49 protein-coding genes, 1 other RNA gene and 2 pseudogenes (2 of these 52 cut by a window edge) are annotated in these 57,671 nt (G+C 37.1%); 34 read left to right on the forward strand and 18 right to left on the reverse strand.

Annotated features, from left to right (window positions below; genetic code table 11):
• Window positions 1-1,894: the 3' portion of an LPS assembly protein LptD gene (gene lptD / locus A1D26_RS06165; RefSeq protein ID WP_157403184.1), read on the forward strand. 467 nt of this gene lie to the left of the window's left edge; 1,894 of the gene's 2,361 nt are visible here — the last part of the coding sequence; the start codon falls outside the window, past its left edge; its stop codon occupies window positions 1,892-1,894.
• Window positions 1,895-2,037: 143 nt separating this feature from the next.
• Here the strand turns inward: lptD and priC are convergent, their stop codons facing one another.
• Complete coding sequence (gene priC / locus A1D26_RS06170; protein WP_157403185.1) at window positions 2,038-2,541, reverse strand: primosomal replication protein PriC; 504 nt, start codon at window positions 2,539-2,541, stop codon at window positions 2,038-2,040.
• Between the two features lie 459 nt (window positions 2,542-3,000).
• Between priC and A1D26_RS06175 the strand changes: the two genes are divergently transcribed.
• Window positions 3,001-4,077, forward strand: a complete 1,077-nt coding sequence (locus A1D26_RS06175) for a porin (RefSeq protein ID WP_157403186.1) — start codon at window positions 3,001-3,003, stop codon at window positions 4,075-4,077.
• Window positions 4,078-4,644: 567 nt separating this feature from the next.
• Here A1D26_RS06175 and A1D26_RS06180 read toward each other — a convergent pair.
• Both A1D26_RS06180 and purR read right to left on the reverse strand, forming a co-directional pair.
• Window positions 4,645-5,280, reverse strand: coding sequence for a DedA family protein (locus tag A1D26_RS06180; protein ID WP_157403187.1), 636 nt, complete (start codon window positions 5,278-5,280; stop codon window positions 4,645-4,647).
• A gap of 11 nt (window positions 5,281-5,291) precedes the next feature.
• Entirely contained in the window at window positions 5,292-6,302 is a 1,011-nt protein-coding gene (gene purR / locus A1D26_RS06185) for an HTH-type transcriptional repressor PurR (protein ID WP_157403188.1), read from the reverse strand.
• A 279-nt stretch (window positions 6,303-6,581) separates the two neighbouring features.
• Between purR and mnmC the strand changes: the two genes are divergently transcribed.
• Window positions 6,582-8,585 (forward strand): bifunctional tRNA (5-methylaminomethyl-2-thiouridine)(34)-methyltransferase MnmD/FAD-dependent 5-carboxymethylaminomethyl-2-thiouridine(34) oxidoreductase MnmC, encoded by a 2,004-nt coding sequence (gene mnmC, locus A1D26_RS06190; protein WP_157403189.1) that lies wholly within the window; start codon window positions 6,582-6,584, stop codon window positions 8,583-8,585.
• Between the two features lie 54 nt (window positions 8,586-8,639).
• On the opposite strand, the gene A1D26_RS06195 is transcribed toward mnmC, so the two are convergent.
• A complete protein-coding gene (locus A1D26_RS06195) occupies window positions 8,640-9,830 on the reverse strand; it encodes an amino acid aminotransferase (protein ID WP_198303133.1) in 1,191 nt (396 codons plus the stop codon).
• Between the two features lie 217 nt (window positions 9,831-10,047).
• Between A1D26_RS06195 and accD the strand changes: the two genes are divergently transcribed.
• Together accD and folC are read left to right on the forward strand one after the other, a co-directional pair.
• On the forward strand, window positions 10,048-10,974 hold the full coding sequence (accD, locus tag A1D26_RS06200) for an acetyl-CoA carboxylase, carboxyltransferase subunit beta (RefSeq protein WP_157403191.1): 927 nt from the start codon (window positions 10,048-10,050) through the stop codon (window positions 10,972-10,974).
• Complete coding sequence (gene folC / locus A1D26_RS06205) at window positions 10,975-12,273, forward strand: bifunctional tetrahydrofolate synthase/dihydrofolate synthase (RefSeq protein ID WP_157403192.1); 1,299 nt, start codon at window positions 10,975-10,977, stop codon at window positions 12,271-12,273. It abuts the gene before it with no gap.
• Between the two features lie 51 nt (window positions 12,274-12,324).
• Here folC and ffs read toward each other — a convergent pair.
• Window positions 12,325-12,421: signal recognition particle sRNA small type (gene ffs, locus A1D26_RS06210), an RNA gene on the reverse strand.
• Between the two features lie 170 nt (window positions 12,422-12,591).
• On the opposite strand from ffs, the gene A1D26_RS06215 reads away from it, so the two are divergent.
• Window positions 12,592-13,464, forward strand: a complete 873-nt coding sequence (locus A1D26_RS06215) for an acyl-CoA thioesterase (RefSeq protein WP_232516811.1) — start codon at window positions 12,592-12,594, stop codon at window positions 13,462-13,464.
• 149 nt (window positions 13,465-13,613) lie between these two features.
• Window positions 13,614-14,579 carry a tRNA 5-methoxyuridine(34)/uridine 5-oxyacetic acid(34) synthase CmoB gene (gene cmoB, locus A1D26_RS06220; RefSeq protein WP_157403193.1) on the forward strand — a complete coding sequence of 322 codons (966 nt, stop codon included), beginning with the start codon at window positions 13,614-13,616 and terminating at the stop codon, window positions 14,577-14,579.
• On the opposite strand, the gene A1D26_RS06225 is transcribed toward cmoB, so the two are convergent.
• Together A1D26_RS06225 and A1D26_RS06230 are read right to left on the reverse strand one after the other, a co-directional pair.
• Window positions 14,576-15,013 (reverse strand): PNPOx family protein, encoded by a 438-nt coding sequence (locus A1D26_RS06225; protein ID WP_157403194.1) that lies wholly within the window; start codon window positions 15,011-15,013, stop codon window positions 14,576-14,578. The genes cmoB and A1D26_RS06225 overlap by 4 nt on opposite strands.
• An 18-nt stretch (window positions 15,014-15,031) precedes the next feature.
• Window positions 15,032-15,598: a UbiX family flavin prenyltransferase gene (locus A1D26_RS06230; protein ID WP_157403195.1), complete on the reverse strand. Its 567-nt coding sequence runs from the start codon at window positions 15,596-15,598 to the stop codon at window positions 15,032-15,034.
• A gap of 102 nt (window positions 15,599-15,700) precedes the next feature.
• Here A1D26_RS06230 and ttcA point away from each other — a divergent pair, with 102 nt between their 5' ends.
• Both ttcA and xthA read left to right on the forward strand, forming a co-directional pair.
• Window positions 15,701-16,651, forward strand: coding sequence for a tRNA 2-thiocytidine(32) synthetase TtcA (gene ttcA, locus A1D26_RS06235; RefSeq protein ID WP_157403196.1), 951 nt, complete (start codon window positions 15,701-15,703; stop codon window positions 16,649-16,651).
• A gap of 58 nt (window positions 16,652-16,709) precedes the next feature.
• Window positions 16,710-17,513, forward strand: a complete 804-nt coding sequence (xthA, locus tag A1D26_RS06240; protein ID WP_157403197.1) for an exodeoxyribonuclease III — start codon at window positions 16,710-16,712, stop codon at window positions 17,511-17,513.
• A gap of 89 nt (window positions 17,514-17,602) precedes the next feature.
• Here the strand turns inward: xthA and A1D26_RS06245 are convergent, their stop codons facing one another.
• Both A1D26_RS06245 and A1D26_RS06250 read right to left on the reverse strand, forming a co-directional pair.
• The gene (locus A1D26_RS06245; RefSeq protein ID WP_157403198.1) at window positions 17,603-19,255 is read right to left on the reverse strand and encodes a putative transporter; all 1,653 of its coding nucleotides are present in this window, start codon (window positions 19,253-19,255) and stop codon (window positions 17,603-17,605) included.
• A 281-nt stretch (window positions 19,256-19,536) separates the two neighbouring features.
• Window positions 19,537-21,810 (reverse strand): NADP-dependent malic enzyme, encoded by a 2,274-nt coding sequence (locus A1D26_RS06250; protein WP_157403199.1) that lies wholly within the window; start codon window positions 21,808-21,810, stop codon window positions 19,537-19,539.
• 412 nt (window positions 21,811-22,222) lie between these two features.
• Between A1D26_RS06250 and A1D26_RS06255 the strand changes: the two genes are divergently transcribed.
• The 4 genes from A1D26_RS06255 to A1D26_RS06270 all read left to right on the forward strand — a co-directional run bounded on the left by A1D26_RS06255 (window position 22,223) and on the right by A1D26_RS06270 (window position 28,322).
• On the forward strand, window positions 22,223-23,944 hold the full coding sequence (locus A1D26_RS06255) for an acetolactate synthase 3 large subunit (protein WP_157403200.1): 1,722 nt from the start codon (window positions 22,223-22,225) through the stop codon (window positions 23,942-23,944).
• Window positions 23,937-24,428 (forward strand): acetolactate synthase small subunit, encoded by a 492-nt coding sequence (gene ilvN, locus A1D26_RS06260; protein ID WP_157403201.1) that lies wholly within the window; start codon window positions 23,937-23,939, stop codon window positions 24,426-24,428. Before A1D26_RS06255 ends, ilvN begins: the two co-directional genes overlap by 8 nt.
• A 243-nt stretch (window positions 24,429-24,671) precedes the next feature.
• Window positions 24,672-25,883: a serine/threonine transporter SstT gene (gene sstT, locus A1D26_RS06265; RefSeq protein ID WP_157403202.1), complete on the forward strand. Its 1,212-nt coding sequence runs from the start codon at window positions 24,672-24,674 to the stop codon at window positions 25,881-25,883.
• Between the two features lie 144 nt (window positions 25,884-26,027).
• Window positions 26,028-28,322 carry a DNA internalization-related competence protein ComEC/Rec2 gene (locus A1D26_RS06270; RefSeq protein ID WP_157403203.1) on the forward strand — a complete coding sequence of 765 codons (2,295 nt, stop codon included), beginning with the start codon at window positions 26,028-26,030 and terminating at the stop codon, window positions 28,320-28,322.
• 42 nt (window positions 28,323-28,364) lie between these two features.
• Here A1D26_RS06270 and A1D26_RS06275 read toward each other — a convergent pair whose 3' ends face one another.
• Together A1D26_RS06275 and asnS are read right to left on the reverse strand one after the other, a co-directional pair.
• The gene (locus tag A1D26_RS06275; protein WP_157403204.1) at window positions 28,365-29,132 is read right to left on the reverse strand and encodes an FNR family transcription factor; all 768 of its coding nucleotides are present in this window, start codon (window positions 29,130-29,132) and stop codon (window positions 28,365-28,367) included.
• A 319-nt stretch (window positions 29,133-29,451) separates the two neighbouring features.
• Window positions 29,452-30,855, reverse strand: a complete 1,404-nt coding sequence (gene asnS, locus A1D26_RS06280) for an asparagine--tRNA ligase (protein ID WP_157403205.1) — start codon at window positions 30,853-30,855, stop codon at window positions 29,452-29,454.
• A gap of 154 nt (window positions 30,856-31,009) precedes the next feature.
• Here asnS and ppx point away from each other — a divergent pair, with 154 nt between their 5' ends.
• Complete coding sequence (ppx, locus tag A1D26_RS06285) at window positions 31,010-32,515, forward strand: exopolyphosphatase (RefSeq protein ID WP_157403206.1); 1,506 nt, start codon at window positions 31,010-31,012, stop codon at window positions 32,513-32,515.
• On the opposite strand, the gene A1D26_RS06290 is transcribed toward ppx, so the two are convergent.
• A complete protein-coding gene (locus tag A1D26_RS06290; RefSeq protein WP_198303113.1) occupies window positions 32,501-32,710 on the reverse strand; it encodes a hypothetical protein in 210 nt (69 codons plus the stop codon). The genes ppx and A1D26_RS06290 overlap by 15 nt on opposite strands.
• A gap of 73 nt (window positions 32,711-32,783) precedes the next feature.
• On the opposite strand from A1D26_RS06290, the gene nanQ reads away from it, so the two are divergent.
• The 4 genes from nanQ (at window position 32,784) to metF (ending at window position 36,214) form a co-directional block, all read left to right on the forward strand.
• Complete coding sequence (gene nanQ / locus A1D26_RS06295; protein ID WP_157403208.1) at window positions 32,784-33,248, forward strand: N-acetylneuraminate anomerase; 465 nt, start codon at window positions 32,784-32,786, stop codon at window positions 33,246-33,248.
• 8 nt (window positions 33,249-33,256) lie between these two features.
• Entirely contained in the window at window positions 33,257-34,123 is an 867-nt protein-coding gene (locus A1D26_RS06300) for a MurR/RpiR family transcriptional regulator (RefSeq protein WP_157403209.1), read from the forward strand.
• A gap of 94 nt (window positions 34,124-34,217) precedes the next feature.
• A complete protein-coding gene (gene nanA, locus A1D26_RS06305; RefSeq protein ID WP_157403210.1) occupies window positions 34,218-35,099 on the forward strand; it encodes an N-acetylneuraminate lyase in 882 nt (293 codons plus the stop codon).
• Between the two features lie 233 nt (window positions 35,100-35,332).
• Window positions 35,333-36,214, forward strand: a complete 882-nt coding sequence (metF, locus tag A1D26_RS06310; protein ID WP_157403211.1) for a methylenetetrahydrofolate reductase — start codon at window positions 35,333-35,335, stop codon at window positions 36,212-36,214.
• A 61-nt stretch (window positions 36,215-36,275) separates the two neighbouring features.
• Here metF and dld read toward each other — a convergent pair.
• The 6 genes and pseudogenes from dld to mazG form a co-directional block, all read right to left on the reverse strand.
• Window positions 36,276-37,420 (reverse strand): annotated as a pseudogene (gene dld / locus A1D26_RS06315) (D-lactate dehydrogenase); the annotation flags it as partial.
• A 24-nt stretch (window positions 37,421-37,444) separates the two neighbouring features.
• Window positions 37,445-37,618 (reverse strand): annotated as a pseudogene (locus A1D26_RS09765) (IS1595 family transposase); the annotation flags it as partial.
• Window positions 37,549-37,704, reverse strand: coding sequence for a hypothetical protein (locus A1D26_RS09770; RefSeq protein ID WP_232516812.1), 156 nt, complete (start codon window positions 37,702-37,704; stop codon window positions 37,549-37,551). The pseudogene A1D26_RS09765 and the gene A1D26_RS09770, both read right to left, overlap by 70 nt.
• Window positions 37,705-37,861: 157 nt before the next feature.
• Window positions 37,862-39,250, reverse strand: coding sequence for an envelope stress sensor histidine kinase CpxA (gene cpxA, locus A1D26_RS06325; RefSeq protein WP_157403385.1), 1,389 nt, complete (start codon window positions 39,248-39,250; stop codon window positions 37,862-37,864).
• Window positions 39,251-39,306: 56 nt separating this feature from the next.
• Window positions 39,307-40,020 carry a response regulator gene (locus A1D26_RS06330; protein ID WP_157403212.1) on the reverse strand — a complete coding sequence of 238 codons (714 nt, stop codon included), beginning with the start codon at window positions 40,018-40,020 and terminating at the stop codon, window positions 39,307-39,309.
• Between the two features lie 99 nt (window positions 40,021-40,119).
• Window positions 40,120-40,902 (reverse strand): nucleoside triphosphate pyrophosphohydrolase, encoded by a 783-nt coding sequence (mazG, locus tag A1D26_RS06335; RefSeq protein WP_157403213.1) that lies wholly within the window; start codon window positions 40,900-40,902, stop codon window positions 40,120-40,122.
• 74 nt (window positions 40,903-40,976) lie between these two features.
• Here mazG and pepP point away from each other — a divergent pair, with 74 nt between their 5' ends.
• The 16 genes from pepP to pyrF form a co-directional block, all read left to right on the forward strand.
• Entirely contained in the window at window positions 40,977-42,296 is a 1,320-nt protein-coding gene (gene pepP / locus A1D26_RS06340; protein ID WP_157403214.1) for a Xaa-Pro aminopeptidase, read from the forward strand.
• A gap of 124 nt (window positions 42,297-42,420) precedes the next feature.
• A complete protein-coding gene (serC, locus tag A1D26_RS06345) occupies window positions 42,421-43,503 on the forward strand; it encodes a 3-phosphoserine/phosphohydroxythreonine transaminase (protein ID WP_157403215.1) in 1,083 nt (360 codons plus the stop codon).
• A gap of 82 nt (window positions 43,504-43,585) precedes the next feature.
• Window positions 43,586-44,680: a histidinol-phosphate transaminase gene (hisC, locus tag A1D26_RS06350; protein WP_157403216.1), complete on the forward strand. Its 1,095-nt coding sequence runs from the start codon at window positions 43,586-43,588 to the stop codon at window positions 44,678-44,680.
• Between the two features lie 88 nt (window positions 44,681-44,768).
• Window positions 44,769-46,067 (forward strand): 3-phosphoshikimate 1-carboxyvinyltransferase, encoded by a 1,299-nt coding sequence (aroA, locus tag A1D26_RS06355; protein ID WP_157403217.1) that lies wholly within the window; start codon window positions 44,769-44,771, stop codon window positions 46,065-46,067.
• A 164-nt stretch (window positions 46,068-46,231) separates the two neighbouring features.
• Window positions 46,232-46,657 carry a universal stress protein UspA gene (gene uspA, locus A1D26_RS06360; RefSeq protein ID WP_157403218.1) on the forward strand — a complete coding sequence of 142 codons (426 nt, stop codon included), beginning with the start codon at window positions 46,232-46,234 and terminating at the stop codon, window positions 46,655-46,657.
• A gap of 171 nt (window positions 46,658-46,828) precedes the next feature.
• Window positions 46,829-49,453: an alanine--tRNA ligase gene (gene alaS, locus A1D26_RS06365; RefSeq protein ID WP_157403219.1), complete on the forward strand. Its 2,625-nt coding sequence runs from the start codon at window positions 46,829-46,831 to the stop codon at window positions 49,451-49,453.
• 59 nt (window positions 49,454-49,512) lie between these two features.
• Entirely contained in the window at window positions 49,513-49,704 is a 192-nt protein-coding gene (gene csrA, locus A1D26_RS06370) for a carbon storage regulator CsrA (RefSeq protein ID WP_157403220.1), read from the forward strand.
• A gap of 42 nt (window positions 49,705-49,746) precedes the next feature.
• Window positions 49,747-51,111, forward strand: coding sequence for a phosphohexomutase domain-containing protein (locus tag A1D26_RS06375; RefSeq protein WP_157403221.1), 1,365 nt, complete (start codon window positions 49,747-49,749; stop codon window positions 51,109-51,111).
• A gap of 73 nt (window positions 51,112-51,184) precedes the next feature.
• Window positions 51,185-52,072: a UTP--glucose-1-phosphate uridylyltransferase GalU gene (gene galU / locus A1D26_RS06380; RefSeq protein WP_157403222.1), complete on the forward strand. Its 888-nt coding sequence runs from the start codon at window positions 51,185-51,187 to the stop codon at window positions 52,070-52,072.
• 54 nt (window positions 52,073-52,126) lie between these two features.
• The gene (gene degS / locus A1D26_RS06385) at window positions 52,127-53,158 is read left to right on the forward strand and encodes an outer membrane-stress sensor serine endopeptidase DegS (RefSeq protein ID WP_157403223.1); all 1,032 of its coding nucleotides are present in this window, start codon (window positions 52,127-52,129) and stop codon (window positions 53,156-53,158) included.
• An 8-nt stretch (window positions 53,159-53,166) separates the two neighbouring features.
• Window positions 53,167-53,838, forward strand: a complete 672-nt coding sequence (cmk, locus tag A1D26_RS06390; protein ID WP_157403224.1) for a (d)CMP kinase — start codon at window positions 53,167-53,169, stop codon at window positions 53,836-53,838.
• 96 nt (window positions 53,839-53,934) lie between these two features.
• A complete protein-coding gene (rpsA, locus tag A1D26_RS06395) occupies window positions 53,935-55,602 on the forward strand; it encodes a 30S ribosomal protein S1 (protein ID WP_157403225.1) in 1,668 nt (555 codons plus the stop codon).
• Between the two features lie 62 nt (window positions 55,603-55,664).
• Complete coding sequence (locus A1D26_RS06400; protein ID WP_157403226.1) at window positions 55,665-55,946, forward strand: integration host factor subunit beta; 282 nt, start codon at window positions 55,665-55,667, stop codon at window positions 55,944-55,946.
• A gap of 41 nt (window positions 55,947-55,987) precedes the next feature.
• Window positions 55,988-56,275, forward strand: coding sequence for a LapA family protein (locus A1D26_RS06405; protein ID WP_157403227.1), 288 nt, complete (start codon window positions 55,988-55,990; stop codon window positions 56,273-56,275).
• Window positions 56,275-57,465 (forward strand): lipopolysaccharide assembly protein LapB, encoded by a 1,191-nt coding sequence (gene lapB / locus A1D26_RS06410; protein ID WP_157403228.1) that lies wholly within the window; start codon window positions 56,275-56,277, stop codon window positions 57,463-57,465. Before A1D26_RS06405 ends, lapB begins: the two co-directional genes overlap by 1 nt.
• A 12-nt stretch (window positions 57,466-57,477) precedes the next feature.
• Window positions 57,478-57,671: the beginning of an orotidine-5'-phosphate decarboxylase gene (gene pyrF / locus A1D26_RS06415; protein WP_157403229.1), read on the forward strand. The gene runs 499 nt beyond the window's last position; 194 of the gene's 693 nt are visible here — the first part of the coding sequence; the start codon lies at window positions 57,478-57,480; the stop codon falls past the right edge of the window.

The following is a 57,671-nucleotide window of genomic DNA, read 5'->3' on the forward strand; positions in this document are numbered from 1 at the left end:
TGTTTCAGTTACAGATGAACAACGTGTAATGAAAAATGCGACTTTTACCTCTTGTTTACCAAATGACGAGTCTTGGTCGATTGAAGCAAATGAAATGGTTCAACACGTTAAAGATGAATATGCAGAGTTATGGCACGCTAGATTTAAAGTCTTAGGTGTGCCAGTATTTTATTCGCCTTATTTACAATTCCCAATTGGTGATCGACGCCGTTCAGGGTTACTTATTCCAAATGCAGGACATTCAAGCAGAGATGGTTATTTCTATTCTCAACCATTTTATTGGAATATTGCTCCGAATATGGATGCAACCTTTACTCCTACCTATTTTAGTCGTCGTGGTTGGCAACTTAGCCCCGAATTTCGTTACTTAACAAAATTGGGTGAAGGTAAATTTGCGGCAGAGTATATGCAGAAAGATCGTTTACCTGCTTGGACGGAAAAACAAAAATCTCGCCATTTACTTTTTTGGCAACATACCGTGAATTTCTCAAGTAACTGGCGTTTTTCTGCAGACTACACTAGAGTAAGTGATAGACGTTATTTCTCTGATTTTGTATCAAATTATGGAAATAGTACCGATGGTTATGCTACCCAAAATTTCAAATTAGGTTACTATCAGCCAAACTATAATATCTCAATTGCGGCCAAACGATTCCAAACCTTTGATGATTCAGGTAGCAAGCCATATCGAGTATTTCCACAAATTGATTTCCATTATTACAAAAACGATCTAGTAAAAAATGGGGATTTCTCCTTCTTTGGGCAAGCGTCATATTTTGCTAATGATAGTAAAATAATGCCAACAGCTTGGCGTTTTCACGCAGAGCCTGCAATGAATTTTCCATTTGCAAATCGTTTTGGGAGCATTAATTTAGAAACCAAATTATATGCAACGCAATACCTTCAGAAAAAGGGCGAAAATTCAAGTGCTGAAGATATTCAGCGTAACGTAACGCGTGTATTACCACAATTTAAATTAGACTTGAAGACAACATTAGAAGCAAAAAGAAATCTTTTTGATGGTTTTGACCAAGTTTTAGAACCACGAATTCAGTATCTTTATCGCCCTTATAAAGACCAATCAAACATTGGTTCGCAACGTCAGCAAAGTTTAGGGTTAGGTTATGACTCTGCACTATTACAGCAAGATTATTTTTCACTTTTTAATGATCGCCGTTATAGTGGCTTAGACCGAATTGCGTCTGCAAACCAAATTACCGTGGGTGGAACAACTCGTTTCTTTAACAACCAGACGGGTAGTGAAGTATTTAACTTTAGTGCAGGACAAATCTATTATTTGTCGCCTTCTAAGATTGATAATATTTCTGTCAACAGCACGACTAAACGTTCGTCATCTTTATCATTAGAATCAAACTGGAAGTTCCATACGAAATGGAATTGGCACGGTTCTTACCAATATGATACTCGTTTAAATAAAACTGCATTAGCCAATACATCGCTACAATATAAATTTAAGCAGAATAACCTTGTGCAGCTCAACTACCGTTACGCAAGCCGGAACTATATTGATCAAAACTTAAGTGCCAACCGTTATGGTCAAGATATTAAACAAGTTGGTGCAGTGATAGGCTGGGAAGTGACAGACAAAGTAGGAATAATGGCATCTCACTATCACGATATAGCGTTGAAAAAACCAGTAGAAAGTCAATTAGGCATTACATATAACACTTGCTGCTGGAATGTATCTCTTTACACTGCAAGACGCTTAGTTGCAACGCCAACAGGTAAATCAGATACCATCAGAGATTTCTATTATGACAATCGTTTTGGTATTAATTTTGAATTACGCTTTGGTAATAATTACAATAGCGGAGTTTCAAAAATGCTTAAACGAGGAATTATTCCTTATACAGAAGCCTATGATATCAATTAGATAGTCAAAATATATGGTAGGCATATTTTGAATTTGCTTACCATAAAACTGGGCATATAAGCCAAAATAGTTGCTAATAATGCTCTCCTGCCTTTATTAGCAACTTTTTGTTTACAAAATCCGTTTTTATAACGAGTTAATGGCTAATCATTCAATTCAGCTAATTTTTCTAGGCACTTCTGAATACGATATTCCGTTTCTTTTATTTGGGTTTGAATAGATAATTTTTTCTGGACATCGACAGTTTGATGATTTAACTCAAATAACCAGCTCAATTTCTCGTTTAATGCTCGATGAATTTTTTGATATTCGATAATCTGTTGTGAAGCGGGCAGTTTATGCAAATTTTTTGCAAATCGGTATTTGCTTTTGAAATGGGGGGCAGATTCGCTTTCCACTTGACAACACCTATCAACCACCTTCTTTAAGGTATCAAATTGCTGTACTAAACGTTGAGTATAAATCTCGACATAAGATAGGTTACTTTGCTGATTGATCAATTCACAAGTGTGGAGTATTTCTTGCACAAAATCACTCACTTTGCCTTTAGAAAGCGTAAAAATATCCGATGAAATTTCCACTTTATTTGCTAAAAAAGGGGAAAAGATTTGGCACTGCTGCTGAATGGCAAGGGTAAAATCTGTCATAAATACATCGGTTTTGTTGGATTTCTGATAATTATAAACAAGAAAAATATATTTGTAATTCATTATTTTTGATTAAATAACACTCAAAATTGTAGCTATTTTCTCAAATTGTGAAATAGCTCACATTTTTTTTGAACTTTTCTTTGAAATTATAATTTAATAAAAAAATATTATTTATCAATGATTTACATGGGGATAAAATTATGAAGTAATTCTCAGCTCAAAATGATTTTTTACTCTATGTGAAGTGAGTCTTTTTAAACTATTGTTTTTTAAGTGAATTTTTTATCATAAAAAAAGTTCCCTAGATATTGACACTTTATCGCTATTCTGACAATATGCGCTCGCAATCAGCATTTACCCAAATTGACAATGGATGTAAATGGTGTACTTGGCCATTACTCTTATACCTTAACGAGAGTAATTTGACGAAACTAAAATAAATTTAAGGTGAACACTATGAAAAAAACACTAGTAGCATTAGCAGTAACAGCATTCGCAACTTCAGCTTCAGCATTAACTGTTTATGAAAATGAAGGTACAAAAGTAGATTTTGATGGTTCTATCCGTTTACGTTTAGATAACGAAAAATCTAAAACAGATAATAAAACTACAAAACGTGCACACACAAACTTACATAATGATGGTTCACGTTTCGGTGTAAAAGCAAAACATACTCTTGGCGATGATTTATTTGCGTTCGGTCGTTTAGAATTCCGTTTTAATGGCGGTGACAGAGCGAAGTCAACGGATCAATTCGGTGATTTATATGCACATCGTGCTTATGTTGGTATTGGTAGCAAACAGTATGGTGAAGTGTCTTTTGGTCGCCAAGTAACTATTGGTGATGATATTACACAAGCAGGTTTTGATAATGCTTATGGTGTATTTGATAGCACTTTAACAGGTGCAGGTAAATCTGTTGTTCGTTATGACTATAAAGGCGTAGAAGGTTTACATGTTGGTGTAGATTATCGTTTTGCAGAAGATCGTGATGAAAACGGCGAAGTTAAAAAAGGTAAATTAAAATCAGGTTATGGTGCTGGTGTTGTTTATGAGTTGAAAGTTGCCGAAGGCCAATCAGCAACAGTAGCAGCAGGTTATACTCGTGATAATTTTGTAACTGATACAAAAAATAAACATCATAAAGATGCTTGGGCATTTGGTGCATCTTATAGTGTTGATGCTTTAACATTAGCGGCAGACTATGCAGGCTCTTTTGTTAAGGAAGGTAAAGATAAAGATCGTTTCAACGGTTTCCGTGTTGGTGCTAAGTATCAAGTAACTCCAGCTGTTGCAGTATATGGTAACTACGGCTATGGCGTATCTAAGGATAAAGCTAACAACGTAACAGTATCTAAAGATGTATTCCACAAATTTATGTTAGGTTCATCTTACCAAGTGCATAAAAATGTGTTTACTTATGTTGAAGGTGGCGTAGGTAAAGTAACAACTACAGCTTATGAAGGTAATAAAGCAATCAAAACTAAAACATCAGAAAACAATATCGGTGTAGGTTTACGCGTATTCTGGTAATCACTGGAATTAGCTAATTGACAGTAACAGGGCAAACGTAATGTTTGCCCTGTTTTTTATTGATATGCTGATAGTATTTAATTTCTATCAAAATAAACATTAATCCCTCTTCCATACCTTTTAACTTAGATAAATAACTTCTAAGTCATTTCTTGATGATTACAGACGTTTTTCTGTTACACATTGACAAACGCCTACAATCTTTCTATTCGATGAAATCAAGTATTTTCTAAGTAACGATTGCAATCGTATCTTTTTGATCCAATGCTCAAATAGATTGCTTGTCATTGTCTTTGGATGAATGATCGAGACAATCAAATTTGGGGTTTTGCTTATAATTTCCCTGCTACAAATGCTATTCTTTGGTAACGTTTACCATTTACATTATTAGAGATTTTTACCAATTAACTCATCATAATGGAATAAAGAAATGAAGTGAGGTATTGTCTATAATTGATTTTGTAAAAAAAGCTGCTAATAAAGGGAAGAGAGCATTATTAGCAACTATTTTAGTTAGTGTAGTCTAATTTGTTGAAATGCAGAGCATTGTTTGAATTTTGTTATCAATTAAGGTTGATTATCTGTATTTTGCGTTGGGCTATCTACCGATTTGGCTTTACGGCTCTTTTTCCATTTCCAAAATACAAAAATTCCACCAATAATTAAAATAACCCAAATTACCATTTGTCCTTTCTGAATTTGAGCGTGTAACCAATCTAAATTTTTTGCTCCGAAGTCGCCTAAATAGACCCAAATTGGAACAGAAATAATTGCAGCAAAGAAATCGACTAAAACAAAACGAGTAAAAGTCACTTTGCGAGTAATGCCTGATACTAAATAAACCACCGCTCGAAGCCCAGGTAAAAAACGGGCAACAAATAAGAGTTTCCAACCTTCTTTTTCAAAGCGATCTTGTACTGTTGCAAATCGTTCTGGCGTGGCAATTTTGCGAATAAGTGGGAATTTTAGGATTTTTTCACCATAAATGCGTCCAAGCCAATACATTGTGCTATCGCCAACTAATACACCAATCATACTGACGACAAGCATCCAATGTACGTTTGTGTAACCTAAGCCAGAGATTACACCACCTGATACAAGGGTAATATCTTCAGGAATAGGTACGCCAAATCCACAGATTAACAGCACAAAAAATACAGCAAAGTAGCCATAGCTACTGAAAAATTCAATTAGTAATTCCATTACAATTCCTCTTATTGATTTAGGTTTCGGACAGAACTGCGCACAACGAGCTCAGGGTAAAATTCTAAGACCTTAGGCTCGTGACTTTGTTCATTATGTTCAATACGCTCAAGCAGTAAATCTAATGCCATCTGCCCTAAGCGTGTTTTAGATTGATGAATAGTGGTAAGTGGCGGCGCATAGAAACGCGAGTTATGAATATTATCGTAACCAATGATCGAAATATCTTGCGGGACAGATAAGCCTTTTTCTGTGATTGCAGAAATTGCACCTAAAGCCACGACATCACAAGCACAAACAACCGCCGTAGGCAGTTTTTCTTGTTTAAGTAAATTATTCATACTTTCGTAGCCAGCTTCAGGTTCAAAATCATTTTCGCAAATCCACTCATCTCGGATAAGCAACCCTGCATCTGTCATCGCTTTAACGAAGCCATCAAAGCGAGCTTTTGAGATAGTTTTAAACAAATCGCCCGTAATGATTGCAATATCACGATGTCCATTTTCAATTAAATACTGAGTTGCCATATAGCCACCATCAAAGCTATGGTCTTGAATACGATCACTTTGTCCGTCGTTTGGACCCCAATCCATTACCACCATTGGCACATTTGTGCCGTTAAAGAGTGAAAATGAATTGTCAGTATATTCTGAACACATTACCAAAATACCATCGACTCGTTTTTTAACCAGCATATCTAAATGGTTTTGAATTTTTTCTGACTGGTTTTGTGTATTACAGAGAAATAATGAATAGCCTTTCTGATAACAGTATTCTTCCACTGCTAATACGATTTCAGCGAAATAGGGAGCTTCGCTGGTTGTGATGATCATGCCAATTGATTTAGTCGTATTCACTTTTAAACTACGAGCAACGGCACTTGGTGAATAATTTAATTCACCGACAGCTTGCCAAACAATTTTTGTGGTATCTTCTGATACAAAACGTGTTTTATTGATCACGTGAGAGACTGTCGTAGTGGACACGCCCGCTAGTTTGGCAACATCTTTAATCGTAGCCATTCAAAATTCCTCACCATAAAAAATTGAGCCATTATAGCCAATTTTGCAAAATGCTAAAACAAAATCACCGCTTGCATTGCATTTTTAGTAAATCCTTTTAAAATAGGATGATTATTTATTATGTTGAAGGAGATGGTATGGGTACTTTTGGTTATTCTATGTTAGTGGTTGCACTTGCTTTAGGTATGATTGTGACGTTTGCAATCAATATTTTCTAAATTAAACATTTTCAATGAGAGCGTCATTTGACGCTCTTTCTTTTTATTGCTTTATTCACTTATGGCTAAACTCACTTTTGCATCTTTGGCGTTTAATGCAACGCAAACTCCCGTTTCAGAACAATTTGACGATATTTATTTTTCTACTCAAGACGGCTTGGCAGAAAGCTATTATGTTTTTCAAGAAGGCAATCAACTTTGGCAAAAATGGCAGGATCATACAAGATCTGCATTTATCATTGCGGAAACGGGCTTTGGTACAGGGTTAAATTTTTTAGCGGTTGCCGAAAAATTTCAACAATTTCAACAGGAACATCCTGATTCTCCATTAAAACGGCTCTACTTTATTTCTTTTGAAAAATTTCCATTAACGGCAAATCAATTAGCCGATATTCATCAACTTTACCCACAATTTGCAAAACTTTCTCAGCAACTCACCGCTTATTGGCAACCTCGTCAAGTTGGTTGTCAGCGTTACCATTTTGAACAAGTCTATTTAGATATTTGGTTTGGCGAAATGGCGGAAAATTTGGAGCAGCTAGGTGATAGTTATAACGGTTTAGTCGATTGTTGGTTTTTAGATGGTTTTTCACCAGATAAAAATCCAGAAATGTGGAACACAGGGCTATATCAAGCAATGTTTCGTTTAACACAAAATGGCGGAAGTTTTGCGACATTTACTGCCTCAAGTGCAGTACGAAAAGGGTTGCAAGCGGTTGGTTTTGATGTGAAGAAACGCAAGGGTTTTGGCAAAAAGCGAGAAATGCTATGGGGCGAAAAACCGCAAGAAAGCCTATCAGCAATTTCACAGTATCCTTATTTTTACCCTAACCATTCTGCTAGTTGTGATGATATTGCTATTATTGGTGGCGGTGTTGCAAGTTTATTTCTTGCATATTCACTGTTAGAAAAAGGTAAAAAAGTTACTTTATATTGCCAAGATGAACAAGTGGCTCAAAATGCGTCGGGTAATCAACAAGGGGCAATTTATCCCCAATTAAGTGATGACGATGAGCGAAATGTTCGTTTTTATGTGCATAGCTTTGATTATGCCTTACAACGTTTAAAAAAACTCGCACAAGCGGTGGAGTTTGAGCATCAATTTACAGGGGTGGCTCTTTATGCGTATAACGAAAAAACAGCACAAAAATTAGCAAAAATGGCGCAGCAAGATTGGGATCATTCACTTTATCAGCTTTATGATGCAAAAAAGCTGAGTGAAAAAATTGGTTTGCCTGTTCAAAATGGCGGGGCTTTTATTTCACAAGGCGGCTGGCTTTCACCGATTCAGCTCGTACAAAATGGGATTGCTTATTTACAAAACAAAGGCTTAAAACTATTTTTAAATCATCAGGTGACGGAATTAACTTGGCAACAAAATGCGTGGCAGTGGCAACAAGGTGGAGAAGTATTTCGTCATTCGGTTGTGGTTCTGGCTAATGGACACCAGCTGAAAACCTTTAAACAAACAGATGGCATTCCACTTTATCCTGTACGTGGGCAAGTTAGTCAAGTGCCAACCAATACGGCATTAAGCGCCTTAAAATGTGTAGTGTGTTATGACGGTTACCTTACGCCAGTATCTGCATCTGAAACCCATTGCATTGGTGCAAGCCATTTACGAGATAATGCGGATATGGCATTTAGTTTGGCTGAACATCAGCAAAATATTGCAAAACTTCAGCAAAATCTAACCGCTTGTGATTGGACATTGAATATCGACAATTCTGAGAATAAAGGAAAAGTCGGGATTCGGGCTGCTTTTCGTGATCGAGTGCCAATGGTTGGTTCAGTACCTCATTTTGCGGAACAAAAAAGACAATTTCAGAATCTGTATAATCAACTTCGCCGTAAAGAACCTCTTAAACAGGCGGAAAATTACACAAATCTTTATTTAATTGCTGGTCTCGGCTCTCGTGGGCTAACTACCGCACCATTACTAGGGGAATTACTGGCAAGCCAAATTTGCAAAGAGCCTTTGCCGATAAGCCAAGACATTTTACACGCACTTAGCCCAAATCGGAGTTGGATACGTCAATTATTGAAAGGGAGAAAAGTAGAGTAGTTATGCTGATATTCAAACCACCTTAAAGCTAAAGGTGGCTTGAATAATCGAAGATTATAGGACTTTTACGATAGATTCACATAAGCGGTCGATATTATCTTCAGTAATACCAGCCACATTGATACGGCCTGAACGAACCGCATAAATAGCAAATTCATCACGTAAACGATCCACTTGTTCAGGGCTTAAACCACTGAAAGAGAACATACCGTTTTGAGCAATAATAAAATCAAAGTTTTGTGTTGCCCCTTTCTCTTTTAAAAGCTGAACGAATTTAGCACGCATTTCTTTAATACGGTTACGCATTTCGGCTAATTCTGCAATCCAATTTGCTTTTAATGCTGGATCAGCTAATACTGTGGCCACTGCACTTGCACCGTGAGATGACGGGTTAGAGTAAAGTACACGAATAATTGATTTAACTTGGCTGAATGCGTTATTTGCTGTTTCAGCATCTTTTGCAACAAGGGTAAATGCACCCACACGCTCATTATATAAACCGAAGTTTTTTGAGAATGAACTTGCTACTAAAAGCTCAGGATTATTTTTAGCAAATGTGCGTAAACCGAACGCATCTTCTTCTAAACCGTTTGCGAAACCTTGGTAAGCGAAGTCAAATAATGGTAACCAACCTTTTTCAGCAGAAAGATTTGCTAATGTTTGCCATTGTTCAGGTGTTGGGTCGATCCCTGTTGGGTTATGGCAGCAACCGTGTAGTAAGACAACGTCGCCAGCTTCAGCTTGGCTAAGATCGGCAAGGAGATTATCCCAATCTAACGCTTTTGTTTCTTTGTTATAGTAACGGTATTCTTTAATATTGATACCCACCGCATTAAAAATAGCATTGTGGTTTGGCCAAGTTGGTGTTGAAATCCACACATTTTTTGCACTAGTTTGGCGTTTAATAAATTCGGCTGCAATGCGTAATGCCCCTGTTCCACCTAAACTTTGAGCGGTTTTTGCACGACCAGATGTAATCACATCGGCATTTTCACCAAAAAGTAGTCCTTGGGTTTGTTTATTGAAATCCGCAATACCATCAATGGTTAAATAGTTTTTGGTATTTTCATTCGCGAGTAAACGAGTCTCTGCCTCTTTTACTGCTTTAACAATCGGGGTTTGACCTTTGGCGTCTTTATAAACACCGATACCTAAATTGATTTTTTCAGCACGAGTTTCAGCTTTGAATGCTTCGCCTAAACCTAAAATTGGATCGGCAGGTGCTGCTTGAATATGACTAAACATAGACATTAGATTTCCTCATTGAGTTGTGTTGCAAAATTGTTATTTTATACGACTAATTTGACTTTTTAGCAAGTGTCAAGCGGTCTGTTCTTGAAGAAAATTTACAAAATTATCTATTCTTGTCGGAGTAGTCACATTTTCGATTTTTTCCATACCCAAAAAAGCAATTTTGTGCTTTAATACAGGCAATTTTCTCAACACAAAATAAGGTGTAAAAATGAGTTGGATTGAAAAAATCTTAGGTAGAACATCTTCATCTTCAACAAGTAAGTCAAAAATTCCAGAAGGTGTTTGGACAAAATGCACAAGTTGTGAGCAGGTGTTATATACCGAAGAATTAAAACGCAATATGCAAGTTTGTCCAAAATGTGAGCATCATATGCGTATTGATGCTCGTACTCGTCTAATCACATTATTAGATGAAGGTTCGACAGAAGAACTTGCCGCTGATCTTGAACCACAAGATATTTTGAAGTTTAAAGATCTCAAAAAATATAAAGATCGTTTAACTGCCGCTCAAAAACAAACGGGAGAAAAAGATTCGTTCATCGTGATTACGGGTAAGTTGTATGATATGCCTGTAGTAACTGCGTCTTTTAACTTTGAATTTATGGGTGGATCGATGGGATCTGTTGTTGGGGCGAAATTTGTGCGTGCCGCAGAATATGCCTTAGAACATAATGTGCCTTTCATCTGTTTCTCGGCATCGGGTGGTGCTCGTATGCAAGAAGCTCTTTTCTCGTTAATGCAAATGGCAAAAACCAGTGCGGTATTAGCAAAAATGCGTGAAAAGGGTGTACCTTTCATTTCGGTATTGACAGACCCAACCTTAGGTGGTGTATCTGCAAGTTTGGCTATGCTAGGCGATATTAACATTGCTGAGCCAAAAGCGTTGATTGGTTTTGCTGGGCCACGTGTTATTGAACAAACAGTGCGTGAGAAATTACCAGAAGGTTTCCAACGTAGTGAGTTTCTCCTTGAGAAAGGGGCGATTGATATGATCGTTCATCGTAAAGATATGCGTGATACGCTAACTCGTTTAGTTGCTAAATTAACGAATCAACCAACGCCATTTAAAACAGGCGAGTTGGTTGAAGCTGAAGAAATTCAATCAGAAGAATTAGTACAGTCAGAAGAAGCATAAATGACAACATTAACTTCACCAAAAGCCACGGATTCATTGGAAACGTGGCTTTCCTATTTAGAAAAAAGCCATTTCAAACCCATTGATATGGGGCTTGAGCGTATTCGTGATGTTGCGTTAAAGTTAAATTTACTTAATCCAGCACCTTATGTCATTACTGTTGCTGGTACAAATGGCAAAGGTTCAACCTGTAAATTACTCGAAACAGCACTCTTAAAAGCGGGGTTGCGTGTCGGTGTTTATTCCTCGCCACATTTAATTCATTACAATGAGCGTGTGAGAATTCAAGGGCAACCAGTAAGCGATGCGGATTTTATTCAAACCTTTGATTATATTGAACAGCATAAATCACAGTCTTTAACTTATTTTGAGTTTGGGACTTTAGCGGCATTTGATCTATTTCGCCGAGCTAAACTAGATGTTGCGATTTTGGAAGTAGGATTGGGTGGGCGTTTAGATGCGACAAATATCGTGGATCCTAATTTTGCAGTGATTACGTCCATTGATATTGACCATATTGAATTTCTAGGCAACGATAGAGAAGTGATAGGGAGAGAAAAAGCAGGCATTTTCCGTCAAAATATTCCAGTGGTGATTGGCGAACCTGATTGCCCAGCAAGTATCTTACAATATGCAAATAGTTTGAATTGCCAAATTTCTCGCCGAGATGTTGATTGGAAATTTTCTGTCGAAACCAACCGCTTACATTGGCAGTCTGCAAATGCAAATCTAGATTTACCACTGCCAAAAATTCCTGTGCCAAATTGTGCAACAGCGGTTGCAGTGCTTACGCAATTGCCTTTTGCAATAACCAATGAGATTTTGCAACAAAGTATTGTGGAAACGCAAATGGTAGGGCGTTTTCAAACGCTAACTCAGCAGGATTTTGCAAAATTTTCACGAAAACCACCGCTTGCCCAAGTGATTGTTGATGTGGGGCATAATCCACACGCAGCACGTTATTTAGCAGAGCGGTTACAAGCGTTAAAACAACCACAATCAAAACTATATGCCGTATTTAGTGTATTAGTTGATAAAGATTTATCTGGTATTGTGGAGCCGTTATCGACTTTAGTGGATAAATGGTATTGTGCAGGATTAGAGGGCTATCGTGGTCAGCGTGGCGAACAGGTACTTGAAAAATTGCATAATGTATTGCCTAATGCTAATGCAGTCAGTTTCAATAGCGTTGCTCAAGCAACTGAAAGCGCATTTTTGCAAGCAGGTCGTGAGGACATTGTTTTAGTGTTTGGTTCTTTCCATACTGTTGCAGATTTTATGTTATGGATAAACAAGTGATGGGATTCAATGTTAAAACAGACAATCGCTTTTTAGGCAAAAAAGGTGGGGCGTTTTCAGCTAAATCTCGGCACACAGAAATTTCAATTCTGGCTGCTTTCTTCCGAACCTGACCAAGTAAACTGAACACCATTGCGAGGAACCAAAAACGCCCCATAGGATTACATCTAGCGATGTAAGGGTTCGGATTATAGATTTTTATCTTTGAAAAGACAAGTAAAAAGCAAAATAAGCGGTTTGATTGCGTTAAATTTTTGCAAAACAGATCAAACCGTTTAAATTGACAGCAATTTCTCATCAATATATTTAGGAGTTCTTATGTCTATGCCAACAACACATTCGGCACTTTCACATCTTATTCAATTATTGACGTTAGAGCGTTTAGATGATGGGCTTTTTCGTGGCGAAAGTGAAGATTTAGGTTTCCCCCAAGTATTTGGTGGACAAGTTGTTGCACAATCGTTAATGGCTGCAATGCAAGTGGTAGAAAATGGCCGAGAGCTACATTCTTGCCATACTTATTTTATAAGAGCGGGAGATGCTGCATACCCTATTATCTATGAAACTGAAATTTTGCGAGAAGGTAATAATTTCACGCTAGTAACTATCAATGCCAAGCAGCATAACGAGATTATTTGTCGTGTGATGGCATCTTTTCAGAATCAAGAAAGTGGTTTTGAACATCAAATTACAATGCCACATTTTGATGTTGAAAGTTTTTATTCGGAGAATGATTTAATTCAATCTTTAGCGTTGATGTTACCTTCGCCCTTGAGAGAAAAATTTTCTGCAGAACGTCCATTTGATGTGCGTATCAAATACCCAAACGACCCTTTTAATGGGCATAAACTTCCACCAAAACAAGAACTTTGGGTAAAAACAAACGGAGTTGTTCCCGTAGATAATTATCGACTACATCAATGTTTATTGGCTTATTTCAGTGATTTCCACTGTATTTTAACGATGTTACACCCCCATGAATGTGGTTTTATGCAACAAGGGCTGAAAATTGCCACTATTGACCACAGTATCTGGTTTCACCGCCCAATCAATTGGAATGATGGGTTATTTTTCTCTCTCACAAGCCCAAATGCTTTTGGGGCTAGAGGGCTCACTAGGGGAGAGGTGTTTGATAAAGATGGTAAGTTGTTAGCTAGTTATCAACAAGAAGGGTTAATTCGCAAACTGTAAAATATTTGGCAGGGATCTGTTTTAGATCCAAATTTTATTCAAAATCTTTGGCTGGCTAACCACTAGCCATTTTTTATTTTGCAGGATTTGTCAATTTTCGTTAGAATCGCACCGCTTTTATTCCTTTAGATACATTATTTTAGAGATTTATGATCGATTTTCGCCCTTTTTATCAACAAATTGCAACTACTTCACTTTCAGCTTGGCTTGAAACACTTCCTTTACAACTGAAACAGTGGGAGAAACAGACTCACGGTGATTATGCGAAATGGGCAAAAATTGTGAGTTTTTTACCAAATTATCCCGCTGAAATTGATTTGCGAGAAAAGGTTGAGGCAAAATTAGATTCGCCATTAAGCGAGGGGGAAACTCAACGCTTAGTTTATCATCTCAAACAACTTATGCCTTGGCGTAAAGGGCCATATCATTTGTATGGTGTACATATCGACTGTGAGTGGCGTTCTGATTTTAAATGGGATCGTGTTTTACCTCATTTATCCCCTCTGAAAGACCGAACTATTTTAGATGTTGGCTGCGGAAGTGGTTACCATATGTGGCGAATGGTGGGTGAAGGTGCCAAAATGGTAGTAGGAATCGACCCAACAGAGCTGTTTTTATGCCAGTTTGAAGCGGTCAGAAAATTGCTAAATAACGACAGACGAGCAAATTTAATTCCACTTGGTATAGAACAAATGCAACCGCTACACGCTTTTGATACTGTATTCTCAATGGGTGTGCTATATCATCGTAAATCGCCCCTAGACCATCTTTCACAACTCAAAAATCAACTCGTAAAAGGTGGAGAATTGGTGTTAGAAACGTTAGTGATCGATGGTGGTGTGAATGATGTGCTTGTGCCAGCAGACCGCTATGCCAAAATGAAAAATGTCTATTTTATTCCGTCTGTGGCAGCCTTAATCAACTGGTTGGAAAAAGTTGGCTTTAAAAATGTGCGTTGTGTTGATGAAGCGATTACGACATTAGAAGAACAACGCAAAACCGATTGGTTAGAAAATGAGTCCTTAATCGACTTTTTAGACCCGAACGACCATTCTAAAACAATCGAAGGCTATCCAGCTCCCAAACGAGCAGTTATTATTGCGAATAACCCTTAGGTAATTTCTCTCTGCCAAATTGTTTTTTGAGCAAACATCAATTTATTTGTGGTGTGTTTGATAAAATCTAGGCGAATTTCCCACACATCACTCTTCATCAATTTAGCAACGGGGAATTTAGCAGTATAAGCTAAAATTGCTTGTTGCTTTTCTAATTTATCGTCTAACAGTTGAGCTGTTGCGCTAAATTGAATACCTTCGATTTCTCGAATATTCTCGGTATGACGACTAATCGTGCCTACAATTTGGGGGGTAGCTAACATCAATTTTCCGTGCTGTGTAGTTTGATTCGTGAAAATAATGAGACGAGAAAGCTCTTCATCAAACACATAAAAACAGTTGGCACACCAAATTTCCCCTAAATGTTGGCAAGCCAAACTAACAATATGCTGTTGTTGGATAAACGCTGTAATAAGCGGTGGGATTTTTTGCATAATTTGCACCTGATTTTCTTATTTGCCTTCCCAACGTGGCATATCAATGGCTAAATCAAATTGATCTAACGCTCGGCTAACGCTATGGGTAATAATTTCATCAACACTTTGCGGTTGATGATATAAGGCTGGAACAGGGGGGAAAATAATGCCGCCCATTTCTGTCACTTTTCGCATATTATCTAAATGGGTGAGATGTAATGGAGTTTCTCGAACCATTAACACTAATTTTCGGCGTTCTTTTAAGACAACATCAGCCGCACGAGAGAGCAGGTTGTCGCTAAACCCGTGAGCGATGGAAGCTAAAGTTCGCATTGAACAAGGTGCAACCAACATTCCCAACGTTTTGAATGAACCGCTTGAAATACTCGCAGCCACATTTTCACTGTGATGAACTACGTCAGCTAGCTCAAGCACTGCTTCGGCGGAAATCTGTGTTTCATATTGGCGAGTGAGTTCCGCCCCTTTAGACATCACCAAATGCGTTTCAATATGGGGAATTTGGTTTAATAATTGCAAGGCTTTAAAGCCATATTGAAAGCCACTTGCACCACTAATCCCAATAATTATACGTTGAGTTGTCATTATTCTGTCCTAAATGAGTGAAAAACTTGAAAAAGCCTAAGAAACGTTTACTATGTTGAGCTTTTCGAATTATGAATATCTCAACACGAAATTTTTCACATTATGAACCAAGAGTCGCAACAAAACACGCAAAAAGAGAAAAAAATTGCATATAACTTAAATAAATTACAAAAACGTTTACGCCGTAATGTTGGCAATGCGATTGCAGATTTTAATATGATCGAAGATGGCGATAAGGTAATGGTTTGTTTGTCTGGTGGTAAAGATAGCTATACATTATTGGATATTTTGCTGAACTTAAAAATTAACGCGCCTATTCATTTTGATATTGTTGCAGTAAATTTAGACCAAAAACAGCCGGGGTTTCCAGAGCATATTTTGCCAGAATACTTAAATAGCATTGGCGTGGAATATAAAATTGTCGAAGAAAATACTTATGGCATTGTGAAAGAGAAAATCCCCGAAGGGAAGACAACCTGTTCGCTTTGCTCTCGCTTGCGTAGAGGAATTTTATACCGTACTGCCACAGAGCTTGGTGCGACTAAAATCGCATTAGGGCATCATCGTGATGATATGTTAGAAACCTTATTTCTGAATATGTTTTACGGTGGTAAATTGAAAAGTATGCCACCTAAATTGATTAGTGATGATGGTAAACAAATTGTGATCCGCCCTTTAGCGTACTGCAAAGAAAAAGATATTGAAAAATACGCTCAGGCTAAAGCATTTCCGATTATTCCTTGTAATTTATGCGGTTCTCAACCTAATTTACAACGTCAAGTCGTTAAAGAAATGCTACAAATGTGGGATCGTCAATATCCTGGTAGAATTGAAACAATGTTTAGTGCATTACAAAATGTAACTCCATCTCATTTATGTGATCCTAAACTGTTTGATTTTAAAAATATTCAGCGTGGTGCTGTACTTGAGGGCATTGAAGGGGATATTGCTTTTGACAAAGCAGAAATTCCAACTACACCCGTAATACAAGATGAAGATGATGTGAATGACTATACCGAAAATGGCATCATCAATTTTAAAGCAGTAGAGTAAACTCTTGCAAAAAAATCACTAAAACAGACCGCTTTACACAGGCGGAAAAGGACAAATAATGAAATTTATCTCATTTAATATCAATGGTTTGCGAGCCAGACCACACCAGTTAGAAGCACTGATTGCAAAACATCAACCTGATGTCATCGGCTTACAAGAAATTAAAGTCGCGGATGAAGATTTCCCTTATGATTTAGTTTCACATTTGGGATATCACGTTTTTCATCACGGGCAAAAAGGGCATTATGGTGTAGCATTACTGACCAAAGAAAAGCCACTTGCTGTGAGAAAAGGCTTTCCAACAGATGATACTGATGCACAAAAACGAATGATTATGGCGGATATTGAAACGCCATTTGGGGTATTGACGGTGTTAAACGGTTATTTCCCACAAGGCGAAAACCGTAGCCACGAAACTAAATTCCCTGCAAAAGAAAAATTCTATGCAGATTTACAGCATTATTTAGAAACAGAATTAAACCCAGAAAACCCAATTATCATAATGGGGGATATGAATATTAGCCCAACCGATTTAGATATTGGTATTGGTGAGCAAAACCGTAAACGCTGGTTGCGTGATGGTAAATGTTCATTTTTACCTGAAGAGCGTGAATGGTTAGGGCGATTACATTCTTATGGTTTAGTGGATACCTTCCGAGTAATGAATCCAAATGCTGATGATAAATTCTCGTGGTTTGATTATCGCTCAAAAGGGATTGAAGATAATCGTGGCTTACGCATTGATTTAGTGTTGGCTTCGCACTCTTTGGCAGAGCGTTGTGTTGAAACAGGTATTGACCTTGAAATTCGTACAATGGAAAAGCCGTCCGATCACGCACCAGTTTGGGCTGTGTTTGAGTAGTATTACGCCCATTCTGAAACGACGAAGCGGTATGATTTTGCAAAACATTTACAGAATCATACCGCTTTTATTATTCGGTGGTCAGCAGTTTAACCGACACTCCACAGTAAAATTGCCAGTAATTGTGGCAAAATAATTCTGCAGAACATTACCAATGGATAGACCGTTGCATAAGAGAGTGCGGCTGCACCATTTCCCTCTTTGATTGCGTTGGCAAATGCAAGAGCAGGAGGATCGGTCATTGAGCCAGCAAGTAGGCCACAGAGTGTAAGGTAATTTAACTTACCATAAATACGAGCGATAACGCCTGTCACAATTAACGGAATAAAGGTAATTAACGCACCGTAACCAATCCACGCTAAGCCGTCATTACTGAGTAAGGTATTTAAGAAATTACCACCAGCTTTCCAACCAACTACTGCAAGAAACAGCACAATACCAATTTCTCGTAATGCAAGGTTGGCACTTGGTGGCATAAACCAATAAAGTTTTCGGATACTACCAATGCGAGCTAGGATCAGTGCCACGACTAATGGTCCGCCAGCCAAACCTAATTTTAAGGCAACAGGGAAACCAGGGATATAAATTGGAATAGAACCGAGCAATACCCCTAGCCCAATTCCAATAAAGATTGGCAACATTTGTACTTGTTGTAATTTTTGTTGAGCATTACCAATAATGGCCATGACTGCTTCAATATCTTCTTGGCGACCAACTAAATTCAGCACATCACCAAATTGTAGCGTCATTTCGCCTGTTGGGATAAGTTCTATCCCAGAACGATTGAGACGAGAAATCACCACGTCATATTTACCTTTCAGCATCAGTTGGCGAATTTTTTTACCAAAGACTTTTTCATTGGTAACCACCGCTCGTTCACTACGAAAGAGAGTGCCTTTGGTAGAAACTGATGTATCGACCATTTCACCAATAATTAAGTGCATTTTGCTCAATGCTGATTTTTCACCTACCATATGCAGAATATCGCCCACATAAACTTGCGTATCGACTTTAGGTACGAAGAGATCTTCACCTCGTTTTAAGCGTGAATAAACAACATCGTGCAAATCAAAATCAGGGAATTGCTTCAGCGTTAAACCATTAAGATTAGGGTTAGTTACTCGAACATTTAAGGTACTTAACCCTTCTTTTTTGCTGTTCTGCGTACGGTCAAAGTCATCGGCTTCTTTATCGACATTGATTTTAAATAGAATACGGATTATCCACATCGCTAAGAGGATACCAACAATCCCAAACGGATAGGCAATGGCGTACCCCATACCCATTACGGAGGTATCGCTACCTAATTCGGATAAGATTTGTTGTCCTGCACCTAATGATGGCGTGTTGGTAACAGCACCTGAGAAAATGCCTAAAATGACAGGAAGTGGTACATCAAATAATTTATGTAACAAAACAACCAGCAGACCACTGATAGCTACAATCAATAGTGCAAAACCGTTTAATTTTAGCCCTGATTGACGCAGTGACGCAAAAAAACCTGGACCAACTTGAATACCAATAGTGTAAACGAATAGGATAAGTCCAAACTCTTGAATAAAATGAAGTGTATGAGGGTCGAGTTTTATCCCCATTTGTGTCATAAAATGGGAAACGATTATGCCCCCAAATAATACTCCACCAATTCCTAGACCAACACCCCGAACTTTAATATGCCCAATCCATAGTCCTAGCACAGCGACTAAGGATAACAGGCTAACAGTTAATGCAATTTCGCTCATATAGCCTCACAATAAAAATAAACTGGGGTTATTTTAACAAACCTAAAAGATAAAAAATGCGATCTAACTCAAAGAAATGAGAAAACAAGCGGTGAGATTTTGCTAATTCTTTACGAGAAAGAAGAGATTTTTGTAGATATAGAAATTTGAGATTTAAGTTACAGCGATATTTTCCATTGCTGATGATTAAAGAGACAAATTGACTGCAAATAAAAGCCGTCGGTTTGAGCAGAAAATTTGTCAACTCAAACCGGCCGCTTGTCGTAATTAGTTATTCAAGATTACTCTTGCGTTTGTGCTTTCACCGCTGCAAATGCCACCATATTGATAATACGGCGAACAGAGGATTGAGGGTTAAGAACGTGTGCAGATTTATTCATACCCATTAGAATTGGTCCAACCGTAATAGCAGTTGTGGTTGCGCGCAGTAAGTTATAACTAATACGAGCAGATTCTACATTTGGCATCACTAATAAGTTGGCTGCACCTTTTAATGGACTGTCAGGCATATGATCACGACGTAATTTTTCAGAGAGCGCTAAATCACCGTGCATTTCACCATCAATCATCAAGTCAGGTTCACGTTGTTGAACTAATTCTAACACTTTACGCATTTTTGGTGCACCAAGTGCATTTGATGAGCCATAGTTAGAGTGAGAAATAAGTGCCACAGCTGGTTCAATACCGAAACGTCTAATTTCTGCTGATGCCATTGTGGTGATTTCCGCTAATTCTTCCGCTGTTGGATCAACATTTACATAGGTATCAGTCATAAAGACGTTACCTGTTGGAAGAACTAAGCTATTCAGTGCAGCTGGCACTTTCACGCCTGATTTTACGCCGATAATATCTTTGATCGCTTCTAAATGGCGGCTATAAGAACCAAATAAGCCACAAACTAACCCATCAGCATAGCCCATTTCAACCAATAAAGAGGCAATAACTGTCGTATTTGACGTGGTAACACGTTTTGCAATTGCTTCCGTAATACCACGACGTTTCATTAAATCGTAGTAGCGTTTCCATAATAGTTCGTGACGATCATCGTGTTCGTTATTGACGATCTCAAAATCTTTACCCGCAACGAGACGTAAACCTAATTTTTTAATACGAGCTTCAATAATAGCGGGACGACCAATGAGAATTGGGTAAGCTAAATCCATTGAAACGATTTCTTGTGTGGCGTGTAATACTTTTGCTTCTTCACCTTCTGCCAATACAATACGTTTTTTATCTGCTTTCGCTTGGCTGAAAATGGGTTTCATAAATAGGTTTGTTTTATAAACAAACTGTGTGAGTTTTTCAATATAGGTATCCCAATCTTGAATTGGTCGAGTTGCTACGCCAGATTCCATTGCTGCTTTTGCTACGGCTGGTGCAATACGAACAATCAAACGTGGGTCAAATGGGCGTGGAATAATGTAGTCTGGCCCAAATTCTGTTCCTTCATCACCATAAGCTGATGTCACAACATCATTTTGCTCTTCAAGGGCTAAGTCAGCAATTGCATAAACTGCCGCACGTTTCATTTCTTCGTTGATTGTTGTTGCCCCTACATCTAATGCTCCACGGAAAATGAATGGGAAACAAAGCACGTTGTTTACTTGGTTTGGATAGTCAGAGCGTCCTGTACAAACAATCGCATCAGGGCGAGCAGCTTTAGCTTCTGGTGGAGTGATTTCTGGATTTGGGTTAGCTAATGCTAAAATCAGCGGGTGAGCGGCCATTGTGCGCACCATATCTTGTGTTAATGCCCCTGCAGCAGAACAACCTAAGAAAATATCTGCATTTGGAATCGCATCTGCAAGTGTACGCCAGCCATTATCTTCAATCGCATAGAATTTTTTGGTTTCGTCCATACGATCATCACGATCTTTATAAATGACACCTTTAGAATCACAAACTACGATATTTTCACGTTTCATTCCTAATGAAAGTAATAAATTCAAGCACGCAATAGAGGCTGCACCAGCACCTGATGCAACTAAACGGACGTTCTCAATTTTTTTATCAATAATACGTAATGCATTAATGACTGCAGCAGCACTGATAATTGCCGTACCATGTTGGTCATCGTGGAATACAGGAATATTCATACGTTCACGCAATTTTTGTTCAATGTAGAAACATTCAGGCGCTTTAATATCTTCTAAGTTAATACCACCAAAAGTTGGCTCAAGTGATGCGATAATATCTACTAATTTTTCAGGATCTTTTTCGTTGATTTCAATATCAAATACATCTACGCCAGCAAATTTTTTGAAAAGAACACCTTTCCCTTCCATTACAGGTTTACCGGCTAATGCACCGATATTCCCTAAACCTAATACAGCTGTACCATTTGAAATAACCGCAACTAAATTCCCTTTTGCTGTATATTTGTAAGCAGCAAGTGGATCTTTTTCAATTTCTAAACAAGGCTCTGCTACCCCTGGAGAGTAAGCAAGGGCAAGATCTCTTTGAGTTGCCAGTGACTTGGTAGGCGTAATTTCAATTTTCCCTGGAACAGGAAACTCGTGAAAATCAAGAGCTGCTTGACGTAATGAATTATCCATATTGTTATCCTCTCTATGAATGATAAAAGTAAAATTTATGTATCGGCAAGCCGTACAAAAAGCGGTGATATTCTAACTGAATTCTGCAATTTTTTTTGTGATAAAGTTCTAATTTTTTTACACTTTATGGACTCAATTTACTTATAAGTGTGAACAATCTCTCAAAATTAGAAAATTTAGTTTTAAAATTTTGTTTTTATAAAATGTGGTTTTATATTCTTTAATTGGTTTTTTTTATTTGTTTTTTGAAATAAAAATCCATAATTTGTATTTTTCCGAAATTTTAAACTATTTAATTGCCAAATTTATGCCTTTTACATACTAGACAATCTCTAGGTTTTTTAGCACAATCCGCATCATTCAATTTATAGCAAAATGTTGCTGTGATAAGTTTTAGTCGTTGGAGGATTTAATGAAAAAACTTTCTGGTGCAGAAATGGTTGTACAATCCTTGCGTGATGAAGGCGTAGAATACGTTTTCGGTTACCCAGGTGGTTCAGTGCTTGATGTTTATGATGCGATTCATACTCTAGGTGGGATAAAACATGTGCTTGTACGTCACGAGCAAGGTGCTGTACATATGGCGGATGGCTATGCCAGAGCTACAGGAAAAGTGGGTTGTGTATTGGTTACATCAGGACCCGGTGCGACTAATGCAATTACAGGGATCGCCACTGCCTATTCAGACTCAATTCCATTAGTCGTGTTTTCAGGACAAGTACCATCAAACTTAATTGGTTCAGACGCATTCCAAGAATGTGATATGGTTGGTATTTCTCGCCCTGTGGTAAAACATAGTTTCTTAGTAAAACGTGCGGAAGATATTCCTGAAATTATCAAAAAGGCTTTTTACATTGCATCAACAGGTCGTCCTGGCCCGGTCGTGATTGATTTACCTAAAGATGTGGTAAATCCTGCAAATAAATTTAGCTATGAATATCCCAAAGATGTTTCATTGCGTTCATATAACCCAAATGTGCAAGGGCATAAAGGGCAAATTAAGAAGGCTTTAAAAGCGGTATTGGTTGCTAAAAAACCCGTACTTTATGTGGGTGGTGGCGTTGTATTAGGCAATGCGAGCGAGCAGGTGACTGAATTTGCTACAAAACTGAATTTACCCGTAACAAGCTCGTTAATGGGTTTAGGTGCATTCCCAAGTACAAATAAACAGTTTTTAGGCATGCTAGGAATGCATGGTACTTATGAAGCCAATAATGCAATGCACGAAAGTGACTTGATTTTGGGTATCGGTGTGCGTTTTGATGATCGTACCACCAATAATTTAGCTAAATATTGCCCGAATGCTAAAGTTATTCATATTGATATTGATCCCGCATCAATTTCTAAAACCGTACCGGCCTATATTCCAATTGTGGGGAGTGCGGAGAATGTACTAGATGAATTTTTAGCATTATTAAGTGAAGAAAATCTTGCAAAAAATCAAGCGGATCTTAGCGCTTGGTGGGAGCAAATTGATGGCTGGAAAGCTCGTCAATGTCTAAAATTTGAAAAAGGTGCAGTAATTAAACCACAAGAAGTGATTCAAGCCGTTTATCGCATCACTCATGGTGAAGCTTATGTCGCATCTGATGTGGGACAACACCAAATGTTTGCCGCATTACATTATCCATTTGATTTGCCACGCCGTTGGATTAATTCTGGGGGATTAGGCACAATGGGCTTTGGATTACCTGCCGCGATTGGGGTTAAATTTGCTTATCCTGATGCAACCGTTGTGTGTGTCACTGGTGATGGTAGTATTCAAATGAATATCCAAGAGCTTTCAACAGCAAAACAGTATGATACACCAGTTGTGATCATCAACTTAAACAACCGTTTCTTAGGAATGGTAAAACAGTGGCAGGATATTATTTATGCAGGTCGCCATTCGCAATCTTATATGAATTCGTTACCTGACTTTGTAAAACTAGCAGAAGCCTATGGGCACGTTGGTATTCAGATTACGAAACCAGAAGAGTTGGAAGAAAAACTTCAACAAGCCTTTGCGATTAAAGATAAATTAGTCTTTGTCGATGTATTAGTCGATGAAACAGAACATGTTTACCCGATGCAAATTCGTGGTGAGTCAATGAAAGATATGATGCTTAGCAAAACGGAGAGAACAGATGCGTAGAACATTATCCGTATTATTAGAGAATGAATCAGGGGCTTTATCTCGTGTGGTTGGCCTTTTCTCTCAACGTGGTTTTAACATTGAAAGTTTAACCGTAGCACCAACTGACGATCCAAGTCTTTCTCGAATGACGATTGTTGCACAAGGCGATGAAAAGGTACTAGAGCAGATCGAAAAGCAATTACATAAGCTAATTGATATTTTCAAGGTGATTAATTTAAGTCATTGTGAACACGTTGAACGTGAGGTTTTACTGCTCAAAGTCCGAGCTACTGGCAGTGCAAGAGATGAGCTAAAAAGAATGGTGGATATTTTCCGCGGGCAAATCGTAGATATTACCCCTAAACAGTACACAATCCAGTTAGCGGGTACGAGTGAAAAACTCAATGCGTTTATTGAAGCGATTAAAGCTGAAACAACGATTATTGAGATTGTTCGTTCGGGGGTGATTAGCCTATCTCGTGGCGAGAAGAACTGCTTGTAGTTCTTTAGAGTCTGATATATCAAACGGAAACCATTATCGGTTTCCGTTTTTGTATAATGTACTGATTAAATGGTTCGTTATTTTATTTAGCCAGAATGAAATCAAAAATTTTTATAATTTCTAATAAGAATTTATCACTTGACTATTCCCTTATTGCTATTTTTCAGATAATCTCACATCCCTAATTTTTTAGGTGGATAGACGTCTAGGCGTTTATTATTTCTTTCTCTTACAGGAATTTTTATGAGTAACTGTGTATTTTCAAAAATCCTTGGCGGTAATTTAGTATTGCGTATCGCTGCAGGTTTATTCTGTGGGGTTATCTTAGCCCTCACATTCCCTGATATGGCGAAAAGCGTTGGTGTATTAGGGCAATTTTTCGTTAAATCGTTGCGTGCTATTGCTCCTATTTTAGTTTTCACCTTAGTTCTTGCGGCGATTGCCAATAAAGAGGTCGGTAGCGATAGTCGCTTAAAACCAGTATTGGTGTTATACCTTGTTGGCACTTTCTTAGCGGCAGTAACAGCGGTAATTTTAAGCTACCTATTCCCAACCACGTTAGAATTAGTAACAAGTCCAGATGGTTTAGCACCGCCACAAGGGGTTGGTGAGGTTTTAAAAACCGTTATTTTTAACTTAGTAGATAATCCATTAGGTGCAATTACAAACGGTAACTTTATCGGTATTTTAGCTTGGTCAATTGGTTTAGGTCTTGCATTACGCCACGCAGCACCTAGCACAAAAGTGTTATTAAATGATATGGCTGATGCAGTGTCGTTTGTGGTAAAAATCGTGATTGCATTTGCACCAGTTGGGGTATTCGGGTTAGTCGCTGAAACTATCGCAACGAATGGTTTAGACGCTTTCGCAGGTTATGCAAAATTATTAGCGGTATTACTCGGTGCGATGGCAATTGTTGCGTTCTTATTAAATCCAGCTTTAGTGTATTGGAAACTTCGCCGTAACCCATACCCACTTACAATGACTTGTTTGCGTGAAAGTGGTGTAACTGCTTTCTTTACTCGTAGTTCAGCAGCAAACATCCCAGTGAATATGAACCTTGCCAAACGTTTAGGTTTAAAAGAAGAGATTTATTCAATCTCCATTCCATTGGGTGCGAATATCAATATGGCGGGTGCTGCGATTACTATCACTGTCTTAACGTTAGCAGCAGCTTATACTCAAGGTATCGTGCCTGATTTCTGGACAGCATTATTATTAAGCTTTGTTGCATCAATTTGTGCTTGTGGTGCATCAGGTGTTGCAGGTGGTTCTTTATTACTTATCCCACTTGCGTGTAGCTTATTCAACATTCCAAATGATGTGGCAGCACAGGTTATTGGTGTTGGTTTCATTATTGGCGTTATTCAAGATTCAGCAGAAACAGCATTAAACTCATCAACAGACGTGCTTTTCACTGCCGCAGTAAGTTTGTCTGATGAAGAAAAACAGTAAAAATTAGCTTATTCAAAAGCAAATCTTTTAAAAGCAGATCATAATGGTCTGCTTTTTTTGTGATGTCGATCGATAAACTCTCTTTTCTTACTTTTATCTTGACGATTTTGCGTAATACTAAAAACGCTAATTGAGTATCACGCAATGAATTTAGATCGTTTTTGTTATTATTATCTATTTGCCACGCTACCTATCCTTGTTTTACCTAAAGTGCTTTTATATGGAGGAATGGGGAGCGTAGGTATTTTCTTTGTTTTAGCTTTATACAAAAAGCAACTTCGCTATATGTTTTTGGCGATTGCAGTTGCTTTGAGCTATGCCATTACACTTTGGAAAATTTCACAAGCTGAGCTTGTTCAAGTCGAGAAACTGAGTGAGAAAATTCAAATTGTCCAGATTTTGAAACAACAAGAATATCAAACAGCCATCGCCAAGCGAGAAAATGGGGTACGCATTTATTTGAATTGGCAGAGTGAAACACCACTGTATTTAGATCGTTTTTATCAAGCAGAATTAACTATTCGTCCAATTTCTAGTCGTTTAAATGAAGGGAATTTTGATCGACAAAAATGGTATTTTGCACAAAATATTCAGCAAATCTCTACGGTTAGAAACGCAATTTTACTTGAACAACAGTCAGTGCCATTTCGTACTGCTTGGTTAGAAAGAGCAAAAATGGCAACTAGTGAATTAGATACACAAGGATTACTACTTGCCCTAGCTTTTGGTGAAAGAGCGTGGTTAAAGCAAGCCCATTGGGATATTTTTCAACAAACTAGTACTGCACATTTAATCGCAATTTCAGGGTTACACATTGCACTTGCAATGGGTATTGGTGTGCTATTTGCACGAATAGGGCAGTGGTTTTTATGTCGTTTGGGTATTGACCAAGCGGTAAGATTTAATCCATTTTTTGCAAAAAGTATCGGGTTTTGTTTTGCTTTGGGTTATAGCTTTTTAGCTGGCTTTGCTATCCCAACAGTAAGAGCCTTAATTGCAATTTGTTTGGTGCTGCTTTGTCAGGTTGTTAGAAGGTATTACACATCTTGGCAACTCTGGTGGCGTTGTGTCGCATTATTAGTCTTACTTGACCCTATGGCATTACTTTCTGATAGTTTTTGGTTGTCTATTCTTGCCATAGCCAGTTTGATTACTTGGTATCAGTTTTTTCCGATGGAGAAATATTTACCTGTCAAATGGCAAGCAAAAGGCATTGGTAAATTTTCAATAAAATCTATCCGCTTTGCCTGCGGGTTATTGCATTTACAGCTTGGTATCTGGCTAATCTTTTCCCCAGTGCAACTCTATTTTTTTGATGGCATTGCTACCTTTGGTTTATTGGCAAATATCATCATTGTTCCTTTATACAGTATGGTATTAGTACCTTTAATTTTAGTCAGTTTGATCACAGATAACTTGTTTTACACTTGGCAAATCGCAGATTGGCTAGCCAACTGGAGCATTGTTTTACTTGAACCTTTAGCTACTTGGGTTGAGCTGAATTACCAACAACAATGGCAATTATTAAGTCTAAATCTCTTTATATTGACGTTACTTTATATGTGGCAATTTAGGCAAAAATGGCAAAAAAAGTGGTGGATCTCACCGCTTATCGCACTTTCTTTCTATACTGTAAAGGTTATTCCTCACTTCTGGGGAAGGATACCACAAGTCGAATGGCTTAATTTCGATATTGGGCAAGGGTTGGCAATGGCATTGATTTATTGGGAAGATAATCAGAAAAAAGCAATTCTCTATGATACAGGAGCAAGTTGGCGAGGCGGATCAATGGCTCAGCTTGAAATTATTCCTTATCTAAAACGAGAAGGGGTTGATGTTAAAGCCATTTTTATTAGTCATGATGATAATGATCACGCTGGTGGTGTGGAAGATTTATTAGAGGTATTTCCACACGCAACGTTTATTTCCCCAAGTAATAAACGTTACAACGAAACGTTATCCACACCTTGTATTAACGGAAAACAGTGGCAGTTTGGTGGAGTTAAGTTGGAGGCGATTTATCCAATACAGCAAGTTGAACGAGCTAAGAATGCGGATTCTTGTGTACTTGTGGTTAAGTTGGGTGAGTATAAGCTGCTTTTTACAGGGGATAGTGGTATTCAGCAAGAGCGACAGTTTATTCATCAGGTTGGTCGTGTTGATTTTTTACAAGTTGGGCATCATGGCAGTAATACGAGTACTAGCCAAACATTATTAGCCAATAGCCAACCAAAGTTTGCCATTATTTCAGCAGGAAGGTGGAACCCCTGGCGGTTACCTAATTTGCAAGTTGAAAAACGTTTAGCAAATTATGGTGTAACAAGTTTAAATACTGCCAAAGTAGGAATGGTCAAAGTGAGTTTTGATGAGAGAGGGTATAAAATCAATACAGCAAGAACAAAATGGAGTCCTTGGTATCAAAACTATTTTGGAAAATGAAATGGCAATGTGTTTACATTGCCATTATTTGATATCATTTAGTTATGCTCGAACAGCTACAGGGATTTGAGGCCTTGTAACCCCAGCCATTTCACTTAATTCGTCCATTTTGTTGATGGTAATGTATTTCCCTTGAACACTAATCATACCGCTTTTTTGAAAACGACCAAGTAAACGGCTAATTGTTTCAATGGTTAACCCAAGATAATTTCCGATATCACCGCGTGTCATCGTCAAACGAAATTCGCGAGCAGAGAAACCACGTTCTGAATAACGTTGAGATAAATTATGTAAAAATGCAGCGAGTTTTTCTTCTGCACTCATTTTGGAAAGTAATAAAATCATTTCTTGATCGGTTTTAATTTCATTACTCATTAGACGCATAATTTGATGGCGAATTTTTGGCATTTTGCCCGCTAAATCATCTAAAATCTCAAATGGAATTTCACAAATCATTGATGTTTCAAGAGCCTGAGCAAAACCGACGTGTTTCATATCCATAATTGCATCAAAACCGACCAAATCACCAGGCAAGTGGAATGCTGTGATTTGTTCTTCGCCATTTTCGCTGATGGTATAGCTTTTAATTGTACCTGATCGAATAGCGTAAATGGCTTTAAGTTCATCTCCAGATTTAAAGATGATCTGAGATTTTTGAACGGGTTTTTTACGCTCAATAATGTTATCTAACTGTGTTAGTTCGTGTTCATTTAGTGTAAAAGGCAAGCAAAGCTGACTTATACTGCAATTTTGGCAGTGAATTGTGCAAGCTGTTCTTCCATTTGCTTTTAAATCAGATACAATTTTCATACTACGATCGCCTCAAAATTTGATTTAGGGCAAATTTTAACATTTTTTTAGGGCAGTGAGAACTAATATATTTTATCGGAATAAGGACAATAAAATGGCAGCAGAAAAATTAACGAAGAAAAGATTGGCACAAATTATAGTGATGTTATTGATTTTAATAGCTGCCTTTGTGTATAGGACTTATACCTACTGATGACAAAATTAAGATAGTCTACTGGTTGATAAGATAACGTTTCTTTATTACATCAACTTAACTTAGGAAATAGGAGGGGATAATTCCCGCTCCTAAGATAATATGACATACTATAAGATCTGCAAATTAGAAATTCGCATTTCTTGGTGCACGAGGGAATGGGATAACTTCACGAATGTTTTGTAAACCTGTTACATAAACAATTAAACGTTCGAAACCTAAACCAAAACCTGAATGTGGAACAGTACCATATTTACGTAAATCACGATACCACCAGTAATCTTCAGGGTTTAAACCCATCTCAACCATACGGCGATCTAACACATCTAAACGTTCTTCACGTTGTGAGCCACCGATGATTTCTCCAATTCCTGGAGCTAATACATCCATTGCTGCAACCGTTTTTCCATCATCATTTAAACGCATATAGAATGCTTTAATATCTTTCGGGTAGTTTTTTACAACCACTGGTGATTTGAAATATTCCTCAGCAAGGTAGCGTTCGTGTTCTGATGATAAATCGATACCCCATTCAACAGGGAATTCAAAATCTTTACCCGATTTGAGCAACACTTCAATAGCATCAGTATAATCAATTTGAGCGAAGTCAGAGTTTACAAATTGTTCCAAGCGGTTAATAACATTGCTATCAACGTGTTTTGCAAAAAAAGCCATATCGTCTTTGCGTTCTGCTAAAACTGCTCGGAAAACATATTTCAACATATCTTCAGCTAATTTAGCGTTATCTGCTAAGTTTGCAAAGGCAATTTCAGGCTCAACCATCCAGAATTCCGCTAAGTGACGAGTTGTATTTGAATTTTCCGCACGGAATGTTGGACCAAAAGTATAAATTTTACTTAAGGCACAAGCGTAGGTTTCACCATTCAATTGACCTGAAACGGTTAAAAATGATTCTTTACCAAAGAAGTCTTGGCTAAAATCAACTTTACCGTTTTCACCACGCGGTAAATTTTCTAAATCTAAGGTTGAAACTCGGAACATTTCACCTGCACCTTCGGTATCCGAGGCAGTAATTAATGGAGTTGCCACCCAGTAAAAACCTTGCTCGTGGAAGAACCGATGAATTGCTTGTGCTAAACAGTGACGAACACGAGCGACTGCGCCGATTAAGTTAGTGCGGGGGCGTAAGTGAGCTACTTCACGTAAATACTCAATCGAGTGGCGTTTTGCTGCCATTGGATAAGTATCAGGATCTTCAACCCAACCAACCACTTCAACTTGGGTTGCTTGAAGTTCAACAGCTTGCCCTTCAGCAGGTGACTCAACAATTTTACCTGTTACGATAACAGAACAGCCTGCTGTAAGACGTAATACTTCATCTTGATAATTTGCGACATCATTATTGATAATTGCTTGAATGGGATCGAAACAAGAACCGTCATATACGGCTAAAAATGACAGACCCGCTTTAGAATCACGACGAGTGCGCACCCAACCACGAACAGAAACTTCTTCTCCTACAGCAATTTTACCAGAGAGAATTTCTGATATTGATGGAAATTTGGACATATTAACCTCAAATAGTTTAAATATAAAAATTATTTTGTTAGAAAAAACTTCTACATTCTACTAGAAATCACTATGAAAGATAAGGAAATTATCCATTCCTGATGAAAAAAATGTTACACTTCATCTTGTTTTATTCGCTCACAAAGGACATCTTATGCAATCTGAATTTCAGCCACCTCGTGAATTTGCAGCCATTGATTTAGGCTCAAACAGTTTTCATATGATTGTCGCTCGTATTGTGAACGGATCTATCCAAATTCTCTCTCGAATTAAACGTCGAGTACGTTTAGCCGATGGATTAGATGAACATCGAGTCCTCAGCCAAGATGCGATAGATCGTGGTGTTGCTTGCTTGGGGTTATTTGCAAAGCGATTAACAGGTTTTTCACCTGAAAATGTTAAAGTGGTCGGAACTTATACCTTACGCAGAGCGGTGAATAATGAAGAATTTTTAGCAAAAGCCAAAGCTGTTTTTCCTTTCCCAATTCATATCATAACGGGTGCTGAAGAAGCAAAATTGATTTACTCAGGTGTCTGCCATACGCAACCAGAAAATGGCAGAAAATTTGTGGTCGATATTGGTGGTGGTTCAACGGAAATGACTATTGGTGATGGTTTTACACCATTACGAGCAGAAAGTCGCCATATGGGTTGTGTGAGTTTTGCTAAACGATTTTTTCCTAATGGTGAATTAACACAAAGTCGTTTTGATACCGCTTATCAATCCGCAATGGAAAAAATTGAAGATCTTGCTTGGGAATATCGAGAGCTTGGTTGGGAACACGTTTTAGGCTCATCGGGTACAATTAAGACTGTGAGTAAGGTGCTCCTAGCAAATCATTACCGTGACGGTGTGATCAATGAAACTCGACTGCAAGAATTGATTGCAATTTGCTTAAAATTTAATAACTTAAAACACATTCAGTTAAAAGGTTTAGTCGAGGAACGAGCCGATATACTTGTACCTGGCTTAGCGATCTTACTCGCTTTATTTCATACTTTCCAAATTCGTTCAATGCGTTATTCCGATGGTGCTTTACGAGAAGGCGTTATGTACGGTTTGGAGAAAAGTTTTCTAGTCGGCGATATTCGTCAGCGAACAGCAGAGGCTTTAGCAGAGCAGTTTAATATCGATCAGCAACAAGCTGAACGAGTCAAACAGACGGCATTACAGCTTTTTGAACAGGTGAAAAGTTGGAAAAATAAGTTTCAGATTAACGAATTGCGATCCATTCTGACTTGGACAAGTATGTTACACGAAGTAGGAATTACGATTAACCATAATAATGTACATCGACATTCAGCCTATATTATCGCTAATAGAGACTTACCTGGGTTTGATAGTGAACAAAAAAATTTACTCACCTTGTTGATGCGTTATCATCTTAAAGGATTTAAAAAGAGCGATATTAGAGGAATAAATCGTTTTCAACACCGAGATATTTTAACTTTATTACGTATATTTCGCTTGGCTGTCTTATTAAATCGCTCTCGACAAGCTACGATAGTTCCCCAGCAATTATTACTGCAAATTCAATCAAACCACTGGCAACTTCAATTTGAGCCTGAATTTTTACGCCAAAATCCACTTGTAGTAGCTGATTTGGAAGATGAACAGAAACTATTAGCTCGTTTGGAATTGCCATTACTTATATTGTAATTGCTGACTATCGTATTTTTCGCCAGACAAAATCAGTGTTTCAAACTGCCACGCTAATAAACTAGCTTTATTAGCGGTGGTTTTGCCTAAATTTTTTGCAAATTGTCTCTTTTTTATAAAATAAAGTGATCTATCTCTCATTTTTTTTCTTTCTCTCTTGTTATTACGGCTAGAAAATTTTAATCTATGGAGCATATCTTCTTTTAATTTTATTTTTATGGAGTAATATAGTCATTGTACATATTATTCCAAAAAGCGTGGAGGCTTTATGCTGTTAGGTGATTTATCTCGTGATGATTATGCAAAATCATTACCCCCTGTTTTTGCTCGTTTATGTGGCAAGCTCAAAACTCTTGATTTAGTGAACTTACCATTAGGTTGGCAAGATCTTGAAGAGGGCGTGCGAATGAATGTAATGGAATTTGAAACCGCTCCAGCAGAAGGGAAAAAAGCAGAGTTACACCGTAAATTTATTGATATTCAGCTATTGATTGCAGGTGAAGAAGCGGTTGAATATAGCTTAAGTTACCCAAATTTAGCACTATATGAAGAGTATCATGATGAACATGACTATCAATTAACAGAACAGCTTGAAAATAAAAATCTATTGATCTTAAAACCAAATATGTTTGCTATTTTCTTGCCAAATGAACCGCATAAACCAGGTATTTCTGTCAATGGTAATCGTTTATTGAAAAAATTAGTCGTGAAAGTGCCCGTGGAGTTGATCTAGGAGGCAAAATGTCATCTCGTGGAAAAATATTAGATACAATCGGAGCGTTGCAGAATAGCTTAACAAAAACAGAAAAGAAAATTGCTAATGCTATTTTGTCGCAACCAGATCTACTAAATCAATGTTCATTATCGGAAGTTGCCACTCAGCTTGATGTTGGTGAAGCGACTTTTATCCGTTTCTGCCGTACATTAGGATTTAAAGGTTATACCGATTTTAAACTAGATTTGGCCATTGAGTTAGCGACACAAGAGAAAGAGAGCAGTGCTCTATTAGATACTGATGTGGCGGAAACTGATACATCTAAGGAAATTGCAGCCAAATTGCAAGTTACGCTAAATAACGTAATTACAGAAACCGTAAATTTATTGAATTTCAATGAATTAGAAAAAGTGGTTGATGTTTTGCGCCGAGCTAAACGTATTTTCTTATTTGGGGTAGGTTCTTCAGGCCTTACTGCAGAAGATGCCAAACATAAACTAATGCGTATCGGTTTACAGACTGATGCGGTCACCAATAACCATTTTATGTATATGCAAGCATCGTTATTGAAAAAAGGCGATGTTGTTATTGGTATTAGTCATTCAGGTAGTTCGGAAGAAACTGCAAAAGCATTACGCATTGCACAACAAAATGAAGCAACCACGGTAGCTCTTACGCATAATCTGCGTTCTCCAATTACCGAAGTTGCAGATTATGTGTTAATCAATGGTAATCGACAAGGGCATATGCAAGGCGATTCTATTGGTACAAAAATGGCTCAATTATTTGTGCTTGATCTTATTTATACCTTGTTAGTTCGAGCTGAACCAAATAAAGCGATTCAGCAGAAACAAAAAACATTAGATGTAATTTTAGAACAACGCATTAAATAGTAAGATTTAATCAAACTCACAAGCGGTGAGATTTGCAAAATTTTTTACAAATCAGATCGCTTACTTAACTTAACTTCCTTAAAGGACAAACAAAATGAAAAACTTAAAAGGTATCTTTAGTGCATTATTAGTATCATTCAATGCAGATGGTACAATCAATGAAAAAGGTTTACGCCAAATTATCCGTCACAACATTGATAAAATGAAAGTCGATGGATTATATGTTGGTGGTTCAACAGGCGAAAACTTTATGCTTTCAACTGAAGAGAAAAAAGAAATCTTCCGTATTGCAAAAGATGAAGCGAAAGACCAAGTGGCATTAATTGCTCAAGTCGGTAGCGTAAACTTAAAAGAAGCGGTTGAATTAGGTAAATATGCAACAGAATTAGGCTATGATAGCTTATCTGCGGTAACACCTTTCTACTATAAATTTAGTTTCCCAGAAATCAAAAACTTCTATGAAACAATTATTCGTGAAACAGGTAGCCCGATGATCGTTTATTCAATCCCATTCTTAACAGGGGTAAACATTGGTGTTGCTCAATTTGCTGAATTATTCCAAAACCCGAAAATTATTGGTGTTAAATTCACAGCAGGCGATTTCTACTTACTTGAGCGTTTACGTAAAGCATTCCCAGAGCATTTAATTTATGCTGGTTTCGATGAAATGATGTTACCAGCAACGGTATTAGGTGTAGATGGTGCAATCGGTTCAACTTTCAACGTAAATGGTGTGCGCGCTCGTCAAATTTTTGAATTAGCTCAACAAGGCAAAATTAAAGAAGCCTTTGAAATCCAAAATGTGACTAACGATTTAATCGAAGGCATTTTAGGTAATGGTTTATATCAAACGATCAAAGGTTTATTAGAAGAAGAAGGCGTTCAAGCTGGATACTGTCGTGAACCAATGACTAAAGAGCTTAATGCAGAGCAAAAAGCTGTAGTTAAACAATTAAAAGCGAAATATCTTTCGTAATTTGACTTGTTAGTTGATAAAGGCTGTTAATAAAAAACAGCCTTTTTCTTTTTATAACAGAAGCGTTTTAATTATGAATTTTATTCATAAAAAAATGAAAATAATGTAATTGACATCATAGATATATCTCATTAAAGTTTAGCCATCTAAACGTCTAGAAAGACGTGCAGTATGCAAACTAAACATCATATAAATAAAACATAACTAATAACATTTGTATTAATGGGGTATTTATGAGTTACGCAAAAGAAATTGATCTCTTAAATCAAAGTGTTGCTGACTTAAACGGCAAAATCAATGTTTCATTCGAATTTTTTCCACCGAAAAATGAGAAAATGGAGACTTTGTTATGGGATTCAATTCATCGCTTAAAGGTACTTAAGCCAAAATTTGTTTCTGTAACTTACGGAGCAAATTCAGGAGAGCGTGATCGTACTCACTCTATTGTAAAAACAATTCAGCAAGAAACAGGGATTATCGCAGCACCACATTTGACAGGAATTGATGCAACCGCTGATGAATTACGCCAAATTGCAAAAGATTATTGGGATAGCGGTATTCGTCATATTGTCGCATTGCGTGGCGATGAACCTGCTGGCTATACGAAAAAACCATTTTATGCGTCAGATTTGGTGGCATTATTAAAAGAGGTAGATGATTTTGATATTTCTGTTGCTGCGTATCCAGAAGTTCACCCTGAAGCTAAATCGGCACAATCTGATTTACTTTACCTAAAACAAAAAATTGATGCAGGCGCAAACCGAGCTATTACACAATTCTTCTTTGATATTGACAGCTACCTACGCTTCCGAGATCGCTGTGCAACAGTGGGAATTGATGTGGAAATTGTACCAGGGATTTTACCTGTCTCTAACTTTAAACAACTTGAAAAGATGTCAAAAATTACTAATGTAAAAATTCCTAGTTGGATGACAAAAATGTATCAAGGTTTAGATGACGACCAAACAACTCGTAATTTGGTTGGAGCGAGTATTGCAATGGATATGGTGAAGATTTTATCAAAAGAGGGGGTAAAAGACTTCCATTTCTACACGTTGAACCGTTCTGAATTAAGTTATGCAATTTGTCATACTTTAGGTGTTCGCCCAGAATAAGCGGTACGATTACAGAAAAGTTTTGCAAAAATGCCTCATTCGAGGCATTTTGAATTTATAGCTATTGCCAATATTTTTTCTTAGAAGTATGTCCAATTCCTGGATTAAAGCTATTTGTAGGGTCTAATGATTTATAGAACTTGCGTAATTCAGGTTTGGCTTCGTAAAGATGTCCAACATTATGTTCTGCAGGATACTGAGCACCACGTTTATCGAGTAAAGCTAACATTTGATGCTCTAATTCAATACAGTCGTTACCTTTTTTCACGATGTAATCCTGATGGAAAACGTGACACATAAAATGTCCATAATAAAGTTTATGACTGATTTTATCATCGATTTCTGGCGGTAATACTTCAAGCCAGTCTCTATCGTTACGGCGTAATGCAACATCTAAAGCAACAATGTCTTCAACTTCCTTCTCATTTACCGCACGATAACGAACAGCTGCAGAAGCAACCGCAAAGCGATGCAACATTGCAGCTTGACTTTCTACCGCATTACATTCAAAGAAAGCACCCTTACTTTTATCTACAAAGTAGCTGCTAAGAAATTCTCTTGCTTCTTTTACGCCAATTCCCCCCATTTTCAAAATTAAATGGTGTTCATATTGATCGCGATATTGACGAAGTTTTTCGGGTAAATGTTGTGGCAGTATTTTTGAAATGAATTGCAATGTTTTATCACTCAAGTGATGAGGTAAAAAACTAAAATTTTTCGCCAATCGATCTACTTTTGATTTCAAAGCAAATAACTGAGGTAAACGATGAGTACCTAATTTTTTGATTACCCAGAAAGTATCTTTACCGTACTTAGCAGCAATATCAAAGGCATCTCGATGAATGTATTCACCAGAAATAGGCAACTGTTGGAAATTCGCTAACATATGACGGCGAATATCATTTAAGGATTCAGTTTGGTTTGTGCCGATGTAAAATACAGCAGTTTCTTTCTCAAGAGGGAACGTATCTAAGCGTACTGCAAAAATCGCTAATTTACCTGCACAGCCAGAAGCCTCATAATGGCGAGCAGGATCGGCATTAAATCGAGCAGGGGAGTCTTCATCTACTTGACGGACGTGATGCAATAAGCGTGATCGTGTCCTTTACCACAATTTTGTTGAATATCTTTACGTTGATAACGATTTTCTTGTAGATCCTGTAGAATTTCCTCAGGTGTTTCACCTAAATCAATGCCTAGATGATTTTAAGGGGCTGCAGTAGATTAACCCTAAATTTCACACCATTTTCGCAAGATTTTAAGCTGCATTTTAGGTGTTCCAACATTAAACCGAAATTCACATTCCTTCAAGAATAAAGGAAAGTTTTTTCGGTTTATGCCATTATATTTTCGAAGTACTCGCTTGGTTTGACTCCCCAAATTTTCAATCCCGTTAATGTGATTTTATCGCTCTGTAAATATCTCAGAATAAAAAAAATCGCTGAGTTAGGTTGAATACCAAGAATATCAGCAGCTGAACAAGCGGTCATAGTACAAAAAACTCAAGCAGTCTTTTTTGTATGGATTTCTTTAATTTACAATGAGTTATCTTCATTTTCATAGATTAACATACTTGCTAATCTACTTCAGCCCTTTAAGTTTTTTAAGTCACTTTTTTAACATTTAGGTGTATTAAACAACATCAATTTATTCCAACCACAATGGTAGTTGAATTTTTATTCTTAAGCCACCTAAAGGGCTTTTTTCTGCACCAACAATACCTTTGTGTTGTTGGATAGCGTTATACACAATGGCTAATCCAAGCCCAGTTCCCCCAGTTTGTCTGGCTCTATCTTCTGCTACTCGATAGAATGGTCTGAAAATTTCTTCATATTGATCATCAGGTACACCAGTTCCATCATCATCAATAATAATAACCAAATCATTTTTTTCGATATAAATAATCACTTTTATACAGCTTGTCGCATATTTTTTGGCATTACGCACGACATTTTCCACCGCACTAGATAAGGTTGCAACATTTCCGTTGATATAAAATCGTTCAGGGTGTAGAACTCTTAAACTGACTAAAAAATCTAGATTATGTTGTTCTAATTCAAACTTAGCATCAGCAAAAATATCTTCCCAAATTTTATTGATAGGGAAGATTTCACGACGTAGATGTAAATTAACCTGTTGACGAGAAAGAGATAACAAATCGTGAATCATTGTATCTAATTTTTGTATTTCATTTTCAATACGGGTTAATTCGTTAGATTCACCATTACGGCGACGAATAAGAGAAACAGCTAGCTGCATACGAGTTAAAGGGGTTTTTAATTCGTGGGAAATATCTGATAGTAGTCTTTGTTGGTAGCTAGTTAATTTTTGTAAGGATAAAATCATGCGGTTGAAACTCTTACCAACTTGTCTTAATTCACTAATGCCTTCAGTTTCAAGTTTTTCATCAATTGTCAAATTCCCTGTGGCAACGGCATCTGCGGAAAGTCGTAATGCTTTAACTGGCTTAGCTATACGTAAAGAAAGCCCTATGAGTAGAGGGGTAAAAATTGCAAATAAAATGAGTAGAATGAGAATTGGTGAGTCAAAAATTGCATTGAATACTTCCATTTGTGGATCAACTTGATCAATAAAGTACTGGTAATAGTTTTGGCTACCAGTACTGACTAAAAATGGACCATGAATCTCAATGATACCAAAACGTCTTTGTAGCGGCTCTAAAGGGTTGTTTGCTCTAAATATAAACGCTCTTAATGCATTTAAATGTTTTTTATCAACACCTACTACGGTATTCGTATCTTGATCAAACAGAATAACGTTGAAACCATGTAAGGTAGTAACTTTTAGATTTCTATTAAAGATTTCATCTAAATTATATTCTAATTGAGTATTTTGGCTTTCTTGGTTAAAAAAATGTAATTCTTTATCTTCAATAGGATTGAAAATACGAGCATCAAATTTAGGTAATGCTAGAGCAAGGCTGAGTACTAATACAATCATTAAAGCAAAATAAGCAAAAATTTGATATGCCAAATAATTACGTAATGCTTTAAATTTATTCCACAAATACACCATAGAGAATTTCCAAATGAGTAAAACAAAAATCCCCCTATTTATTGGGGGATTATCCATTATTTTTCAGTGACTAGCAGATAGCCTCGACCTCGTAAGGTTTTAAACCAAGGTAAGTTATCATTACGTTCAGGTAATTTTTTACGCAGATTAGAAATATGCATATCAATAGCCCTATCGTAAGGCGTTAAGCGTTTTCCTAAAATTTCAATACTTAATAATTCACGAGAGAGAATTTGCCCTGGGTTACGCATCAAAATTTGTAGTAGTGCGAATTCTGTACCAGTTAGATCTAAATCTTGCCCTTCGAAGATGGCTTGCTGACGTCCAGGATGTAATTCAACACCTCCGAATTGCAGTAATTTACGCTCATCTTCGCTCTCACTTGGTAAATCCATAGTCTCTTTTGTCGCATTTGTTCTGCGTAAAATAGCTTTAATACGAGCGACCAGCTCACGATCATTAAATGGCTTTGGCAAATAATCATCGGCACCTAATTCTAAGCCTAATACTCGGTCGATTTCATCATCTCTGGCACTTAACATCAACACCGGCAAATTGTACTTTTGACGAACTTGCTTTAAAGTTTCAATACCATTGAGTATAGGCATCATTACATCAAGTAACATTAAATCATACTGCTGTAATTCGAGCTGTTGTAGTGCATCTTGACCATTGTGCACCACTTGCGTATCAAAGCCCTCTAATGACAATAATTCAGCGAGAAGCTCTGTTAATTCAATATCATCATCAACAAGTAAAATTTTAGGCATAGACGGTTTCCCATTTTAATTATAAAAATTCATTACGCTATTTTAGCATTTCTTGACATTTTAGCCATTAAAGTTACTACTTTAAACAAATTTGTCAATTTATTCCATTGTTTTTATTTGATGCCAAATTAAATCTAGCTCAACGAGAGAACATTCCTCAAGGCTTTTCCCTTCTTCTTTGACTCTCTTTTCAACGAGTTTAAAACGATTTTCAAACTTTACATTAGCATTTCGCAAACACGTTTCAGCATCAATATTATGGTGACGACAAAGGTTTACGCTGGCAAAGAGTAAATCGCCCAATTCTTCTGCGAGTTTTTCTGGCTCAACTGGAGTAGCATATAATTCTTCACGCACCTCTTCTAATTCTTCTTCCACTTTTGCTAAGACATCTTGTGGATTATCCCAATCAAAACCCACTTTGGCACAACGTTTTTGTAGTTTGGTCGCACGAGTTAAAGCAGGTAAAGCAAAAGGTAAATCATCCAAAATAGATTGTTGCTGTTTAGCTGCTTTTTCTTTAGCTTTTTGAGCTTCCCAATTTTGTAAGGCTTCCTCACTACTGCTGGCTGATTTATCCCCAAAAACGTGAGGGTGGCGATAAATCAGTTTTTCGTGAATGTCGTTTAGTACATCTTGAAAGGTAAAAGTGCCTTCTTCCTTGGCTAACTGACTGAAAAAGACCACTTGAAGTAATAAATCGCCTAATTCTTCACGTAAAGCGGTATGATCTTTGGTATGTATTGCTTCTGCTACCTCGTAGGTTTCTTCCAGTAAACAAGGAATCATTGAATCAAAAGTTTGTTTAATATCCCAAGGGCAACCAGTTTGCGGATCTCGTAGTTTTTCTACCACCTCTAAAAATTGTTGAATATTTACCATTTTATTCTCCCAAAACACGCATGCTTTTATGTTACAATCTTTACATTTTAAAACATAATGCCTAAGGATTCACTATGGATTTAGCCTATCTTCAAAAAATGCCACAAGCAGAATTTACCCAGCGTCGTCAGCGAGTGTTTGAACAAATGCAAGATAATTCTGCATTGATTGTCTTTACCGAAACCGAAAAACGTCGTAATAGCGATTGCGATTATTTATTCCGTCCAGATAGTTATTTTTGGTATCTGACAGGCTTTATTGAGCCAAAATCTGCGTTATTGTTAGTGAAAAAAGCAGGGCAGTGTGAAAGCACCATTTTTTTGCGTAAAAAAGATCCTTTAATGGAAACCTGGAATGGTCGCCGTTTAGGTGTAGAGCTTGCGCCTAGCACTTTAGAAGTAAATGAAGCTTGTGATATAGAAGAAATTCAGAGCGTATTGGCAAAAAAAATGGCAAATCTTACCGCTTGCTACTATGCTCGTGGTGTTCAAGAATGGGGCGATAGTATTGTATTTGCCAGTTTAGATGCTATCAAAGCTAAACGCCAAAAATACCCAACTACCTTAATTGATTGGCAACCGATGCTATCGGAAATGCGTCTATTCAAATCAGAAAATGAGCTCGCTTTATTACAACAGGCTTGCCATATTTCTGCACTAGCTCACGTTCGAGCAATGAAACAAACTCGCCCAAATCGATATGAGATGGAAATAGAAGGCGAAATTCAATACGAATTTTCACGTTTTGGGGCACGTTTTGCCTCTTATAATCAAATTGTTGCTGGAGGAGATAATGCTTGTATTCTCCACTACAACGAAAATGATCAAGTACTTCAAGATGGTGATTTATTACTTATCGATTCGGGTGCGGAATTTGCAATGTATGCAGGGGATATTACTCGTACTTTCCCTATTAACGGAAAGTTTAGTCAAGCTCAACGTGAAGTGTATGAAATTGTTTTAGAAGCAATGAAAGAAGCTGCAAAATTGCTTGTGCCAAAAGGTTCTATTCATCAAGCTAATGAGAAAGTTGTTCGTGTAATGACCGAAGGAATGGTTCGTTTAGGGATATTGAAAGGCGATGTCGATAAACTACTCGAAGAAAAAGCGTATAAAGCCTACTATATGCATGGTTTAGGACATTGGCTTGGGTTAGATGTTCATGATGTTGGTGACTATGGTAATGAAAGAGATCGTCCTCTTGATGTTGGAATGGTACTGACTCTTGAACCTGGGCTATATATTCCTAAAAGTGCAGATGTACCAGAGCAGTACAAAGGCATCGGTATTCGCATTGAAGATAACCTACTTATTACCGAATATGGCAATAAAAATCTGACAAGTGCTGTGCCAAAAGAGATTGATGAGATTGAAGCCCTAATGGCAAGTAATTAACCTATTCAATAGATAGAAATAAAGCGGTAGGAATGAGCGAAAATTTTTCAAAAATCCCACAATAACGAACTATTTTACGCTATGATTTCTGCCTTTATGATTTTTAGCAACAGGAACAAACATAATGACACAAGTATTTAATTTTAGTGCAGGCCCTGCAATGATGCCTAAAGCGGTTTTAGAACAAGCTCAAGCTGAGTTACTTAACTGGCAAGAACAACAAACTTCAGTAATGGAAGTCAGTCATCGTGGTAAATTGTTTATAGAACTGATTACGCAAGCGGATAAAGATTTTCGTGAGTTATATAACATTCCAGAAAACTACAAAATTTTATTCTTGCAAGGTGGAGCAAGAGGCCAATTCGCCGCTATTCCAATGAATTTAATTGGTGAAAAAGGTAAAGCACTTTATTTAACGAGTGGTCATTGGTCTGCGACTGCGGCGAAAGAAGCGCGTCTATTTTGTGAAATTGATGAAATCAACATTTTAGAACAAAGCGACACACTCAAAGTGGCAAATTTAGATTTCAGCAACGTTGCAGAACAATATGATTATGTTCACTATTGTCCAAATGAAACAATTAGCGGCGTAGAAATTTTTGACGTACCGAATGTTGGAAATAGCGTGTTAGTTGCAGATATGTCATCAAACATTCTTTCTCGTGAAATTGACATTAGCAAATTTGGTATTATCTACGCAGGTGCCCAGAAAAATTTAGGTCCAGCAGGGATTACTATTGTGATTGTTCGAGAAGATTTAATCGGTAAAGCTCGCAAATCAACCCCAAGTATTTGGAACTATGAAGTGCAAGCAAAAAGCGATTCGATGATCAACACTCCACCTACATTTGCATGGTACTTATGTTCTTTAGTGTTTAAACATCTCCTGAAAGAAGGGGGAGTTAAAGCTGTTGAGCAACGTAACCAAGCGAAAGCTAAGTTACTCTATGATTATTTAGATCAAAGCGAGTTTTATCGTAATACTGTTGCAATCGAAAACCGTTCATTGATGAATATTACCTTTACCACAGGGAATGATGAACTCAATGCAAAATTTGTTAAAGATGCAACCGCTAATGGTTTACAAGCTTTAAAAGGACACAAAGTATTAGGTGGAATGCGTGCCTCAATTTATAACGCAATGCCAATTGAAGGTGTTCAAGCGTTAATTGCATTTATGCAAAAATTTGCTGAAGAAAATAAATAATAATTAAGATAAGCGGTAGGATAGGGGAGATATTTTGCAAAATATCCTATCAATCCTACCGCTTTTATATTAAGGACCTTGTATGCAATTTATCAACATCGCCAATGAAGGCGTTAAAAATTTATCTCCATATCAAGCTGGAAAACCGATTGAAGAACTAGAGCGTGAACTCGGTATTTCTAACATTATTAAATTAGCATCAAACGAAAATCCATTTGGTTTCCCAGAAAGTGCAAAGCAAGCAATTCAAGCACAATTAGCAGATTTAACTCGTTATCCTGATGCAAACGGCTATTATCTTAAAGATGTCATTGCAAAAAAATTTGGTGTTGAACTAAATCAAATTACCTTGGGCAATGGGTCAAACGACTTATTAGAGTTAATTGCACATACCTTTGCGACAGAGCAAGATGAAATTATCTTTTCACAATATGCGTTTATTGTTTATCCGTTAGTGGCTCAAGCGATCAATGCAAGATCAGTTGTAATCCCAGCTAAAAATTATGGACACGATTTAGATGCCTTTGTTGCGGTTATTACGCCTAAAACAAAATTGATTTATGTGGCAAATCCGAATAATCCTACGGGGACATTTTTAACGCATCAACAAATTGCTGAATTTTTAGCAAAAGTACCTGAAAATGTGATTGTTGTCCTTGATGAAGCCTACACAGAATTTACGCACCCAGATGAGCGGGTAGATTCGTTCAAACTTTTACAACAACATTCCAATTTGGTAATTTGTCGCACGTTATCTAAGGCTTATGGTTTAGCAGGGTTACGCATTGGTTATGCAGTCTCAAATAATGAAATTGCTGACTTATTCAATCGTGTTCGCCAACCGTTTAACTGTAATAGTTTAGCGTTGGCAGCAGCGATTGCGGTAATGCAAGATGATGCGTTTGTGGCACAAGTGGCGGAGAATAACCGCATTGAAATGGCTCGCTATGAACAATTTTTCGAGAAAAATGGTTTGGAATATATTCGTTCTAAAGGTAATTTTATTACCGTTGATCTGAAACAACCAGCAGCCCCTATTTACGAGAAATTACTTCATCAAGGTGTCATCGTACGCCCTATTGCTGGGTACGGAATGCCAAACCATTTACGTATTAGTATTGGTTTACCTGAAGAGAATGATCGTTTCTTTGATGCTCTTCTCAAGGTATTAAACTAATGAGCAAGCGGTAAGATTGCCACTATTTTTTGCAAAATATTGTACTCATCTTACCGCTTCCTACATCAATTTATCACTCGGAATTTCTATGCAAACATTAACATTAAACCCAATTAGTCAGGTGCAAGGCGAAATTAATTTGCCAGGTTCAAAAAGTTTATCTAATCGAGCCTTATTATTGGCAGCTCTTGCTGAAGGCACGACAAAAGTCACTAATTTATTAGATAGTGATGATATTCGTCATATGCTCAATGCATTAAAGCAACTTGGTGTAAATTACCAACTTTCAGATGATAAAACTATTTGTGAAGTAACCGGAGTTGGTGAGGCATTTGAGTGGCAAAATGGGTTAGCGTTATTTTTAGGTAATGCGGGCACAGCAATGCGTCCATTAACTGCAGCACTTTGTTTAAAAGGAAAAAATGAAAGTGAAGTGATTTTAACGGGCGAACCAAGAATGAAAGAACGTCCAATTTTGCACCTAGTTGATGCGTTACGTCAGCTTGGGGCGAATATCACTTACTTAGAAAATGAAGGATATCCACCGATCGCTATTCGTAATACGGGGTTACAAGGCAATTACGTTAAAATTGATGGTTCAATTTCATCGCAATTTTTAACAGCATTGCTAATGGCAGCACCTTTAGCTGAAAATGATATGACGATTGAGATTATTGGTGATCTGGTTTCAAAACCTTATATTGATATTACTTTAGCGATGATGCGTGATTTTGGCGTGACAGTGTCTCATCAAAACTATCAATTATTTTCGGTCAAAGGTCAGCAAAAATATCATTCCCCACAGCAATATTTAGTGGAAGGCGATGCATCTTCAGCATCTTATTTTTTAGCTGCTGGAGCGATTAAGGGTAAGGTAAAAGTAACAGGAATTGGTAAAAATTCTATTCAAGGTGACCGCTTATTTGCTGATGTGCTTGAAAAAATGGGGGCCAAAATTACTTGGGGTGATGATTTTATTCAAGCTGAACAAGGTGAACTAAATGGCATGGATATGGATATGAACCATATTCCCGATGCTGCAATGACAATTGCCACAACAGCTTTATTTGCTCAAGGTGAAACGGTTATTCGTAATATTTATAACTGGCGTGTTAAAGAAACCGATAGACTAACAGCAATGGCAACAGAACTACGCAAAGTTGGAGCAGAAGTGGAAGAAGGCGAAGATTTTATTCGCATTCAGCCTCTTACATTAGCGGATTTTAAACACGCAAACATTGAAACTTATAATGATCATAGAATGGCAATGTGCTTTGCATTGATTGCATTATCCAATACACCAGTTACCATTTTGGATCCAAAATGTACCGCTAAAACTTTCCCGACTTTCTTTGATGAATTTGAGAAAGTGAGTATTGTTGCTTAGTTTTACTTTTTTCTTTTATTAGGTGGGTTTATGGCCCACCACTATCTGATCTTTTCAAATTTTTCTAAACGATTTGTCAAATTTGCGATCTGCTTCAAATTTTAAACCATAAGAGTATGGTAGTATTCGAGACAATTAAATTGTCATACAGCAAGGAGCTTATTATGTACAAACATATTTTGGTTGCCGTTGATCTTTCAGAAGAAAGTCTTGTCTTGTTACGCAAGGGAGCAAAACTTGCAGAAAAATGTGAGGCGAAACTATCGCTCATTCATGTGGATGTCAATTTTTCAGATCTCTATACTGGTTTAATTGACATCAATATGTCGTCAGTTCAAGATTCTGTATCTGAAGAAACCACTAAAGCTCTAGAAGAGTTGGCACATAAAGTGGAATATCCTGTGACAGAATGTTTAAATGGTAGCGGTGATTTCAGTCAGGTTTTGGAAGATGCGGTAGAGAAATACAATGTTGATTTACTCATTACAGGTCATCACCAAGATTTCTGGAGTAAATTTATGTCCTCAACTCGTCAGGTGATGAATAATGTATCGGTAGATATGTTAGTTGTGCCATTGACTAATGAATAGTAAATAAATCGCAAAAATTGACCGCTTGTAAGGGATGCAAGCGGTGAGTTTCTATAAATTTTTTACTTCTTTATGGATAAGAGAGTACAGTGTCTAAAAAAATGTGTAGAATAGACAGGTTACTGTTTAAATACAGGTTTTACACAATTTTTTATATATTAGAGTATTGAAATGAAAACAACTTCAGAGATTAGACAATCCTTTTTAGAATTCTTCCAAAGTAAAGGACATACTATTGTACCAAGCAGCTCGCTTGTTCCCGAAAATGATCCAACATTATTATTCACCAATGCTGGAATGAACCAGTTTAAAGATGTATTTCTAGGCTTGGATAAACGTAGTTACAGCCGAGCAACTAGCTCGCAACGTTGTGTACGAGCAGGTGGTAAACATAACGATTTAGAAAATGTAGGCTATACCGCTCGTCACCATACATTCTTTGAAATGTTGGGTAACTTTAGTTTTGGTGATTACTTCAAAAATGATGCAATTGCGTTTGCGTGGGAATATTTAACTTCACCAAAATGGTTGGGTTTACCGAAAGAAAAATTATGGGTAACCGTTTACGAAACTGATGATGAAGCCTACGATATTTGGAACAAAGCAGTCGGTGTTCCAGCAGAACGTATTGTTCGTATTGGCGATAACAAAGGTGCACCTTATGCATCGGATAATTTCTGGCAGATGGGCGATACGGGTCCTTGTGGGCCTTGTACTGAGATCTTCTACGATCATGGTGATCACATTTGGGGTGGGCCACCAGGGTCACCTGAAGAAGATGGCGATCGCTATATCGAAATTTGGAACGTGGTATTTATGCAATTTAACCGTCAAGCTGATGGCACGATGGAAAAATTACCAAAGCCGTCTGTTGATACAGGTATGGGCTTAGAGCGTATTAGTGCGGTATTGCAACACGTTAATTCAAACTATGAAATTGATATTTTTCAATCGCTCATTAAAGAAATTGCTAGTCTGTTGAATGTTCAAGACTTAAATAATAAATCACTACGTGTTATTGCAGACCATATCCGCTCTTGTGCTTATTTAATCGCTGATGGTGTTATTCCATCAAATGAAGGCCGTGGCTATGTACTTCGTCGTATTATTCGCCGAGCGGTGCGACATGGTAATATTTTAGGTGCAAAATCCGCTTTCTTTTATAAATTAGTACCGACCTTAGCAAAAGCAATGGGGCAAGCAGGTGAGATTATCACTCAAAAACAAGCACATATTGAGAAAGCCTTAAAAGCAGAAGAGGAGCAGTTCGCTCGTACTTTAGAACGTGGTTTAACCTTACTGGAAGATGCTTTAGCCAAGGTTGAAAATAATCAGCTTTCAGGCGAAGTTGCTTTCAAACTTTATGATACCTACGGTTTCCCACTCGATTTAACCGCTGATGTTTGTCGTGAACGTGATATTACTATTGATGAAGCTGGATTTGAAAAAGAAATGAAGGCTCAGCGTGCAAGAGCACAAGCAAGTAGTAATTTTGGTACAGACTATAATAGTGTGATTAAAGTAGATGGCTCAACGATTTTTAAAGGTTATGAGGTTACAGAAACAGAAGCAACAGTTGTTGGCTTATTTAGTAATGGTAAAGCCGTAGAGCGTATTGATTCTGGCGAGAATGCAGTGATTATTCTGGATCAAACTGCATTTTATGGTGAATCAGGTGGACAAGTTGGTGATAGCGGTCTAATTTCATCAGAAATTTGTAATTTTGATGTAAAAGATACTCAAAAATATGGGCAAGTATTCGGACACATTGGTCAATTAACATCAGGTTCATTATCTGTTGGCGACAAAGTTTTAGCACAGGTTGATGCGGTACGTCGTCACGCTATTACCTTGAATCACAGTGCAACACATTTGCTTCATTCGGCATTACGCCAAGTATTAGGTGAGCATGTAGCACAGAAAGGCTCTCTAGTTTCAGAAAATACATTACGTTTTGATTTTTCTCAACCTGAAGCCATTGCGAAATCAGATTTGGAAGAGATTGAACGTATCATTAATCGTAAAATTCGTCAAAATAATACTGTAACCATTCAAATAATGGATTTAGAGGCGGCTAAACAGAAAGGTGCGATGGCCTTATTCGGAGAGAAATACGGTGATCAAGTTCGTGTCGTTGATATGGGTGAATTTTCCATTGAACTTTGTGGAGGCACACACGTTAAGCAAACGGGTGATATTGGTTTATTCAAATTTATCTCTGAAAGTGCTGTGGCGGCAGGAGTTCGTCGTGTAGAAGCGGTAACTGGCGAAAATGCGATCGATTTATTGCACCAACAACAACAGATTTTGAACCAAAGTAGCGAATTGTTAAAAGCAGATAGCCATACTTTAGTAGAAAAAATCCAGCAATTACAAGAGAAGAGTAAGAAAGTTGAAAAAGAACTACAACAACTGAAAGAAAAACTTGCGTCTCAAGCGGGGGGTGAATTAGCCAAACAAGCTAAACAAATCAAAGGTGTAAATGTTTTAGTTCAACAATTAGAAAATGTAGATGCAAAAGCATTAAGAACAATGGTAGATGATTTGAAAAATCAATTAGGTTCAGCTGTAATTACATTTGCAACACATTCTGAAGGTAAAGTGAATTTGATTGTCGGAGTAACTAGCGATCTAACCACAAAAATTAATGCGGGTGAATTAGTTGGTTTAATGGCAAAAGAGGTTGGTGGTAAAGGGGGCGGTAGAGCCGATATGGCTATGGCTGGTGGTAATCAACCTGAGCATATCAATAATGCCTTAACTCTTGCAACAGACTGGATTCAAGCAAAACTTTAATAATAAAAATGCAAGGTAAATGACATTACCTTGCTGATACAAATTAAAAGGAGATAGTTATGCTGATCTTAACGCGTAAAATAGGAGAAAGTTTATTAATTGGTGATGATGTTGAAATCACTGTATTAAGTGTTCGTGGTAGTCAGGTTAAATTAGGTGTGAAAGCACCTAAAGAAATTTCTGTACATCGTGAAGAGATCTATCAGCGAATTAAAGCCCTAGCGGAAGAAACGACTGAAGATACAAAATAAATAGATACAAAAAATCTTATCTTTTCATATAAGGAAATCATTATGGAAAAATTAACTTGCTTTAAAGCCTATGATATTAGAGGACAATTAGGAACTGAACTGAATGTCGATATTGCTTACCGTATTGGTCGAGCATTCGGTCAATTTTTAAAACCAAAAAATATTGTAGTAGGTGGTGATGTTCGTTTAACCAGTAATGAACTCAAAAGTGCTGTCACAAATGGACTATTGGATTCAGGTGTTGATGTCATTGATTTGGGGCAAACAGGTACAGAAGAAGTTTATTTTGCGACTTCATTTTTACAAGCAGATGGGGGCATTGAAGTAACAGCAAGCCATAACCCGATGGATTATAATGGAATGAAGTTAGTTCGTGCGGGGTCTCGTCCTATTAGTGCTGAAAGTGGTTTAGCGGATATTCAACGCCTTGCAGAAGAAAACAATTTCCCAACAGTTACTCAACGTGGTACCTATACACAGAAAAGTGTTTTAGGCGAATATGTAGAACATTTACTCTCTTATATTGATATTAAAAAACTCACACCAAAGACATTAGTTATCAATTCAGGGAATGGTGCTGCAGGTAAAGTTATTGATGCGATTGAATCACAATTCAAAGCAAATAATGTTCCTGTTAAATTTATTAAAGTACACAATAATCCAGATGGCAATTTCCCAAATGGTATTCCTAATCCGATTTTACACGAAAATCGTCAAGATTCTATTGATGCAGTCTTGACGCATAAAGCGGATATGGGGGTTGCTTTTGATGGTGATTTTGACCGCTGTTTCTTATTTGATGAAAAAGCAGGCTTTATTGAAGGATATTATGTGGTGGGTCTACTGTCGCAAGCATTCTTACAAAAAAATCCAGGGGCTAAGATTATTTATGATCCACGCCTAATTTGGAATACGGAAGAGCTTGTTAAAGAAAGTGGTGGTGAAGCCGTAATGTCTAAATCAGGACATTCATTTATCAAAGAGAAAATGCGTGAAGTTGATGCTATTTATGGTGGAGAGATGAGTGCTCATCACTATTTCCGTGATTTCTTCTATTGCGATAGCGGTATGATTCCTTGGTTATTAACCTTAGAATTACTTTGTACCACAGGAAAAACCTTGAGTGAATTAGTGGGAGAACGCCTAGATAAATACCCATCACCTGGTGAAATCAACAGTAAATTAGCTGATGCTAAAGTGGCAATTGAACGTGTATTAAATGCTTATAAAGAAAATGCAAAATCAGTCGAGACATTAGATGGGATTAGTGTAGAATTTGAAGACTGGCGTTTTAACTTAAGAAGTTCAAATACTGAGCCTGTTGTTCGCTTAAACCTTGAAACAAAAGGTGATAAAGTATTAATGCAACAAAAAACCGATGAAGTATTAGCCTTACTTCGTCAATAATTGCAAAATTTTTTAACAAAGAAACCGCTTACGTTGGTAGGCGGTTGATTATTTTTTATTATAAGGGTTTCCAATGAAAGTAATTATTCCTGTTGCAGGGTTAGGTACTCGAATGCTTCCAGCGACTAAAGCAATTCCAAAAGAGATGCTGACAATTGCAGATAAACCATTGATTCAATATATTGTTAATGAATGTGTTGCTGCTGGTGTTAAAGAGATTGTTCTTGTTACTCACTCCTCTAAGAATGCTATCGAAAACCATTTTGATACGTCTTTTGAATTAGAAACAATGCTGGAGAAACGTGTTAAACGCCAGTTGTTAGATGAAGTGCGCTCTATTGTACCTAAAGATGTTACTATTATGCATGTTCGTCAAGGACAAGCAAAAGGCCTAGGGCATGCCGTATTATGTGGACGAGCATTAGTAGGTAATGAGCCATTTGCAGTAGTATTACCAGATGTATTATTGGCAGATTTTACAGCAGATCAAAAATCAGAAAATTTATCAGCAATGATCGCTCGCTTTAAAGAAACTGGAAATAGTCAGATTATGGTTGCCCCAGTAGCCAAAGAAGATGTGAGCAGTTATGGTGTAGTAGATTATCAAGGTGCAGAGCTCCAGCCAGCAGGTACTGCTAAAATTGTCAATATTATTGAAAAACCGGCGGTAGAAGATGCACCATCAAATTTTGCCGTTGTAGGACGTTATGTGTTTTCCGCAGAAATTTGGGATCTTCTTGCTAAAACACCGATTGGTGTGGGTGATGAAATTCAATTAACAGATGCAATTGATATGTTAATTGAACAACAAGATGTCGAAGCTTTCCATATGACCGGTAAAACATTTGATTGTGGTGACAAACTTGGCTATATGCAAGCTTTCGTGGAATATAGTTTAAATCACGATAAATTTGGAAAAGCATTTGAAGCTTATCTAAAAAAATTGGCAAAATCTTTGTAAATTTATCAAAAAGACGCATTTAGCGTCTTTTTAATCTCCTTCAAAAGATTGACGATGTTAAAGAAAGTATTACAAGCGGTTGGATTTGGTCTTTTTTCTGCAGGGTTGATTCTATATGTTGCTCCTGCCGTTAATACTTATTCAAACAAGTTTTTTAATCAAGACATAGTGACTTATCATAAGGCGGTTAAATTAGCATCGCCAGCTGTGGTGAATGTTTATAATCAATCGATAGATAGCTCTCAATATAATCAATTGCAAGTCAATAATTTAGGCTCTGGCGTCATTATGACCAAATCGGGCTATATTTTGACAAATAAACACGTTATTCAAAATGCAGATCAGATTATTGTTGCATTACAATCAGGTGTGATTGCTAATGCTATTTTAGTCGGCTCAGATACATTAACCGATCTTGCGGTACTCAAAATTCAATCTGAAAACTTACCTACCATTCCACAGAATAAAGAACGAGTAGTTCAAGTAGGCGATGTTGTATTAGCAATCGGTAATCCATTAAATCTAGGGCAGAGTATTACACAAGGTATTATTAGTGCAACTGGACGAAATGCGCTTTCTGAAGGTGGGCGACAAAATTTCTTACAAACGGATGCATCTATTAACAAAGGAAATTCAGGTGGGGCTCTGGTAAATAGTGCTGGTGAACTGATTGGTATTAATACACTAAGTTTTGGCAAGAACAGTGATGAATTAGCTGAAGGACTTAATTTTGCCATTCCTATCAGTTTAGCCAATAAAGTAATGGAAAAGATCATTAAAGATGGACGAGTTATTCGTGGATACTTTGGTGTAAGTAGCTCACTTTTTTATTCTGCCAAACAATTAGGTTTAGGCGATAAAGGCGTATTAATTACAAGTGTGACAGAGAATGGGCCGGCTGATAAAGGTGGAATTCTTGAAGGTGACATTGTATTAAAAATTGCTGATATTGAAGCTGAAACACCCGCTCAAATGATGGAAGCACTTGCAGATATTAAACCGGGGACTGATGTAAAAGTACTCATTTCTCGTCAAGGAAAATTGATGGAATTGAATGTTGTTATAGGTGAATTCCCTGAAATATAGGAAAGAAGATGAATAAAAATATTGTAATTACTGTTGATGGTCCAAGTGGAGCAGGCAAAGGTACTTTATGTCACGCATTAGCAGAAAAGTTAAAATTTGATTTTTTAGACTCAGGTGCGATTTATCGTATCTTAGCACTGGCTGCAAAGAAATCAGGGATAGATTTTACAAACGAGACAAAACTTGCAGAGTTAGGGAGAAATCTTGATGTTCAATTTATTACTTCAAATACGGAGATTCACGTTATCTTAGATGGTGAAAATGTTGGCGATCAAATTCGTACTGCAGAAGCGGGACAAAATGCGTCTAAAATTGCAATTTACCCCTTAGTTCGTGAAGCTTTATTACAAAGACAGCGTAATTTTAGTACGCCAAAAGGGTTAGTTGCTGATGGTAGAGATATGGGAACAATTGTTTTCCCAGACGCTCAAGTTAAGCTATTTTTAGATGCAAGTGCAGAAGAACGCACAAAAAGACGTGTAAAACAGTTGCAAGAAAAGGGATTTAATGCTAACTTTGACGAGATTTTAGCCGAGATAAAAGAGCGAGATTTTCGCGATAGAAATCGTGAGATTGCACCTCTAGTTCCAGCTAAAGATGCGCTTGTTTTGGATTCTACATCTCTTTCTATTGATGAAGTAATTCAGCAAGCATTATCTTATGTTGCAAAACATATTTAGAATTGTTTGCCTAGTAATGGATGATTAGGTTTTTATTATCAACCCCATTTAAATGGATATAAATGGACGTTTTATTTTATTAAAGAAGATTAAATTATGACTGAATCTTTTGCTCAACTATTTGAAGAATCACTAAAAGGTCAAGAAACTCGTTTAGGTGCTATTGTTAAAGGTACTGTAGTTGCTATCCAAAAAGGCTATGTACTTGTAGATGCTGGTTTAAAATCAGAATCAGCAATTCCTGCTGAAGAGTTTTTCAATGCACAAGGCGAACTTGAAGTTCAAGTTGGCGATGTTATTGATGTTGCTCTTGATGCGGTAGAAGACGGTTTCGGTGAGACCAAACTTTCTCGTGAAAAAGCTAAACGTAACGAATCTTGGGCTGCGTTAGAAAAAGCATTCGAAGAACAAGCTACTGTTGTTGGTTTAGTAAACGGTAAAGTAAAAGGTGGCTTCACTGTTGAGTTAAACGGTGTTCGTGCATTCTTACCAGGTTCATTAGTTGATACACGTCCAGTACGTGATTCATTAAACCTTGAAGGTCAAACTTTAGAGTTTAAAGTAATCAAATTAGATCAAAAACGTAACAACGTTGTTGTTTCTCGTCGTGCAGTAATCGAATCTACAAGCAGCCAAGATCGTGAAGAAGTATTAGCGAACTTAGTTGAAGGTTCTGAAGTTAAAGGTACTGTTAAAAACTTAACTGACTACGGTGCATTCGTTGATTTAGGTGGCGTAGATGGTTTACTTCACATTACCGATATGGCTTGGAAACGTGTTAAACACCCAAGTGAAGTGGTGAATGTTGGTGATGAAGTTACTGTTAAAGTACTAAAATTTGACAAAGACAAAACTCGCGTGTCTTTAGGCTTAAAACAATTAGGTCAAGATCCTTGGGCTGCTATTGCACAAAATCACCCAGTAAACAGCAAATTAACAGGTAAAGTAACTAACTTAACTGACTACGGCTGTTTCGTTGAAATTTTAGATGGTGTTGAAGGTTTAGTTCACGTTTCAGAAATGGATTGGACAAACAAAAATATCCACCCATCTAAAGTTGTAAATGTTGGTGATGTTGTTGAAGTTATGGTATTAGAAGTAGATGAAGAACGTCGTCGTATTTCTTTAGGCTTAAAACAATGTAAAGCTAACCCTTGGGAACACTTTGCTGAAACTCACAATAAAAATGATAAAGTTAAAGGTAAAATCAAATCAATCACTGATTTCGGTATCTTTATCGGTTTAGAAGGTGGTATTGACGGTTTAGTACATTTATCTGACATTTCTTGGAATGTTTCAGGTGAAGAAGCTGTTCGTAACTACAAAAAAGGTGATGAAGTAGAAGCTGTAGTATTACAAGTTGATGCTGTAAAAGAGCGTATCTCTTTAGGTATCAAACAGTTAGATTCTGACCCATTCACTAACTTTGTTGAAGGTACCAAAAAAGGTGCTATCGTTAAAGGTAAAGTAGTAGAAGTTGATGCTAAAGGTGCTAAAGTTGAATTAGCAGATGGTGTTGAAGGTTATGTTCGTGCTGCAGAAGCAACTCGTGACCGTGTTGAAGATATCACTGCAGTAATCAGCGTTGGTGATGAGCTTGAAGCTAAATATACTGGTGTTGATCGTAAAGCGCGTGTTGTTAATTTATCTGTTCGTGCAAAAGATGAAGCTGAAGAATCAGCTGCATTAGCACAAGTAAATAAACAAGAAGAAGCTATTCCAAATGCAATGGCTGAAGCGTTTAAAGCAGCTAAAGGCGAGTAATTAGCTCTCTTTATAAAGCGGATATGTTAAGCATATCCGCTTCCTACGTTTAAGGAGAAAATATGACTAAATCTGAATTAATTGAGATTTTAACCGCTAAAAATCCTAAGTTACAACTTAAATCGGTTGAAGATAGCGTAAAAGAAATTTTAGAACAGATAATGCAAACCTTAGAACAAGGTGAGCGTATTGAAGTAAGAGGATTTGGTAGTTTTTCTCTACACTTTCGCCAATCTAGGACAGGAAGAAATCCTAAAACGGGAGAAAGTGTTAAATTATTATCTAAATATGTCCCGCATTTTAAAGCTGGGAAAGATTTAAAAGAAAGAGTAGATCATCGTTAATTCTACTTTTTATCACATCAAATAATAGTAATGGAGAACATATGATAAAATATATTTTGGGATTGGTTATTACTCTTGCTATTATCATCGTTGCGGTCACTATTGGTGCAAATAATGACCAAATTATTACATTCAATTATCTTATTGCTAAAAGTGAGCTGCGTTTATCAACGCTAGTTGCAGTTTTATTTGGTATTGGTCTCTTATTAGGTTGGTTAATTACAGGTTTTTTCTACCTAAAATTAAAATTACAGAATATGGCATTAAATCGTCGTATCAAACGTCAAGCACAACAAATTAATGAGTTAACCTTACCGAAGGCTGAGTAATGCTCGAATTATTATTTCTTCTGCTTCCTATTGCAGCTTTATATGGCTGGTATATGGGGCAGAGAAGTGCTAAAAAAGATCAAGATACCATCCATAATAAATTTTCTCGTGATTATGTCACAGGGCTAAATTTTCTATTATCTAATCAACAGGAAAAGGCAGTAGATCTTTTCCTTTCCATGCTTCAAAAACAAGAATCAGAAAACCAAATCACCACTGATTCACAGTTTGAAGCAGAACTAATGCTCGGGAACTTATTTCGCTCAAGAGGTGAGGTTGATCGAGCATTGCGGATTCATCAAGCATTAGAAAATAATGAAAATTATTCTTTTGAACAAAAACTACTAGCTAAACAACAGCTTGCAAAAGATTTTATGAGTGCTGGTTTTTATGATAGGGCAGAAAATTATTATATCACTCTACTTGATGAACCTGAATTTGCAACACATTCTCTAATACACCTAATCAGTATTTATCAAAAAACGAAAGAGTGGAAAAAAGCAATTAATGTTGCAGAGAAACTACTAAAAATAGCGCCTGATACAGATAGAACCCCGCTTGCTCATTTTTACTGTGAGTATGCTCAATCTATAAAAGAAGATACTAAATCATTTTTAGATGCGTTAAATAAAGCATTAGAATATTTTCCCTCTTGTGCAAGAGCATCGATTCTGTTGGGAGAATTTTACTATCAAAAAGAACAATACCACTTGGCTCTAAAAAATTTAGAACATATTTTAGAACAAGATCCAAGCTATATTAGCGAAGTTCTTAATCAAATTAAGAACTGTTACAATGCATTAAATCAATCAGCACAATTTGAATTGTTTTTAATTAGGGCTAATCAAATTAAGCATAATAGTAGTGTTGATTTGGCGTTAGCAGAATTTATTGAGAAAAAAGATGGTTCAGAGGCTGCACAATCAAGTTTATATCAACAAGTTAGACAATACCCTAATATGATTACTTTCCATCGTTTTATTTATTATCAAATAAATCAAACAGAAAATGGTAGAGGGAAAGATAATTTAGTTTTACTGCACAGTATGGTTGGTGACAGAATTCAAAAAGCCTTCCCATATCGGTGCTTGAATTGTGGCTACCAAAGCTACCGGTTAAATTGGTATTGTCCATCTTGTCGTGAATGGGAAACCATTAAACCAATTCAGAGTATTGATGAAGTTATCTAAAGTGAGGAAATTATGAATAATAAAATTATTGTTGCATTAGATTATGAAACAGAACGTGAAGCTTTAGCTTTCGTTGATCAAGTTGACCCGTCACTTTGTCGTTTAAAAGTAGGCAAAGAGATGTTCACTACATTAGGGACAACGTTTGTAAAACAATTACAAGAACGCAAATTTGATGTCTTTTTAGACCTCAAATATCATGATAT

The sequence above is a fragment of the Ursidibacter maritimus genome (genome assembly GCF_009761395.1).
Classification (GTDB): domain Bacteria; phylum Pseudomonadota; class Gammaproteobacteria; order Enterobacterales; family Pasteurellaceae; genus Ursidibacter; species Ursidibacter maritimus.

Coding starts and splice junctions, on each gene's coding strand:
- priC (WP_157403185.1), bottom strand. CDS start 2,541: ATGACAGATTTTACCCTTGCCATTCAGCAGCAGTGCCAAATCTTTTCC.
- A1D26_RS06175 (WP_157403186.1), top strand. CDS start 3,001: ATGAAAAAAACACTAGTAGCATTAGCAGTAACAGCATTCGCAACTTCA.
- A1D26_RS06180 (WP_157403187.1), bottom strand. CDS start 5,280: ATGGAATTACTAATTGAATTTTTCAGTAGCTATGGCTACTTTGCTGTA.
- purR (WP_157403188.1), bottom strand. CDS start 6,302: ATGGCTACGATTAAAGATGTTGCCAAACTAGCGGGCGTGTCCACTACG.
- mnmC (WP_157403189.1), top strand. CDS start 6,582: ATGGCTAAACTCACTTTTGCATCTTTGGCGTTTAATGCAACGCAAACT.
- A1D26_RS06195 (WP_198303133.1), bottom strand. CDS start 9,830: ATGTTTAGTCATATTCAAGCAGCACCTGCCGATCCAATTTTAGGTTTA.
- accD (WP_157403191.1), top strand. CDS start 10,048: ATGAGTTGGATTGAAAAAATCTTAGGTAGAACATCTTCATCTTCAACA.
- folC (WP_157403192.1), top strand. CDS start 10,975: ATGACAACATTAACTTCACCAAAAGCCACGGATTCATTGGAAACGTGG.
- A1D26_RS06215 (WP_232516811.1), top strand. CDS start 12,592: ATGTCTATGCCAACAACACATTCGGCACTTTCACATCTTATTCAATTA.
- cmoB (WP_157403193.1), top strand. CDS start 13,614: ATGATCGATTTTCGCCCTTTTTATCAACAAATTGCAACTACTTCACTT.
- A1D26_RS06225 (WP_157403194.1), bottom strand. CDS start 15,013: ATGCAAAAAATCCCACCGCTTATTACAGCGTTTATCCAACAACAGCAT.
- A1D26_RS06230 (WP_157403195.1), bottom strand. CDS start 15,598: ATGACAACTCAACGTATAATTATTGGGATTAGTGGTGCAAGTGGCTTT.
- ttcA (WP_157403196.1), top strand. CDS start 15,701: ATGAACCAAGAGTCGCAACAAAACACGCAAAAAGAGAAAAAAATTGCA.
- xthA (WP_157403197.1), top strand. CDS start 16,710: ATGAAATTTATCTCATTTAATATCAATGGTTTGCGAGCCAGACCACAC.
- A1D26_RS06245 (WP_157403198.1), bottom strand. CDS start 19,255: ATGAGCGAAATTGCATTAACTGTTAGCCTGTTATCCTTAGTCGCTGTG.
- A1D26_RS06250 (WP_157403199.1), bottom strand. CDS start 21,810: ATGGATAATTCATTACGTCAAGCAGCTCTTGATTTTCACGAGTTTCCT.
- A1D26_RS06255 (WP_157403200.1), top strand. CDS start 22,223: ATGAAAAAACTTTCTGGTGCAGAAATGGTTGTACAATCCTTGCGTGAT.
- ilvN (WP_157403201.1), top strand. CDS start 23,937: ATGCGTAGAACATTATCCGTATTATTAGAGAATGAATCAGGGGCTTTA.
- sstT (WP_157403202.1), top strand. CDS start 24,672: ATGAGTAACTGTGTATTTTCAAAAATCCTTGGCGGTAATTTAGTATTG.
- A1D26_RS06270 (WP_157403203.1), top strand. CDS start 26,028: ATGAATTTAGATCGTTTTTGTTATTATTATCTATTTGCCACGCTACCT.
- A1D26_RS06275 (WP_157403204.1), bottom strand. CDS start 29,132: ATGAAAATTGTATCTGATTTAAAAGCAAATGGAAGAACAGCTTGCACA.
- asnS (WP_157403205.1), bottom strand. CDS start 30,855: ATGTCCAAATTTCCATCAATATCAGAAATTCTCTCTGGTAAAATTGCT.
- ppx (WP_157403206.1), top strand. CDS start 31,010: ATGCAATCTGAATTTCAGCCACCTCGTGAATTTGCAGCCATTGATTTA.
- A1D26_RS06290 (WP_198303113.1), bottom strand. CDS start 32,710: ATGCTCCATAGATTAAAATTTTCTAGCCGTAATAACAAGAGAGAAAGA.
- nanQ (WP_157403208.1), top strand. CDS start 32,784: ATGCTGTTAGGTGATTTATCTCGTGATGATTATGCAAAATCATTACCC.
- A1D26_RS06300 (WP_157403209.1), top strand. CDS start 33,257: ATGTCATCTCGTGGAAAAATATTAGATACAATCGGAGCGTTGCAGAAT.
- nanA (WP_157403210.1), top strand. CDS start 34,218: ATGAAAAACTTAAAAGGTATCTTTAGTGCATTATTAGTATCATTCAAT.
- metF (WP_157403211.1), top strand. CDS start 35,333: ATGAGTTACGCAAAAGAAATTGATCTCTTAAATCAAAGTGTTGCTGAC.
- A1D26_RS09770 (WP_232516812.1), bottom strand. CDS start 37,704: ATGACCGCTTGTTCAGCTGCTGATATTCTTGGTATTCAACCTAACTCA.
- cpxA (WP_157403385.1), bottom strand. CDS start 39,250: ATGGTGTATTTGTGGAATAAATTTAAAGCATTACGTAATTATTTGGCA.
- A1D26_RS06330 (WP_157403212.1), bottom strand. CDS start 40,020: ATGCCTAAAATTTTACTTGTTGATGATGATATTGAATTAACAGAGCTT.
- mazG (WP_157403213.1), bottom strand. CDS start 40,902: ATGGTAAATATTCAACAATTTTTAGAGGTGGTAGAAAAACTACGAGAT.
- pepP (WP_157403214.1), top strand. CDS start 40,977: ATGGATTTAGCCTATCTTCAAAAAATGCCACAAGCAGAATTTACCCAG.
- serC (WP_157403215.1), top strand. CDS start 42,421: ATGACACAAGTATTTAATTTTAGTGCAGGCCCTGCAATGATGCCTAAA.
- hisC (WP_157403216.1), top strand. CDS start 43,586: ATGCAATTTATCAACATCGCCAATGAAGGCGTTAAAAATTTATCTCCA.
- aroA (WP_157403217.1), top strand. CDS start 44,769: ATGCAAACATTAACATTAAACCCAATTAGTCAGGTGCAAGGCGAAATT.
- uspA (WP_157403218.1), top strand. CDS start 46,232: ATGTACAAACATATTTTGGTTGCCGTTGATCTTTCAGAAGAAAGTCTT.
- alaS (WP_157403219.1), top strand. CDS start 46,829: ATGAAAACAACTTCAGAGATTAGACAATCCTTTTTAGAATTCTTCCAA.
- csrA (WP_157403220.1), top strand. CDS start 49,513: ATGCTGATCTTAACGCGTAAAATAGGAGAAAGTTTATTAATTGGTGAT.
- A1D26_RS06375 (WP_157403221.1), top strand. CDS start 49,747: ATGGAAAAATTAACTTGCTTTAAAGCCTATGATATTAGAGGACAATTA.
- galU (WP_157403222.1), top strand. CDS start 51,185: ATGAAAGTAATTATTCCTGTTGCAGGGTTAGGTACTCGAATGCTTCCA.
- degS (WP_157403223.1), top strand. CDS start 52,127: ATGTTAAAGAAAGTATTACAAGCGGTTGGATTTGGTCTTTTTTCTGCA.
- cmk (WP_157403224.1), top strand. CDS start 53,167: ATGAATAAAAATATTGTAATTACTGTTGATGGTCCAAGTGGAGCAGGC.
- rpsA (WP_157403225.1), top strand. CDS start 53,935: ATGACTGAATCTTTTGCTCAACTATTTGAAGAATCACTAAAAGGTCAA.
- A1D26_RS06400 (WP_157403226.1), top strand. CDS start 55,665: ATGACTAAATCTGAATTAATTGAGATTTTAACCGCTAAAAATCCTAAG.
- A1D26_RS06405 (WP_157403227.1), top strand. CDS start 55,988: ATGATAAAATATATTTTGGGATTGGTTATTACTCTTGCTATTATCATC.
- lapB (WP_157403228.1), top strand. CDS start 56,275: ATGCTCGAATTATTATTTCTTCTGCTTCCTATTGCAGCTTTATATGGC.